The 42,575-nt window shown below is 38.4% G+C and carries 35 protein-coding genes and 2 pseudogenes (1 of these 37 only partly in view); 22 read left to right on the top strand and 15 right to left on the bottom strand.

The window, feature by feature from the left end; genetic code table 11:
• Nucleotides 1–387, bottom strand: a pseudogene (locus C9E89_RS09115) (IS701 family transposase); the annotation flags it as partial.
• Nucleotides 388–444: 57 nt separating this feature from the next.
• On the opposite strand from C9E89_RS09115, the pseudogene C9E89_RS09110 reads away from it, so the two are divergent.
• Both C9E89_RS09110 and C9E89_RS09105 read left to right on the top strand, forming a co-directional pair.
• Nucleotides 445–1,218, top strand: a pseudogene (locus C9E89_RS09110) (IS982 family transposase); the annotation flags it as partial.
• A 90-nt stretch (nt 1,219–1,308) separates the two neighbouring features.
• Complete coding sequence (locus C9E89_RS09105; RefSeq protein ID WP_107007935.1) at nt 1,309–2,013, top strand: SDR family NAD(P)-dependent oxidoreductase; 705 nt, start codon at nt 1,309–1,311, stop codon at nt 2,011–2,013.
• Between the two features lie 184 nt (nt 2,014–2,197).
• Here C9E89_RS09105 and C9E89_RS09100 read toward each other — a convergent pair whose 3' ends face one another.
• The 3 genes from C9E89_RS09100 to lipA all read right to left on the bottom strand — a co-directional run bounded on the left by C9E89_RS09100 (nt 2,198) and on the right by lipA (nt 5,232).
• Nucleotides 2,198–2,785: an Lcl C-terminal domain-containing protein gene (locus tag C9E89_RS09100; RefSeq protein ID WP_107007940.1), complete on the bottom strand. Its 588-nt coding sequence runs from the start codon at nt 2,783–2,785 to the stop codon at nt 2,198–2,200.
• 147 nt (nt 2,786–2,932) lie between these two features.
• On the bottom strand, nt 2,933–4,036 hold the full coding sequence (locus C9E89_RS09095) for a helix-turn-helix domain-containing protein (RefSeq protein ID WP_107007934.1): 1,104 nt from the start codon (nt 4,034–4,036) through the stop codon (nt 2,933–2,935).
• A gap of 215 nt (nt 4,037–4,251) precedes the next feature.
• Nucleotides 4,252–5,232: a lipoyl synthase gene (gene lipA, locus C9E89_RS09090; protein WP_107007933.1), complete on the bottom strand. Its 981-nt coding sequence runs from the start codon at nt 5,230–5,232 to the stop codon at nt 4,252–4,254.
• Between the two features lie 361 nt (nt 5,233–5,593).
• On the opposite strand from lipA, the gene C9E89_RS09085 reads away from it, so the two are divergent.
• The 5 genes from C9E89_RS09085 to C9E89_RS09065 are packed head-to-tail and all read left to right on the top strand — an operon-like array spanning nt 5,594 to nt 11,335.
• A complete protein-coding gene (locus tag C9E89_RS09085; protein WP_107007932.1) occupies nt 5,594–6,556 on the top strand; it encodes a thiamine pyrophosphate-dependent dehydrogenase E1 component subunit alpha in 963 nt (320 codons plus the stop codon).
• A gap of 15 nt (nt 6,557–6,571) precedes the next feature.
• Complete coding sequence (locus C9E89_RS09080) at nt 6,572–7,591, top strand: alpha-ketoacid dehydrogenase subunit beta (RefSeq protein ID WP_107007931.1); 1,020 nt, start codon at nt 6,572–6,574, stop codon at nt 7,589–7,591.
• A 1-nt stretch (nt 7,592) separates the two neighbouring features.
• Nucleotides 7,593–9,128, top strand: coding sequence for a 2-oxo acid dehydrogenase subunit E2 (locus C9E89_RS09075; RefSeq protein ID WP_107007930.1), 1,536 nt, complete (start codon nt 7,593–7,595; stop codon nt 9,126–9,128).
• A 9-nt stretch (nt 9,129–9,137) separates the two neighbouring features.
• Nucleotides 9,138–10,538 (top strand): dihydrolipoyl dehydrogenase, encoded by a 1,401-nt coding sequence (gene lpdA, locus C9E89_RS09070; protein WP_107007929.1) that lies wholly within the window; start codon nt 9,138–9,140, stop codon nt 10,536–10,538.
• Between the two features lie 11 nt (nt 10,539–10,549).
• Entirely contained in the window at nt 10,550–11,335 is a 786-nt protein-coding gene (locus C9E89_RS09065; protein ID WP_107007928.1) for an acetoin reductase, read from the top strand.
• A gap of 585 nt (nt 11,336–11,920) precedes the next feature.
• Here C9E89_RS09065 and C9E89_RS09060 read toward each other — a convergent pair.
• The gene (locus tag C9E89_RS09060) at nt 11,921–12,871 is read right to left on the bottom strand and encodes a GlxA family transcriptional regulator (RefSeq protein WP_107007927.1); all 951 of its coding nucleotides are present in this window, start codon (nt 12,869–12,871) and stop codon (nt 11,921–11,923) included.
• A 149-nt stretch (nt 12,872–13,020) separates the two neighbouring features.
• On the opposite strand from C9E89_RS09060, the gene C9E89_RS09055 reads away from it, so the two are divergent.
• Nucleotides 13,021–13,878, top strand: a complete 858-nt coding sequence (locus tag C9E89_RS09055; protein ID WP_228199009.1) for an MBL fold metallo-hydrolase — start codon at nt 13,021–13,023, stop codon at nt 13,876–13,878.
• Nucleotides 13,879–13,972: 94 nt separating this feature from the next.
• Here C9E89_RS09055 and C9E89_RS09050 read toward each other — a convergent pair whose 3' ends face one another.
• Nucleotides 13,973–15,190 (bottom strand): CaiB/BaiF CoA transferase family protein, encoded by a 1,218-nt coding sequence (locus C9E89_RS09050; RefSeq protein ID WP_107007925.1) that lies wholly within the window; start codon nt 15,188–15,190, stop codon nt 13,973–13,975.
• A gap of 22 nt (nt 15,191–15,212) precedes the next feature.
• Nucleotides 15,213–16,004 carry an IclR family transcriptional regulator gene (locus C9E89_RS09045; RefSeq protein ID WP_107007924.1) on the bottom strand — a complete coding sequence of 264 codons (792 nt, stop codon included), beginning with the start codon at nt 16,002–16,004 and terminating at the stop codon, nt 15,213–15,215.
• 394 nt (nt 16,005–16,398) lie between these two features.
• On the opposite strand from C9E89_RS09045, the gene C9E89_RS09040 reads away from it, so the two are divergent.
• Nucleotides 16,399–17,583 (top strand): acyl-CoA dehydrogenase, encoded by a 1,185-nt coding sequence (locus C9E89_RS09040; protein ID WP_107007923.1) that lies wholly within the window; start codon nt 16,399–16,401, stop codon nt 17,581–17,583.
• Nucleotides 17,584–17,829: 246 nt separating this feature from the next.
• On the opposite strand, the gene C9E89_RS09035 is transcribed toward C9E89_RS09040, so the two are convergent.
• Nucleotides 17,830–18,759 carry a GlxA family transcriptional regulator gene (locus tag C9E89_RS09035; RefSeq protein ID WP_228199007.1) on the bottom strand — a complete coding sequence of 310 codons (930 nt, stop codon included), beginning with the start codon at nt 18,757–18,759 and terminating at the stop codon, nt 17,830–17,832.
• Between the two features lie 104 nt (nt 18,760–18,863).
• On the opposite strand from C9E89_RS09035, the gene C9E89_RS09030 reads away from it, so the two are divergent.
• On the top strand, nt 18,864–19,409 hold the full coding sequence (locus C9E89_RS09030) for a cysteine hydrolase family protein (RefSeq protein WP_107007922.1): 546 nt from the start codon (nt 18,864–18,866) through the stop codon (nt 19,407–19,409).
• Nucleotides 19,410–19,544: 135 nt separating this feature from the next.
• Here the strand turns inward: C9E89_RS09030 and C9E89_RS09025 are convergent, their stop codons facing one another.
• Both C9E89_RS09025 and C9E89_RS09020 read right to left on the bottom strand, forming a co-directional pair.
• Complete coding sequence (locus tag C9E89_RS09025; RefSeq protein WP_107007921.1) at nt 19,545–20,546, bottom strand: helix-turn-helix transcriptional regulator; 1,002 nt, start codon at nt 20,544–20,546, stop codon at nt 19,545–19,547.
• Nucleotides 20,543–21,469 carry a diguanylate cyclase domain-containing protein gene (locus C9E89_RS09020; RefSeq protein WP_107007920.1) on the bottom strand — a complete coding sequence of 309 codons (927 nt, stop codon included), beginning with the start codon at nt 21,467–21,469 and terminating at the stop codon, nt 20,543–20,545. The genes C9E89_RS09025 and C9E89_RS09020 overlap by 4 nt, the downstream gene beginning before the upstream one ends.
• 322 nt (nt 21,470–21,791) lie before the next feature.
• Here C9E89_RS09020 and C9E89_RS09015 point away from each other — a divergent pair, with 322 nt between their 5' ends.
• The 5 genes from C9E89_RS09015 (at nt 21,792) to C9E89_RS23280 (ending at nt 28,456) form a co-directional block, all read left to right on the top strand.
• Entirely contained in the window at nt 21,792–24,281 is a 2,490-nt protein-coding gene (locus C9E89_RS09015; RefSeq protein WP_107007919.1) for a TonB-dependent receptor, read from the top strand.
• Between the two features lie 95 nt (nt 24,282–24,376).
• Nucleotides 24,377–26,371, top strand: a complete 1,995-nt coding sequence (locus C9E89_RS09010) for a phytase (protein ID WP_107007918.1) — start codon at nt 24,377–24,379, stop codon at nt 26,369–26,371.
• 110 nt (nt 26,372–26,481) lie between these two features.
• Nucleotides 26,482–27,171, top strand: a complete 690-nt coding sequence (gene tolQ / locus C9E89_RS09005) for a protein TolQ (RefSeq protein ID WP_107007917.1) — start codon at nt 26,482–26,484, stop codon at nt 27,169–27,171.
• 11 nt (nt 27,172–27,182) lie between these two features.
• Nucleotides 27,183–27,626: a protein TolR gene (gene tolR, locus C9E89_RS09000; RefSeq protein WP_107007916.1), complete on the top strand. Its 444-nt coding sequence runs from the start codon at nt 27,183–27,185 to the stop codon at nt 27,624–27,626.
• The gene (locus C9E89_RS23280) at nt 27,623–28,456 is read left to right on the top strand and encodes an energy transducer TonB (RefSeq protein WP_171405111.1); all 834 of its coding nucleotides are present in this window, start codon (nt 27,623–27,625) and stop codon (nt 28,454–28,456) included. The genes tolR and C9E89_RS23280 overlap by 4 nt, the downstream gene beginning before the upstream one ends.
• Nucleotides 28,457–28,581: 125 nt before the next feature.
• On the opposite strand, the gene C9E89_RS08990 is transcribed toward C9E89_RS23280, so the two are convergent.
• The 3 genes from C9E89_RS08990 to C9E89_RS08980 form a co-directional block, all read right to left on the bottom strand.
• On the bottom strand, nt 28,582–29,676 hold the full coding sequence (locus C9E89_RS08990) for a DUF6670 family protein (RefSeq protein ID WP_107007915.1): 1,095 nt from the start codon (nt 29,674–29,676) through the stop codon (nt 28,582–28,584).
• A 98-nt stretch (nt 29,677–29,774) separates the two neighbouring features.
• On the bottom strand, nt 29,775–30,680 hold the full coding sequence (locus tag C9E89_RS08985) for an alpha/beta fold hydrolase (RefSeq protein WP_107007914.1): 906 nt from the start codon (nt 30,678–30,680) through the stop codon (nt 29,775–29,777).
• A 25-nt stretch (nt 30,681–30,705) separates the two neighbouring features.
• Complete coding sequence (locus C9E89_RS08980; RefSeq protein WP_107007913.1) at nt 30,706–31,632, bottom strand: metal-dependent hydrolase; 927 nt, start codon at nt 31,630–31,632, stop codon at nt 30,706–30,708.
• Nucleotides 31,633–32,042: 410 nt separating this feature from the next.
• On the opposite strand from C9E89_RS08980, the gene C9E89_RS08975 reads away from it, so the two are divergent.
• The 7 genes from C9E89_RS08975 to C9E89_RS08945 all read left to right on the top strand — a co-directional run bounded on the left by C9E89_RS08975 (nt 32,043) and on the right by C9E89_RS08945 (nt 40,515).
• The gene (locus tag C9E89_RS08975; protein ID WP_107007912.1) at nt 32,043–33,095 is read left to right on the top strand and encodes a BKACE family enzyme; all 1,053 of its coding nucleotides are present in this window, start codon (nt 32,043–32,045) and stop codon (nt 33,093–33,095) included.
• A gap of 99 nt (nt 33,096–33,194) precedes the next feature.
• Nucleotides 33,195–34,016, top strand: a complete 822-nt coding sequence (locus C9E89_RS08970) for an SDR family NAD(P)-dependent oxidoreductase (RefSeq protein ID WP_107007911.1) — start codon at nt 33,195–33,197, stop codon at nt 34,014–34,016.
• A gap of 63 nt (nt 34,017–34,079) precedes the next feature.
• Nucleotides 34,080–34,808, top strand: a complete 729-nt coding sequence (locus C9E89_RS08965; protein WP_107007910.1) for a carboxymuconolactone decarboxylase family protein — start codon at nt 34,080–34,082, stop codon at nt 34,806–34,808.
• A gap of 80 nt (nt 34,809–34,888) precedes the next feature.
• A complete protein-coding gene (locus C9E89_RS08960; protein WP_107007909.1) occupies nt 34,889–36,223 on the top strand; it encodes an MFS transporter in 1,335 nt (444 codons plus the stop codon).
• Nucleotides 36,224–36,309: 86 nt separating this feature from the next.
• The gene (locus C9E89_RS08955) at nt 36,310–38,151 is read left to right on the top strand and encodes a DUF1302 domain-containing protein (protein ID WP_107007908.1); all 1,842 of its coding nucleotides are present in this window, start codon (nt 36,310–36,312) and stop codon (nt 38,149–38,151) included.
• Nucleotides 38,152–38,295: 144 nt separating this feature from the next.
• Nucleotides 38,296–39,321: a YeiH family protein gene (locus C9E89_RS08950; RefSeq protein ID WP_228199006.1), complete on the top strand. Its 1,026-nt coding sequence runs from the start codon at nt 38,296–38,298 to the stop codon at nt 39,319–39,321.
• 168 nt (nt 39,322–39,489) lie between these two features.
• Nucleotides 39,490–40,515 (top strand): AraC family transcriptional regulator, encoded by a 1,026-nt coding sequence (locus C9E89_RS08945; RefSeq protein WP_107007907.1) that lies wholly within the window; start codon nt 39,490–39,492, stop codon nt 40,513–40,515.
• Nucleotides 40,516–40,662: 147 nt separating this feature from the next.
• Here C9E89_RS08945 and C9E89_RS08940 read toward each other — a convergent pair whose 3' ends face one another.
• Entirely contained in the window at nt 40,663–41,481 is an 819-nt protein-coding gene (locus tag C9E89_RS08940) for an IclR family transcriptional regulator (RefSeq protein ID WP_107007906.1), read from the bottom strand.
• An 82-nt stretch (nt 41,482–41,563) separates the two neighbouring features.
• Nucleotides 41,564–42,575 carry the 3' portion of a 3-oxoadipyl-CoA thiolase gene (locus tag C9E89_RS08935; RefSeq protein ID WP_107007905.1) on the bottom strand. It continues 197 nt past the right edge of the window, so the window shows 1,012 of its 1,209 coding nt (coding positions 198–1,209); its start codon lies beyond the right edge, outside the window — the gene reads right to left on this strand; its stop codon occupies nt 41,564–41,566.

Below are 42,575 nucleotides of genomic sequence, written 5' to 3'. Positions count from 1 at the left end.
GTATAACCTAAAATTGATGGGCACATTTTTACCCTGTAAATCTGTTGCATACAGCGTAATGAGGTTAATGCCTTTGACTGAGCGATGATGTTTTCCAGACCAGAAAAAACCAACCAAATCCATATGTTGACTATAAGGCATATCTAATACAGTATCATCCACACTAATCATAAGCTGATGATTATCAATATATTGCATTGCCTCGTGATATAAATCTTGTGGGCAGTAATTTTCCCGTTCTAAAAAACGATTTACACTGTCGTGTGAGATTTGATAGGTATCTGCAAGTTGCGTACAACTTATAGAGTGTGGTTCTGTCATAAGAAACCCCATATAAATGGGTAAATTACATTGAGCTGTAGAAGCATGTTTCGTTTGTCTAATCACATATATGTTTTACAGCATATTGACTATTTTTTCATGCTGTCAATGCGTAAGTCCTAGAAATCTGCTTTAAGCCTATCTGAAGTCATGATGGTTGTGATTTTATTTCATGAGAGTTTTTACTCGCAAGGGAGGGTACAGATTTTTTAAATATTTTTATTGTTACATGGTCATTCCTTTCTGGAAATTTACTTTTCCTAAACTTCTTAGCGATAACCATTTTATTGAAATTATACCTCGTTGTTTACAGGCGTTAAGCTGTTTCTTTCACCAAGTAAAAGGTCAAGACACAGGTATTAGTGTTATTGATTCAACTAAATTAGTGGTTTGTCATAATCTTAGAATTAACAGACACTGTATGTTTAAGCATCTGGAAAACCGTGGAAAAAGCAGTACAGGATGGTTTTATGGATTTAAATTACATATTGTGATCAATGGTTTAGGTGGAATTATTAATTTAAAAGTCACATCAGCTAATATTCATGATGTCGCAGTACTTGAAGCACTTCCGTTAGAGTTAAAAGGAATATTGCTTGGTGACAAAGTTATTTAAGTAAAACGAAGACTAAAGCTTTAGAGGCAATAGGGCTAAAATTATTGACACCTTCACGTAAGAATATGAAGCATGTTGAATTGAAAACACTACAAGAAAAAGAGTTATTGTCACAACGAGGCTTGATTGAAACCGTGAATGATCAATTGAAGAATTTACATCAAATTGAGCATTCACGTCATCGTTCCATCAATAATTTTATGGTGAATATCATGGCAGCAATCGTGGCTTATGGTTTAAATTCGAATAAGCCAACTTTTAAAAACTTGATTGCAAATTAAAGTAATTTCATCAAACTCAGGTTAATTATTACGATAAAATTCCAATATGTTATATAACTAAATCTTTATTTTAACTATTTAGGAACCATTATGGTTGATACCAAATTACAATCTACAGTATTAATTTTAGGTGCTTCTCGAGGAATTGGTTTAGGGCTGGTTAAGCAATATCTTGAACGAGGTTGGCAAGTGATTGCAACAGAACGTACTCTTGCACCAGATACAAATTTAGCACTTTTGAAACAAAATTTTGAAGCGCAATTAAGTATTTATCAACTTGATATTAACCAATCTGATGATTTAAAAAAATTATCTGAAAAATTAGATGATATTTCATTAGATATTTTATTGGTAAATGCGGGAGTAAGTGATGATCCTCAACAAACCGTTGGACAAATTAGTACAGATGAGTTCACCCATTTAATGTTAACTAATGCTTTAAGTCCTTTACGTGCTATTGAAAATTTAGCACATTTAGTTAAAAAACAAGGCAGTATTGCAGTGATGTCATCTGCTTTGGGTAGTGTTTCTTTAAACACAGAAGGTGGCTTTGAGGTATATCGAGCAAGTAAAGCTGCATTAAATATGTTATTGCGTAGCTATGCAGCTCGTGCAGGAAGTCAGCATAGTATTTTTGCATTAATGCCAGGATGGGTTCAAACAGATATGGGGGGAAGTAATGCACCTGTAAGTGTGCAAGAGAGTACAAGTGGATTGGTTAATACAATTGAGCAACATGTAGGGCAAGCAGGAATCTATTTTGTAGACTATCAAAATCAGCCAATTGCTTGGTAAATTTTGAATCATTTAATTAAAAATAAAGTTGAATAAAAATCATGATTTAAAGCGTTTAGGGTTTTTAACTCAACTCAGTCATATTGTTTTTGGTCATTTCTAGAGTTAGCTAAAGTGCTAATTCTAGAAATTTTCTAGTTGAATCTGCCTTTTTAAATATTCCCTTAGTCGTGTTTTTTATCAATCATCGCTCGCGTACTGCACGCGCAAGACCTTGATAATCAGTATAATTAATTGTACGTGCAACAAAGCCAGATCCGAATGCTACATGCCATGCTTTATATTGGTAACCGATGGGTTGCCATGAAAAAGAATTTGACCAATATTCGCCATTCGGTGGTGTATTAGGAAAAATATGCGTATCTAAAGTTGGCGCAGTTGAGTGAACAGTACAGTTTTTTGGTACTTTGCCTCCTTTTGGTATTTTTGTCATTTCGAGTTCATGATCTTGACCAAAATTTCTGCGCTCTCGTTCAGGTAAATTAATATCCCCTATTTTTCTCCAACCTTGACTGCATTTACGAATAGTGACCAATTCTTTAATTTGAGGTAAACGCCAATTGGTTTTACCTGCAAAGCCACCCGCAGCATTGAGTTTTTTAATCGCATTTTCAGCGTCTTTAGAATCATGAAATATAAGTGGATCACCTGTACATGTAGAACCTGACCATGATTGCCCAATCGAACAGCGCATCCAAATTAATTTTGTGACAGGATCACGCCATTGTCCCGCAGCCATAAGTTGTTGATCTGTTTCTGCAAAACCCTGCATTGGAAGTGCTGAAAATACTGTCAATATACTGAAATATTTGAAAAGTTTGTTTTTTATTAAATAAAATACTTGTTGGGTCAAAGCATCCACCATTTTTTCTCATTCAATTTTATACATTTCCATTTTGAGTTGTTAATGTATTTTATGTTAGGCATGAAGAAGTTTTAAACAAAGATTTCGATGTGGACTATCGCTTGGCAGCAATTCTAATAGGCGTTGAGCAGCATCAATTCTTTCTGGAATTTTACTCATTATACGCAGTAATTGGTTAATATCTTGCATTTGATAAATTAAATGACTTAAACGCGCATCAAAACAATCACGCCATGTGCTCAGAAATGGGCTTTCGGATTTACTTAAAAAACTACCTTTATATAGTGAAAATGTACTGGCAAGAAATCCTGCATCTAAAGATTGCTCTGCGCGTATAAAATCAGTTTGAATTTCACAAGTCAATTTATAAGGTCGAGACAAAATACAATTGGGCAATAATGTTCTCAGTTGAGACATTTCTGCTTTTAATGTTTTTTCACTGACATTACGATCACCGTATAAAATATAATGTAGTTCATTCAAAGCAATGCCTTGAGGATGAAGTGCCAAAATACATAAAATTTCAATTTGACGATGTGTAAGCGGTAAAATATGTTGATTAAATTGGACTTGTGGTGTACCTAGCGCTTTAATATATAAGAAATTATTTTTTTCAATTTGAATGGCACATTTGACAAGTTCAGCACAGCGTTCTACAGCTAAAAGCCCTAAAGATGTATGTTTTTTATATTTGGTTGATAAGTTAATTACGCCATGAAATTCACCTGAAACAGAATCTAAAATAGGTGCTGCATAACATACCCAATCTTGTACGCTTTGCATTTGATTTTCATGTGAATAAACACAACTGGATACCTGATTATTTAATGCTAGACCAATGGCATTTGTTCCCACAGCTTGAGTTGACCAATGTCCGCCTTCAACAAAATGTGCTTGTTCTGCTGATGACAACATTGGCTGACTACTCCATGTCCAGAGTAGTGTACCTTGATGGTCTGTTATTCCGATTGCCATGCCAGAATCTTCAGCAATTTTAAGTAAATCATGCTGATTATGTTGAATAGAACGACAAAATAGAGAAGGTTGATCACTTTGGTTGAGTGTAAGTAATGGCGCTGCACTGACGGGATTAAGATTGGTAAAATGTGTCGTTTGTAAAGGTTGCTGTGCATGTTGTATTTTGTTCGATAGATTCATATCATATTCCTTCATGATCGAGCTATATCAATTTAACACTCTGTATTTTTTATATTTATAAGAGTGTTATGTCCTGTTGTTACATCATTAATAGCATAGATTTTGAGCCGATTAATGATGTTAATTCGCTTATAAACATATCATTATTTTATTCTCAAATGGTAAAAAATTGTGATAAGAAATAGATTAAATGATAAAGCTTTTACAATATTCATTTAAAAACTTTCACGTGAAAATGGTCGTGGTACAGCTTCACCACGATATTGACGGTCAGCAAAGTAACTTGAACGAACCATAGGTGCACTCCAAATATTTTTAAAGCCCAATAATTGCCCATGCGTCTGATAATGTTCAAACTCGTTGAGTGATACAAAACGATGAATGGGTGCATGTGATTTAGAAGGCTGTAAATATTGTCCAATCGTCACATAATCGATTTGATGATCACTTAAGTCGTTGAGTAACACAATCACCTCAGCTTCAAGCTCACCGAGTCCAACCATTAAACCGCATTTGGTCGCAATATCAGGTCGAAGCTGTTTAAATTTTCTGAGTAAGTCTAATGAATGCTGATAATCTGATCCTGGACGCATGGCACGATACAGGCGTGGAACTGTTTCAATATTATGGTTAAACACGTCAGGTGGAGTTTCGCTTAAAATTTTTAAGGCAATGTCTAATCTGCCGCGAAAATCAGGCACTAAAATTTCAATGAGTGTCTCTGGACTGGTTTTACGGATTTCAGTAATACAGTCTGCAAAATGTTGTGCACCACCATCAATTAAATCATCACGATCAACTGAAGTGATGACGACATATTTTAAATTGAGGTTTTTCACCGTTTCTGCCAGATGTTTGGGTTCATTGATATCTAAGGCATTTGGGCGACCATGTGCAACATCACAGAAAGGGCATCTGCGTGTACAAATGTCGCCCATAATCATAAACGTAGCTGTGCCACCACCAAAGCATTGTGGCAGGTTAGGGCAAGCAGCTTCTTCACAGACAGTATGTAGTTTTTGCTGGCGCAATAAATCTTGAATACGTCGAATTTCATCAGGATGACTGATTTTAGTGCGAATCCACTCAGGTTTTTTAGGAATATGTTCTGTGGCAATAATTTTGACAGGAATACGTGCCATTTTATCTACACCACGTAATTTTTGACCTGTTATGACTGAACGTTTTAAATCCATTTTAAATAGTCCATTAATTAAAATAATTAAATATAGAATGATATTTTATAATCTGTGTCAATTATATTTAAACTATTTTATTTATAAATAAATCGACACAAAATATTAATATTATAAAATAAAGGTTGGTTAAAGGTTTGTTTTGTTAAGATGATGAAAATTAAAAATTATTTAAAATATTTTTTGCTTTTTAAATGACTGTTTTTTAAATTTTTTTGAATAATTTATTTTTAAAATATTTTTAGTCTAATATTATTTTTAATGAAAATAATTTTATATTTATATACGGGTTTTTAAATACCATGATTTAAATTTAAAAATGATTTTTTAATTTTAAAAGTAGAAATTAAGGATAACAGATATGCAATTAACGGAAGAACAATTGCTCGCGGCATACAGAAGGATGCGAGATATTCGTGAGTTTGAAGACCGACTTCACGATGAAAATAATACAGGTGATATCCCGGGATTTATTCATCTTTACAGTGGTGAAGAGGCAGTTGCTGTAGGTATTTGTGAAAACCTGACGGACAAAGATTTTATCACCTCAACACATCGTGGGCATGGGCATTGTATTGCCAAAGGTTGTGATATTCACGGCATGATGTTGGAAATTTTTGGTAAAGATGATGGGCTTTGTCGAGGTAAAGGCGGTTCGATGCATATTGCCGATTTGGACAAAGGCATGTTGGGTGCAAATGGGATTGTTGGTGGTGGTCCACCATTGGCAATAGGCGCTGCGTTGACAGCCAAAACTTTAAAAACAGGTGGCATAGGCTTGTCATTTACAGGTGATGGTGGTTCGAACCAAGGTTTGACCTTTGAAGCCATGAATATGGCAGTAGTACTCAAACTCCCTGTAATTTTTGTTTTTGAAAATAACGGTTTTGGTGAAGGTACAGCGCATGATTATGCCGTTGGCAGCAAAGATATTGCAGGACGTGCAGCCGCATTTGGTATGCCTGCAGAAAAAGTCGATGGGACTGATTTCTTTGCCGTGTATGACGTGGCACAAAAAGCCATTCAACGTGCCCGTAATGGTGAAGGTCCAAGTGTGATCGAAACCATTACCAACCGTTTCTATGGTCACTTTGAGGGTGATCCGGGGCTGATTCGTTCAAAAGAAGAACTCGATTATGTCAAAGCGCATAAAGATCCTTTGAAAATTTTCCGTGAAAAAGTCAAAGGCAAAATTGATGAAGCCAAACTCGATGCAATTGATGCTGAAGCAAAAGCCAAGGTCGATGATGCAGTTGCCAAAGCACGTGCTGCTGATTATCCAGAAGTCTCCCAATTGACAACTGATGTTTATGTCTCTTACTAAAGGAATAGTAAAGCAATGCCAAATAAAAGTTATCGAAACGCAATTAAAGAAGCGATTGAATTAGAAATGCGCCGCGATCCTAGTGTGATCGTGGTCGGTGAAGATGTCCGTGGTGGTCATGGTGGTAAAAATACGGATGACAATAAACTTGAAGGTTTTGGTGGCGTGCTTGGGGTAACCAAAGGACTTTGGACAGAGTTCGGTTCTGAGCGTGTGATTGATACCCCAATTACCGAATCTGCAATTATTGGGATGGCAGCAGGTGCAGCAGCTACGGGTTTACGTCCAGTCGCAGACTTGATGTTTATGGATTTCTACGGTGTGTGTCATGACATGTTGTATAACCAAGCTGCAAAATTTCGCTATATGTTTGGTGGAAAAGCCAAAGCCCCAATGGTGGTACGCGGCATGATTGGTGCAGGTTTTTCTGCTGCTGCACAACATTCTCAATCACCTTATAACGTCTTTGCCGCTGTACCGGGGCTAAAAGTTGTTGTGCCATCAAGTGCTTATGATGTGAAAGGTTTACTCATTCAAGCTATTCGTGATGACGATCCAGTAGTGTTCTGTGAACATAAGTTGTTATATGACATTAAAGATGAAGTGCCAGATGGTTCATATACCATTCCATTTGGTGTAGCAAATTACACACGTCAAGGCACAGATGTCACAATCATTGCACTGAGTTTAATGGTACATCGTGCCAATGAAGTTGCAGATAAACTGGCAAAAGAAGGCATTTCGGTTGAAGTGGTTGATCCTCGCACTATTTCCCCACTTGATGAAGAAGGGATTTTGGAATCAGTTGCTTCAACAGGTCGTGTGGTGATTGTGGATGAATCTGCAGCGCGTTGTGGTTTTGGGCATGATGTTGCAGCGTTGATTGCACAAAAAGGCTTTTATTATTTAAAAGCTCCTATCGAATTGGTGACACCACCACACTCGCCAGTACCATTTTCACCTGTATTGGAAAAAGAATGGTTACCAAGTGTAGAACGTATCGAACAGGCTGTACGTAAAACGTTGGAGGCTTAGGATGAGCGAAATTAAAACCTTAGAAATCCCAAAATGGGGTTTGTCAATGGAAGAAGGCACCATCGCCCAATGGTTAATTGAAGAAGGTACGACTTTTAGCAAGGGTGATGAGATTTGTGAAATTGAAACCACAAAAATCGTCAATGTTCTTGAAGCGCCATTTGACAGCACATTACGCAAAATTATTGCCAAAGCAGGTGATACTTTAATCGTTGGTGGCATTATTGCCATTTGTGCAGATAGCCAAGTGTCTGATACAGAAATCGAGGCGTTTGCACAATCTTTAGGTGGTTCAACAGCCTCAGTAAGTGAAACAAAATCTGTAGATGTTGTAACTGAAAAAGTGGTGGCTACAGCAGTTGAAACTAAAGTTCAGGCTGTGCCTGTACAAAATAGTGTGCCAAAAGCAACTAAACCTGTTGCACAAGGTGGCTATTCAGTACCTACTACCTTGCAAGGTTATCAGCAAGTTGATGATATTTTCGCTACACCACATGCTTTGAAATTGGCTGAAAAACATAATGTCAATTTGGCACAGATTATAGGTTCTGGACGTGAAGGTCGGATTAGTGTCAAAGATATTCAGCTTGCTGTACGCACAGCAGGTGGGGCATGGGCAGATATTCGTCATCAGGCAGGTGTGAAAGCTGCAAAATCTACCGCAGATGACAGTCATGTTCTGGCAACTCCCGTTGCACGTCGTTTGGCAAAACAGTGGGGTATTAACTTGCATGACTGCCGTGCTTCGGGTTCACGTGGTCGAGTATCGAAAGAAGATGTTGAAGCGGTTTATCAACGTGAAAACCCAACCATTGTCGAAACTGTAGGTTGTTCTGCATCAGCAATGCCTCAAGTGACAGCGATCCCAATGAATGGGATGCGTAAAGCCATTGCTTCACGCTTACAGGCTGCAAAACGTAATGCACCACATTTTCGTTTAACAGTCGATTTAAATGTCGATGCAGTTCAAGCTTTGCGTCAGCAAATCAATGCAACAGTCCCACAAGTTAAACTGTCAATAAATGACATGTTGATTAAAGCTGCTGCGGCAGCATTGATCAAAGTACCACAGGTCAATGTACAGTTTGATGAGGAAAATCAGCAAATATTACAGTTCGATCAGGCGGATATTTCTGTTGCTGTCGCCATTGATAATGGTTTGATTACGCCCATCATTAAAGCTGCAAATACTAAATCTTTAGCGCAGATTTCAAATGATATGCGTGATCTATCAACACGTGCTAAGACAGGCAAACTTGCACCTGACGAGTTTCAAGGTGGTAGTTTTAGTATCTCAAACTTAGGGATGCTCGGCATCAAACAGTTTGATGCGATCATTAACCCACCACAAGGTGCAATTTTAGCATTGGGCGCAGCAGACAAACGTGCAGTGGTTGAGGGGGATGCAATTGTCGTTCGTCAAATTGTCACAGCAACATTGTCATGTGACCATCGGGTGATTGATGGTGCATTGGGTGCGAAGTTTTTAGCAGCCTTTAAGCAGTTTGTTGAAAATCCTGCATTGATTTTGGTGTAGGAGAATAAAATGTCAGATACGCAATTTGATGTCATCGTCATTGGTGCGGGTCCGGGTGGGTATGTGGCTGCGATTCGCGCAGCCCAACTGGGCTTAAAAACAGCCATTGTTGAAGAAAAACATTTAGGTGGGATTTGTCTAAATTGGGGCTGTATTCCGACCAAAGCTTTACTCAGTGGTGCAGCGATTGCTCAGCAACTTAAACATTCACAGCAATTTGGTTTTAATGTGACAGCCGTCGATTTTGATATCAAACAATTGGTACAACACAGTCGTCAAGTGTCCAGTCAATTGGTTCAAGGTATTGGACAATTGTTGAAAAAAAATCAAGTTACAGTTTTTACTGCTAGAGCGCAATTTATTGCCAAAGAACAACTTGAATTAACTGATGCTGATGGGAAGAAACAATTTATTTCTGCACCACATATTATTGTCGCAACAGGCGCAAAAGCGGCAAATTTACCGCAAATTCCAGTCGATGGTCAGTATGTGTGGAGCTATAAGGAAGCGTTAATTCCTGAAGAATTGCCAAAATATCTTTTGGTCATTGGCTCTGGTGCAATTGGCAGTGAATTTGCCAGTTTGTATCAAGACTTAGGTTGCCAAGTCACGCTCGTTGATATTGCCAAGCAAATTTTACCAAGTGAAGATGCAGAAGTAGCAAAGTATGTGCAAAAGCAGTTTGAACAGCAGGGTATGCAAGTTTTAACTGCATCAGCCGTTCAGAAAGTTGAAATAGCCAATGGGCAAGTTCAATGTCATGTTGAAACATCATCCGAAGTTAAAATCATTACTGTAGATAAAGTACTTTCTGCAATTGGTGTAAAACCCAATTCACAACATCTTGGCTTGGAAGCTTTAGGCGTAGAGTTTGAAAATGGTTTTATTAAAGTGGATCCATACTGCAAAACCAATGTGGTTGGTGTTTATGCCATTGGTGATGTTGCAGGCGCACCATGTTTGGCACATAAGGCGAGTCATGAAGCCATTTTATGTGTAGAAAAAATTGCAGGCGTTGCCAATGTGCATGCTTTAGATCGTACACAGATACCTGCTTGTATTTTTACTCATCCACAAGTGGCGAGTATTGGTTTGACTGAACAAAAAGCTAAAGCTGCGGGATTCAACATCAATGTGGGTAAATTCCCATTACAAGCCAATGGTAAAGCTTTGGCTCTGGGCGATGCAGCAGGTTTTGTGAAAACTATTTTCAATAAGGAAACTGGCGAGTTACTCGGCGCACATATGGTGGGTCATGAAGTGACTGAACATATTCAAGGCTTTGCGATCGCGAAATATCTTGAAGCGACAGATGAAAGCTTAGCGCAGGTGATTTTCCCACATCCAACTTTGTCCGAAGCGATGCACGAATCTATTTTAGCGTCATTACAAAGAGCGATTCATATCTAAGGAGTAGAGCTATGCCAAGAGGATTACAGAATAAAGTTGCATTGATTACGGGTGCAGGACAGGGCATTGGTCGAGGGATTGCACTTCGATTAGCACAAGAAGGTGTACATATTGCCTTGGTGGATTTGAATCAAGACAAATTAGATGCAGTTAAAAATGAAGTTGAAGCATTTGGTGTTAAAGCAACAACTTTTATTGCAGATATTTCTGATTTAACTCAGATCAGCAATGCAATTGATAGTGTAGAAGCAACGCTGAATGGTTTTGATATCATGATCAATAATGCAGGTATTGCCCAAGTAAAAGCTTTAGCTGAAGTGACTCCAGATGAGTTTCGTAAAATTACCGATATAAATATTGGTGGTGTGCTTTGGGGCATACAAGCTGCGGCAAGTAAGTTCAAACAACGTCAACATGCTGGAAAAATCATTAATGCCTGCTCAATTGCAGGACATGAAGGTTTTGCTTTATTGGGTGTCTATTCTGCAACAAAGTTTGCTGTTCGGGCTTTAACTCAAGCTGCTGCAAAAGAGTATGCCAGTGCTGCTATTACGGTAAATAGTTATTGCCCGGGTGTGGTTGGCACAGATATGTGGGTTGAAATAGACCAACGTTTTTCTGAAATCACAGGTGCACCAGTCGGTGAAACTTATAAAAAATATGTTGAGGGGATTGCTTTGGGGCGTGCTGAAACCCCTGATGATGTCGCATCCTTAGTCGCTTTTCTAGCAAGTGAAGATGCCAATTACATGACAGGTCAGTCTATTTTGACGGATGGTGGAATGGTTTACCGTTAATATCAAATAGGGAATAACTCGATGAAAGCTGCTCGTTTTTATGAAAATGAAAGGTGTGAGTTGGCTGTATGCGATGTGGTAGATATTTTGATTTATTATTTAAAATAATACAGTGATGTATGGTTTTTAAGAGAATAGGTTGTTAAATTAAGTTATTGGGTAAGAGAAGATTTTACCCAATATTTTTTATTCTTTAACACTTTAATAAAATCAATAAGTTATAGGTATGGTTTAAAACTTGGGTATTTTGAAATTTTCACAGTTCACTGCCATATAGGCAGCTTAGAAAAATGATGCTTCCAGTTACTTCCGCGCTTGTATGTTCACTGCCATATAGGCAGCTTAGAAAAAGCAACGGCACAGCCTGTATTTTCAGGTTGTGTTCACTGCCATATAGGCAGCTTAGAAATTACGTCTTTTAGTAATGCGGCTTCTTTGTCGGTTCACTGCCATATAGGCAGCTTAGAAATCTATCTTATATAAAAACGTCTTTTGTCCCAAGTTCACTGCCATATAGAAAGCATTTAACTTGGCTTTAAAACAGCCTTAATTTTTTCTATTCTGTAGAAATTATTTTTGAAAATATCATTGATGACTGAAGTTTTGACGCCAGTGATTGGGGGTTGTGCCATATTTTTGCTTAAAAAGTCGGCGAAATAGAACGGTATTATTAAAACCCGTTGCTTCAGCTATTTTTTCAATTGAATAATCAGTAGATTCAAGAAGTTCAGCCGCAGATCTAAGCCTTTCATTATTTAGCCAACGTATGACTGAAACACCTGTTGCATGTTTAAAATGATGCGTAAATGTTCTACGAGTCATATGAATTGAAGTGGCAAGGCTGTCAACAGTATGTGAACGAGATAAATTTTGACGTAAAAAATCTAAAAGATGATTAATTTCAGAATCATAAGTTAATGTAGAAAGTGGTTGTTCAATAAATTGTGCTTGCCCACCTTCTCGATGTGTTGGAATAACCATTAATCTTGAAATTTTATTCGCAATTTTTGCACCATATATTTTTTTTACGAGATATAGACAACAATCCAGTGCTGCTCCTGTACCCGCAGAGGTAATGATACCCTCATCTTCACGATATAAAGCATCTTTATCAACAGAAACACATGGAAATTTTTGTTTAAAATCGCAAACTCCTGCCCAATGTGTTGTGATATGCCTATGGTTAAGTAGCCCTGCATAAGCCAGTGGATAAGCGCCATAGCATAAACCAACGATTTTAATTTCTTTTTGATGTGCTAGTTTTAATGCAGTGAGTAGATGTTCATCGGGTTTGTGATGAAGATCATTCCAACCTGGAATAATAATGATATCAGCATCTTGCATCATCGCTAAATCACCATGTGCTTCAATCAATATCGATTTTTCTGTTCTTACAGCTAAACCGTCTAAGGAAAAAGTGTTCACCTCAAATAATTTTTCACCTTCTATTTCTGCATTAAAAATTGTATGCGGTACTGAGAAATGAAAAATAGGAATATCAGGATAAATAAATAACGCAACTTTGGGTAAAGACATGTGATTAGCCTCAAAAATACAGACAAAGATATTTGGCTCAATTGTTTCGAATATTGTCTTTAAGGACAGTATATCGAAGATTATTCTTTTTGAATAATGGCTACATGAATTTATTGGAAGCCCATATCGTGAAAAACTTATTTTATTGTATTCTTTTAACAGCCGCGACAGTGTGTACAACAACGACGCAGGCAGAGCATAGAACTGAACGAGATCGCTCAAACGTGACACATGTTCAAGAAATCCGTAATGCCACAGTGAAAATTAGCTATGCTGATACAACTTTTCTGGTTGACCCGATGTTTGCACCGAAAGGATTTTATGAAGGATTTACAGATACATATCGTAGTTTTTTACGTAATCCTTTGGTTGATTTACCTATGCAACCCAGTGCGATCTTAGAAGGTGTCGATGCTGTGATCATTACACATACACATCTCGATCATTGGGATGGTGTAGCACAAGACATGATATCTAAAACAATGCCTATTTTTGTTCAGAACCAACAGGATCAAAAAGTTATCTTATCGCAAGGCTTTAAGGATGTCCGTATTTTAGAGCAAACAGAATTTCAAGGTGTGACGTTGACCAAAACAAATGGGCAACATGGTACAGATGAAATGTATCAAAATCCAAAAATTAAAATGGTACTTGGTGAAGCAATGGGAGTGGTATTTGAAGCTAAAGGGCATGAAACTATCTATTTAGCAGGCGATACCATTTGGCGTCCTGAAGTTGATGAAACAATTGAAAAATTTAACCCTGATGTGATTATTTTAAATACAGGAAATGCTTTAATTGATGGCTTCAAGGCATCTATTATCATGGGGAAAGAAGATACATATCGTGCTACTCAAAAAGCACCTGATGCTAAAATTGTTGCTGTACATATGGATGCGATTAACCATATGTCTTTGACTAGAAAACAACTAGCTACTTATGTAAAAGCACAAGGTATTCAAGAAAAAGTGTTAATTCCTTTAGATGGTGAAACATTATCATTCTAATCTATAGCTAACACAGCTTTAAAAGCTAAGAGCAATGTTGAAGAATATTGCTCTTAACTCCCGAAATAAGCTTCTGAAGATGCCAGATCAATCTTTATTTAATAATGTTGTGTTTGACGAGTTCCTGAATTTTGTCTTCATCAAAGTAGTGTGACAGTACTGAAAATGTATGTTGACCTAAAGTTGGAGGAGGTGATTGATATTCTACTGGTGTATCAGAAAGTTTAAGTGGTGAACCAATCATTTTAAAATTTTGATTCAATGGATGTGCTTGCTCAACGACCATATTTCGATGCTTTACTTGGGGTTCATCAAGCGCTTGAGCAATATTATTAATTAAACCAACAGGGACTTTGACTGCATTGATTTTTTCGACCCAATATGCCGCATCTTGGCTCATAAAGTGATTTTGCAAAGTTTCAGTCAAAGCTATTCGGTGTTTAACACGTAGCGCGTTCGTTTGAAAATCCATATTTTGATTTAAATCAGCGCGATCAATTGCATGACATAAAGCTTTAAATTGTGAATCATTACCGCAGGCTAAAATAAAATGACTATTTTTAGCTTTAAAAACTTGATATGGCACAATATTTGGGTGGCTATTTCCTGTTCTTACTGGGGCGATATTTGAACTTAAATAGTTCATGCCCTGATTGGCTAACATACTGATTTGTACATCAAGCAAAGAAATATCAAGATGCTGTCCTATACCTGTTTTATTTCGTGCTAAAAGCGCGGCTTGAATCGCGATGGTTGCATATAAACCTGTGGTTAAATCGGTAACAGCAACACCAACTTTTTGTGGACCACCTCCTGCTAAATCATCTTTTTCACCTGTGATAGACATGAGTCCACCCAAACCTTGAATAATAAAATCATATCCAGGTTGTTCAGCACGAGGACCCGTTTGACCGAAACCTGTGATTGAACAATAAATTAATTTCGGATTGATTTTCTTTAAGCTTTCATAATCCAGACCATATTTTTTTAATGAATGTGTTTTAAAATTTTCAATCAAAATATCGCTATTTAGAACCATTTTTTGAATAATGTCTTGACCTTCAGGTTGAGCAATATCAACACATACAGAAAGTTTATTTCGATTTGCTGTCTGATAATATGCCGACTCTTGGGTATTTTCTCCCTGATCATCTTTCATCCAAGGTGGACCCCAGAAACGGGTGTCATCACCACGATCTGGATGTTCGATTTTAATCACCTCAGCGCCTAAATCTGCCAATATTTGGCTGCACCATGGACCTGCAAGAACTCGGCTTAAATCAAGAACTCTAATTCCTTCTAAAGCTCGCATAAAAAAACTCCGTATTTAAAAATTAAATAGCATCAGCAATGTCTAAAGCTAATTGTTTCAAAGGTGTTTCAAGATATTTGATATATTCTTCTTCATTCCAAGAGCCACTTGGCACACTGGCATTTAGACTGTATGTCACTTGTGTTCCATCTTTGGATGGAATCGCAACTGCAATGGCTAAAATCTCTGAAGAAAAATCGCCATGTGAAATAGAAAATCCATTTTTCTTATAAAAATCAGCATGTTTTTCTAAGTTTTTCTGGATTTTTTCTATCTGTTCATGATCTCGCTCTGCAATATAATCCATAATAATTTTTTGGGTCTTCGTATCACTATTTGCAAAATAGGCACGTCCAATTGCTGTTTGTTCTAATGGAATTTGTGAACCTGCTTGTAAATTAACAGAAATTTTTGAAGGACTACGATGAGCAATTAAGTAGGTCATCATACCTGCCTGATGAATAGCAAGATTGACTGAAACTTGATATTTTTCTGCAAATTCAAGCATTTGTGGGCTAATAAGCTTTACAACATCATATTGAGTAAATGCGGTATTGCTTAAAAGTACCGCCTCACGTCCAAGCAGATATTTTCCGTTTGAATCTTGAATAAGATAATTCATTGAAATTAAAGTAAAAATTAAGCGCGTTACAGTCGCTTTAGCCAAACCTGTTGCTTCACAAATTTGTTGATGAGACAAGGGCTCAGTAACGCCTGTAAAGCAGGACAGGACATTTAAACCTCGTGATAAAGAAATAATAAATCTTTGATCTTTCATTAATTCATCAATATTTTCAATTTTTTTTGACTGCATCGCTTTACATTCTCTAAAAATGATTTTAAAGTTGTTTTATAAAGTGAAACTATAGTTCCACAGAGTAAAACTGATAAATATAGATTATCAAAAAATGTACAGAAATCAAGAAATTTTTTGGTTGAAGATATAAAAATAATGAAGAAATCGTTTTTTAATTTCTTGATTATTAAATCAGTTTTTTAAAAATGGAAAATATTGTTCTAGATTGAACATGGAGTAATAAAATGGAAAGTCATCACCTTCGAAATCCGAATCAAATCGCGACTAATTTTGAAGAGCATTTATATAGTGTTGTCTACTAAGATTGAATCTGGACGATCTAAATAGATATTTCTACGACTTAAAACAGCATATCAAACGAAAATATATTTAAAACTTAAGGACATTTTTTATGGCAAATTTTAATTGGGAAGATCCATTTCTAATCGAAAATCAATTGGATAGTGATGAGCGTCTGATCCGAGAAACCGCATATCAATACAGTCAAAATAAATTAAAACCGCGTGTATTGGAAAACTTCCGCCACGAAAAAACCGACAGTACGATTTTCCGTGAAATGGGTGAGTTGGGTTTACTTGGACCAACTATTCCCGCTGAATATGGTGGTGCAGGTTTAAATTATGTCAGCTATGGTTTGATTGCACGTGAAATCGAGCGTGTAGACTCAGGTTATCGTTCAATGGCAAGTGTACAAAGTTCATTGGTGATGGTTCCGATCAATGAATTTGGTACAGAGGCTCAAAAACAAAAATATTTACCTAAACTTGCAACAGGTGAATATATTGGTTGTTTTGGTCTGACAGAACCTGACTTTGGTTCAGATCCGGGCAATATGGCAGCAAGAGCTAAAAAAGTAGCAGGTGGTTATAGACTCACAGGCAATAAAATGTGGATTACCAATAGTCCAATCGCTGATGTTTTTGTTGTTTGGGCAAAAGAAGTGGATGAAGCAGGTCATGTAGGTGATATTCGTGGATTTATTTTAGAAAAAGGCTGGGAAGGTTTATCTGCACCAACAATTCATGGCAAAGTAGGTTTACGTGCTTCCATTACAGGTGAAATTGTGATGGATCAGGTCTTTGTTCCTGAGGAAAACGCCTTTCCTGATATTCGAGGTTTGCGTGGTCCATTCACTTGTTTGAACAGTGCTCGATACGGTATCGCGTGGGGAGCAATGGGAGCAGCAGAGTTTTGCTGGCATACTGCACGACAATATACACTTGACCGTAAACAATTTGGTCGTCCTTTGGCTGCAACACAATTAATTCAGAAAAAATTGGCAGATATGCAAACTGAAATTGCTTTAGGTTTACAGGTTGCTCTACGTTTTGGGCGTATGAAAGATGAGGGCATTGCTTCTGTTGAAGGAACTTCATTAATCAAACGTAATAATTGCGGGAAAGCCTTAGACATCGCGAGACAAGCGCGAGATATGCTGGGTGGTAATGGGATTAATGATGAGTTTGGCGTTGCAAGACATTTAGTAAATCTTGAAGTGGTCAATACTTATGAGGGAACACATGATATACATGCACTGATTTTAGGGCGAGCACAAACCAATCTGGCAGCTTTTTAAACTGTAAAATTTCGCTTAACGGATTGGCATAAATAACAAGACTTTTATTTTATTTAGGTCACCATCAAATCTTGTCTTTTAGGCATAGGTATCTACACATTTTATGTATAGATACCTAGGTGTCTTTAAGGCAGAAGGGTGATCAAGAGTTTATTCAACTCGTAGCATTGAAAATATCACCCACATTATTTTGGTGTAAGCTTTAGTGTAAATTTGAGTTAAATCTTTGACGATATTCGCTAGGTGTTAGCCCAATAATTCGGTTGAAGACTTTTCTAAAGGCGCTTGGATCATTGTAACTTCCCAAGAAATCCTGTCAATTGAAACCTGAGAATTTTGTAGCTTTTCACGAGCATGATCAACGCGCAAATGTTGACAATAATCAATACTTGTCATTCCTGTGGCTTTTTTAAAGCGTCTTAAGAAAGTTCTTTCTTCCATACACGCATATTTAGCTAAGTCAGATAAGTTAATTTGTTGGGTATAAACGTCTTGAAGCCATTTCTGAACTTTTAAAATAATGTCATCCCCATGATCGAATTTTGGAGAAAAAGCTCTGTAATAACTTTGTTGTCTACCCGGTGGGTCTACCAATAAAATTTGTGCGGTTTTAAGCATCGCTGTTCGATCAAGATAGCGTTCAACGAGTTGTAGTCCTAAATCAACCCAAGCCATCACACCACCTGCTGTAATAATCTCTCCAGTATCTATAATCAATGGGTCAAGATCTAACTGGATGTGTGGAAAGCGTTTTTCAAATAACTCTTTATGTTGCCAATGCAAAGTAATCTTTTGGTTTTGTATAAGTCCAGTTTCACCCAGTAAAAATGCACCTGCACAAATAGATGCCAAAATAGCACCATTTAAGTTTTGTTGTCTTAGCCAAGGAATATAGGTCTGTGCAAGTTGAATGGAAATAGGATCTGCTAGGCTAGGTGGCAGTATGATGATACTGGGTTCTGTATGAAGTTCAGGATATGTTTCATTAATTCGAATCACTTTTTGCGTTATGCAATCAAATTGCCAATGACTAACTTTGAGTGTCGGAAACAGTGCATCCTGTTTATTTTTATTAGACAAATTAAAGAGGTCAGTCAAACCAAGTACAGTAGCCATGTGAACTTCAGGATAAATAAGCAGACCAATTTCAACGATTCGCTTGAGATCTTTGGACATTTGTCGGTATCACCTTGAAGAATGTCGATATTGTCACTTGGTATATTGGGCTAAAAAGGACAAATTATCAACTCATGATATTAATTTTGACGAAGGAATGTGTTATGACAAAGCAAGCGATTCTGGTTATTGATCTACAAAATGAGTATTTACCTACTGGAAAATTACCTTTGGTCGGTATTGAAAATGCAGCAGCCAACGCAGCAAAAATTATTGCAAATGCACGTGAAAATGACATTCAGGTGATTCATGTACAACATGTTTTTGCGCATGGAGAGATGCCTGTATTTGAACCAAATTCAAATGGTATAGAAATTCAAAAACAAGTTGCTCCTCTTGATCATGAAGTTATCATTGTTAAAAATTACGTGAATTCATTTTTACAGACAAACTTAAAACAAGTTTTGCAAGAAAATGCGATTGAGGAATTGGTCATCATTGGAGCTATGAGTCATATGTGTATAGATGCTGCTGTGCGTGCAGCCTCTGATTTTGGTTATAAGGTCAAAGTTGTTCATGATGCTTGTGCAACACTAGATTTAGAATTTAATGGTCTCAAAGTTCCAGCAGCATATGCACACGCAACACTAATGGCAGCATTTCAATTTGCTTATGCTGCGGTTATTTCGACAGATGATTATCTTTCTTGATCTTATTTTGACATATACCCCTCACTTTGGGTTTTTAAGTGAGGGTGTTAAACATTGAAAATTTTGATAAATTTAAAATCATTTCACTTTTTTAAATGGTGCACAAATAAGAGATATAACATTTGATATTGAATATTAAGGTTGTGCCGCTTGTACGTTTAAACCACTCCATCTTTTAAAAGCACGTCTAAAATTGGTCGTATCATTGATTTGTAAATATTGAGAGATTTGCTCAGTTTTAAAACCATGAACTCGATATAGCAAAATAGCGGTATGTAACCGACTTTGATCAAGTTGTGCTTGAAAATGGGTCTGATGTTTTTTTAATTTTCGTTTTAAAGTTGCTGAGCTCATTTGGAAATATTCGGCTGTATGTTCTAATTGAATATTATTTTGAATATTCTGCATGAGATATTGATGTAATTGAAGTAAAAAACTACAGTGAATTTTTTGTTCAGTCATGTGTTGTAATGCTTGTTGATAGCAAATCATAGAAAGGGTTGCTGAGGCATTAGGTAAGGGATGATGACATAATTCACGTGATAAACTCATCATATTGATTGGGCGATTAAAACTTAAATCACTGCCTAAATGTGTCCAATATTGTTCAATATATTCAGGCTCAGAAAAGTTAAACTCAAATTTCCATGGTAATTTTTCTTGATAGAGTTGACGGCTTAAGGCTTGTACAGCACTCATTGAACTTTCAATTAAAAAACGATTTTCAAATTTATTTTCATCTAGCCAATATAAATGTAAATGTGTCGAGCTACGCATTATTCTTGGGCATAACCACGGAGAAACTAAGGAAAAAAACTCAATATAACGAGAAAATACTTCGTCGAGATGAGCTGCATATAACATAGATTTAATAGGATCATTAAAAGGTGTAGTTAAACTACGCTGACCAAATAAAAAACTGATATCTTGATTACGAAAGTATATTTCTGAATTTTTCAATACATGTTGCAGTTGTTGAACACTAATTTTTTTAGTGCCAGCAAAAATATCTTCTAAAAATATACCACTGCCACTCAGCAAACGGTGATGTTCAAGACCATGACTGATTGATAAATCAATCAAAATAGAAAGATGATCATGGGCGGGTAAATAAGCGTAGTCACATTCAAAACTCATGCTATAACTCGCTGTAATGAATGACCTTGTTTAGCTTTGACTAAATTTTGATTGAGTTCATACAGAATATCTTTAACGCTATGATCAGGATGGACTTCACAGCAAGTTGTCATGGCTTTTAAAGGAATACGTACCGCATGTTGATGATGATAATATGCGCAAAAGCTGATGATTTGTTCTAATTGTAAAGCAATTTGTTCCGCATGTTTAAGTGAAGTATGAGGTAAAAGCATAATAAAGCGATCACCTGCAAAACGGCAGAGTAAGTCATCTGAACGTAAGTTTAAACTCAGTAATTGAGAAACATGTTGTAAGATAGCTGTTCCTTCATCAAAACCATGTTGTTGATTGATTTTATTAAAATTATGCATGTCAAATAAAACAACTGAAGATGAAAAGTTCTGTTGTTGCTGAGCTTCAATTGTTACTTTTAACTGATTTTTAAAATAATGCGCATCTGCCAGAGGTGTGAGTGCATCAAATAAGCGATGATCTCGAAAAATCCGTTCACGTTTTTGTAGCTGTTTATTGATGGCTAGTTCTTCGATATGCCAAAAATAAATACCTATGGTCAATAAGCATAAACCAATAGGGAAAGGAATAGATTCTAACCACGCATCCCAAACCATTTCTTTAGGAATACGAATAAATTCATCTAAAAGATCCATCCACATATGGAAAAAAATAAAACATAAACCCAATAATATATAGTGAGTCACATAGCCTAAGCGACGACTTTTAATAATAAAAAAAATCCAAATACCAATAAAAACAGTTGCACCACCTTCACCAAAAATATCGACCCAATTCCATTCAGATATAGATTTATATTGACCAAGCCAAAGAAATATAAGCAGTACAAAGCTACAAATCATACTCAATACAGCAAAAGTCCAGCGATGATAAAACAGATATTTAGGCATATTTCATAATAATCACCAATTTGTGCCCAAGCTAAACAAATAAAGATGACAATTTTATGGCAAAGCTCATAGTCAAATGAGATCAGCGTATTTTTAGTTGAATCATGGATTTTAGGATGATTTTAAACAATGCTTGGTTTAAATAGAGAAAATCATCTCATTTTACTCAATCAGAGCAGGTCAAATAAGCTCATTTAAACTTTAAAACTGGCAAATAATTGAGAAATTTAAAGTTTATAAAATTTACTGTCATAGAGTATTCATCTTTGCTTTTTATTGTGCGTTCAAACCATGCCACTTTGGCTTGAGGGGAACAGTAATCATGCGACATAAAAAGAGTTATTTACCATATCCGAACAAAACACAATTTCAACTCAGTACATTAGTTGTTGCGATGTTCAGTATGACGCATTTGCATGCAGAAGATCAGGCAATTGAATATGTTCAAGTTATTGGGCAAGTTGCCAGTATGGATCAAGCATTAAAAGAACAAAAACGTGCTGATCAAATTAGCAGTGTGGTACATGCTGATGGAATTGGACAATTACCAGATGATAATGCAGCAGAAGCATTACAACGGATTTCAGGTGTATCTATAGAGCGAGATCAAGGCGAAGGGCGTTTCGTTTCTGTTCGTGGTCTAGGTGCAGATTTAAATACAGTTACTATTAATGGAACTTTAGTTCCAGCACCTGAAAGTGATCGACGTGGAGTAGCACTTGATGTACTGCCTTCAGAATTAGTCCAATCATTGGCTGTCATTAAAACTTTAACGCCAGATTTAGATGCCAACTCTTTAGGTGGAACCGTACAAGTCGAAAGTTTATCGGCTTTTGATCATGATGGCTTATTTTATACAGGAACAATTGAGGGTAGCTATGAAGATAAACGAGAAAAATATAGCCCAAAAATTTCAGGGGCAATCAGTAATAAATTTAGTATTGGTGATGGTCAAGATAATTTAGGCGTTGCTGCTGCATTAAGTTATCAAAATCGTAAATTTGGCTCTGATAATGTCGAAACGGGTGGTTCATGGGATGGAAAATCCTTAGAAGAAACCGCAATGCGTCAATATGATATTGAACGTGAGCGCATCGGCGCAGGACTAAATTTTGACTATCGACCGAATAGTGGTGGAGAATATTATTTAAGAACATTATATAGTCGTTTTAAAGATACTGAGTCTCGTCAGGAAGTTGCGGCGACCTTTGCTGATCCTCAACAATCAGGACAACGTGGTGATGCCGAAGTTACTCGATCACTCAAAAGTCGTGAAGAAACACAGGAAATTCAATCTTTTGTCATAGGTGGCAAACAAAATTTTGCAAAAACATGGACTGTTGAAGGGCAAGTTGGCTATAGCGAAGCTTCAGAAGAAAATCCCGGAGGAATTTCAGGCGCAAAATTTAAAGGCGACTTTGCGAATGTTGGTTTTGAAAGTAATCAAAAACCTGTCATCACAGCCGATCAAGATTTTTATAATGCAGAACAATATCAGTTAGATACAATCACTTGGGAGAAATCAAAAACCACAGACAAAGAATACAATGCGAAGTTGGATCTGTTAAAAGACTATATGTTGGCGAATTATGCTGCCACTTTAAAATTTGGTGGAAAAATAAGTCAACGTGAAAAAAATAATGATACTGAAGAGTGGAAATATAAGAAATTAACAGGTTCAAATGCTGACTTTAATCAAAATAGCCATTATGACTTAGGTCTGTTTGGTCCTACGATTGATAAAGGTCTAATAAAAGATAAAATTGCCGAGCTTGATCCCAAAAAATATCATGTTGCAGATAACTCTATCATTAATGATTTTAAATCGAATGAAGATATTCAAGCCGCTTATGTCATGAATACTATTGATTTAGATCGTTTACGTCTGATTGCAGGTTTACGTTACGAAAATACCAAATTTGAAGCTCAGGGTTTCGAATTTAATGATGAGGTCATTACTGCAACAAAATATAAGAATGATTATGACCATTGGCTACCCAGTTTACATTTGCGTTATCAACTCGCTGATGATGCTTATTTAAGAGCAGCATGGACAAATACAGTTGTGAGACCAAACTTTGCACAAAATGCACCGGGTATTTATATTGATGGTGATGAAGCTGAATTTGGGCAACCGATGCTTAAGCCTTTAGAAGCCTCCAATTTTGACTTAGGTCTAGAAAGATATTTTGGTAAAGCCAGTATGGTCGGCTTTTATGCATTTTACAAAAATATAGACAATTTTATTTATGCAACAGATCTGGCAGGGACAGGGCAATGGACTGATTTTGATGAAGCTTTGACCTATAAAAATGGTAAGAAAGCAAAGCTTTATGGCATGGAATTCGCCTATTCACAAAAATTTGAACATTTAAAATCACCGCTGAATGGTTTACTTATGGGTTTTAATACCACTTTAAGTAAGTCTGAAGCTAATATTGATGCCATGAAAGATGGAGAATTATTAAGCCGTCGTATTCATTTTCCGAGTCAGTCTAATGTTGTCGCAAATGCAATGCTAGGTTGGGAAAATGAAAATTTTGGGGTACGTCTTTCTGCACATTATAAATCTAATTCTTTGTTAGAGCTTGGAGATATTCATGCACCAGAAAAAGATATCTATAGTGATGATCAGGTTTTTTTAGATTTTAGCAGCCATGTAAATTTATCTAAAAATTTACAACTCAAATTTGATGTTCAGAATATAAGCAATGAAAATTATTATAACTATGCAGGCAGCAAAGCCTATAACGCCCAGTATGAGGAATATGGCACAGCCTATAAATTAGCGCTCACCTATAACTATTTTTAAATTTTTTTAAATAGCAAATTAAACACCACGTTGAAAGTAGTGCCTTTGAGATGACAAAGGCACACAAAAATTGCATCTTAAATTTGAGTATTCCTATGAATTGTTTGTCTTTTAAATTAACGACTTTAAGCACGTGTTTATTGATTTTAAGCGCATGTACACAGCACAATGTTGAAAATAAAAAACTTTTAACGCAACAAATCTCTGCTACAGCGATCAGTATTGATCAACCCGCACAAGAGCAAATACAGCTCCGTAAAATAGAAAATCAGGGCGTGAAAGTCGAAGATGTGCAGTGGTTAAATCTTCCAACATGGTCTGAAGTTGCGATGGTTGTGAGCAGTAAAAATAAAGGGCTTCAGTTTTTAGACCAGAAATACAATGTTGTGCATCAAATTGAAGGGCAATTTGGACGTTTTGACTATCGAGTTGGCTCAGAATATTTTTTATTTGCTGCAACAAACTTACAAAAACAGCAAATTGAATTATTCAATATGGATCTAAAAACTAAAGCATGGCATCCATCTGTTTTTATTCCAAAACGTGATTTTAAAGCCGAAGCTGTGTGCTTATATACAGACCAACAAGGTTTAAGCTTTGCATTTTTAGTGGGAGAAGAGGGTCTTGGTGAGCAATGGTTAATCGCCAATCAACAGCAAGTTTTACAACAACCACGTTTGGTGCGTAAACTTAGCTTTCCTCCTGAAAGTAACTTTTGTAAGGTCAATGATGTTACTGCTGAGTTATTGATTAATGAGCCAAATGTAGGGGTTTGGGCATATCCTGCTCATTCAGAAGCAGATTTAACACGAAAAGCAGTAGATATGGTGAAGCCTTTTGGTTCAATTCAAAGTTCACCAGCAGCGATTGCGATCGTCGATGATCAAGTTGCAGTAATAGATGAAAAATATCCTTTAATTTATCGTTATCAAAAGCAAAATAATGAGTGGAAAGTACAACCAGCCTTGCAACTCGATACGCTAAAAGAAGCAAAAAGTTTAAGTGTTCAAAGTCATTTAACTCAGGGCAATGCACTCAATAAATCACTGCTTATTTTAGATGATAAATCAATAAAAATGGCAAATATTGATTGGGCAACTGAAAAGCAAACCGAGCAGAAAAACATAGTGACTATCGCTGTAGAAACACAGACAGATGTAGTCCCTAGCACGGGTGATGCAGCTGATGATCCTGCGATTTGGCACAATTTACAGCAACCTAGCCAATCAAGGATTTTGGCTACGGATAAACAAGGAGGTCTTCAAGTTTATGATTTATCAGGTAAAACCCTACAGTATTTAGCCGTAGGTCGCTTAAATAACGTTGATGTCAGATCTGGTTTTCGCTGGGGCAATCAAACCATTGATCTGGCTATTGCAACCAATCGTGATCATAACAGTTTACATCTTTTTGCTATTGAACCGATGACGGGGAAAGTTTCTGAATTGGGTCAGTTAGCGACAACATTGGATGATATTTATGGATTTTGCATGTATCAAGACCAACAGGGTGAGATTTATGCAATTCCAAATGACAAAAATGGCACATTCATTCAATACCAGATTAGTGCATTAAATAAAAAATTAAAAGCACAGGAAATTCAAAGATTTTCTGTAAAAACTCAACCTGAAGGTTGTGTCGTAGATGATCGTAATGGTCATATTTTTCTGGGTGAAGAAGATGTCGCTGTATGGGTAAAAGACCTTAATCCTCAAACACAAACAGCCATGCAGCAGGTCATCGCCGTTGGAGATATTTTACATGATGATATTGAAGGTTTAGGGCTTTATCACGGTAAAAATCAAACTTATCTCATCATTTCTAGTCAAGGAAATGATAGCTATGTGGTCGTAGAAGCCAAAGCTCCTTATGTAGTTCGTGGCGCGTTTCGTTTAGGGATAAATCCAGAAAAAGGGATAGATGCTGTATCAGAAACAGATGGTCTAGCAGTCAGTGCAAAAAACTTTTCGGGTATTTGGCAGGAAGGCATATTTGTTGTCCAAGATGGACGAAAACGCATGCCTGAAGCAAATCAAAACTATAAATATGTACCTTGGAGCAAAATTGCTCAAGCACTCAAACTGGACTAAATCTTTATACAAAATGAACTGATATGAAAAAGTTCATTTTAAAAATGAATACCTTACTTTTTTTAAATGTCTTGATGCGATAACACAATCAAGACAATGTGGAGTTTTTTATGCAAGCAACAATGGATCAAATGTCAATTTGGATGTTAATTAGCCATGCAAGTTTATTGGTCAAGTTAGTCATGCTGATTTTGGTTTTAGCCTCATTTTATAGTTGGTATTTAATTATCCGGCATAGTTTGCTTTTACATCGACAAGAACAGTTGTGGAAAGGCTTTGTTCATCACTTTAGGCAACAAAAAGATTTATATGTTTTACAACAAGATTTTCAACAACCTGAGCAGCAGCAAGGTGTTATTGGTATATTTCAACATGGTTTTGATGAATATCAACAACTTAAAGTAGATAAACAACTCCAAGCAACCGACGTGATTGATGGTGTAGAACGTCGTTTACTCAGTAAAATTAGTGAAGAAGAAGAAAAGTTACAACAGAACTTAACGTTTTTAGCAACAGTGGGTTCAGTCAGTCCTTATATTGGTTTATTTGGCACAGTATGGGGAATTATGAATGCATTCATTGGCTTATCTACAGTTGAGCAAGCAACATTAAATACCGTAGCACCAGGTATTGCTGAAGCTTTAATTGCAACTGCGATTGGTTTATTTGCAGCGATTCCTGCTGTGATTGCTTATAACCGATTTTCAGCACGTGCAGAAAAGTTATCTGGTCGTTATTACGGTTTTGCAAATGAATTACAAACACGAATTTACCGCTTATTAGGGCGAAATACCAATTAAGGAGCGATAACATGATTAAGCGTCCTCAAAAATTAAAACTCAATGCTGAAATGAATGTCGTTCCTTATATTGATGTCATGTTAGTGCTCTTGGTGATTTTTATGGTGACTGCACCTATGTTGACGCAAGGTATTAAAATTGATTTACCTAAAGTATCTGCGGATGTCATACCTGCGTCACAACAACAGCATATTGTCACTTTATCCATTCAGGCTGATGGGCAATATTACTGGAATATTGGTTCAGAGCTCAATACGAAAAATATTACAGATCAAGCAGTTGATTTAAAAACAATGCAAAAAAAATTGATGCCTTTAATCCAAAAAGATCAAGCAATACAATTTTATATTCGTGCTGATCATCATGCAGACTATGAACTTGTGGCTCAAGCGATTGCCGTTTTACAAAAAAGTGGTGTGAGTCAGTTAGGTCTGGTGACTGAGGAGCCACAATGATGAATATAGTAGGATCTAAACGTGGTTTATATGATCATGGTATTGCACTCGCGATTACATTTGCAATGCACATGGGCATATTATTTTGGTTGACTACAGTAGAAATGACCAAGACTTTCATTGAACCTCAACCAAAAACCATACAGCTTAAGTTTGTGAAAATTCCACCTCCTGTGGAAGATAAAACAGAACCTTTACCTTCTTCACCCCCTAAAGTTAAAGAACCTACACGAGAAACGCCTACAGCAACAGCATCAAAACCGATTCAAGCAAAAGAGCGGCAGGTACAAACTCAGCAACAGACTCAATTATCCTCAAACTCAAAAAAACTGAATTCAGAGCAAGCAAAAGATCCTTTGGTTGAGACTCAACAAAAAGCTGCATTGACGACTCAAAAGACACAAATGACTGACAATACTGTTTTAGAAACAGCAAAATCTTCTTCAGAAAAAATAATAGAATCTATAACACCATCAGAAACTGTTTCAAAACAAGTGGAGAATAAAAAAGAATCAGAGGCAATACCGCAAGCACCACCCGTCAAAGATAACTTTGATGTTAAAAATTATCAGCCTATTGATAAAACTGCACCGAGTTATCCTGAACAAGCTTTAGACCGAAAATTGGAAGGCGATTGTACTGTGATTTATAATGTCACAGACAAAGGGCGTGTTGAGAACCCGAAAGCACAAGATGACTGTCACCCTATGTTTATACGCCCATCGATTCAAGCTGCTCTTAATTTTAAATATCAGCCTAGACTTGTGGATGGTAAACCCACTCGTGTACAGAATGTTAAAAATACATTTCAATATCGTATTTCAAGTTAAAAAAGAGATTTGATTTTGAATAAAAAAACATTTTTGACAATGTAAATAGAGCCAATGTACACAAACGTAAAATTACCTCCATCAACGGAGGTAAAAATACTCAAGTATGCTGTATCACTTAAATTTTAACGCCGATCAATAAACTCCATATAGCCACGACCTGTCATCTTTTGGTTTTTATAGCTGCCATGCCATTGATATGCAGTGACATATCCAGCACCCAGTCCGAAACAATAGGGTGTATCCACGGTGGCAAATATTTCCGCTACAAGCTGTTTCTGATGATGAATTTGCCAATAAAAGTTTTGGGGTGGAAAAATCTGATCACCATCTGGACTGGTCAGTGCTTGTTCAAAGTTTTTGGTGACTTTAAAAATAATCTCGCCGTCATATTGCAGAGATTGACCTTGAATATTGCGATAATAGGCGCTGGTCAAAATCGGCTGCTGCTCATAGGCAATAAACACCAGTAAAATTTGTTCTTGTGCATTTAAATTGACAACCTGATAAGTAAAAACTTTCACAGGCAGTTGCACATGCTGGGTAATCCATGGCTGACGCAGTGTCGATGTCGCTACAGCATTCCAGTGTTCGAGTGTGCCCATTCCTTGAACTGCAACAGTCTTATCTTGTTGAGTAATATGACCTTTATAACAGATTAATTGACTGAAATGACGGTATAAAGTACTGTGGGCAAACCATGTTAATGCTTGTTGTGGTCTGAGTGTTAGCTCAACGGTCAGATCATCCCGCAAGGTTCTGAGTAGATAATCATCGCCTAAGCTGCTCAAACTTGACTGCTGACCAAAGCTGACCGAAAAAGGTTCCTGACTAAAGCGCAGATCTTGCTGGATGGAATAGGTCTGATACGCTTCTTCGGTGGTGGACAGGGCAGTGCCATGTACCAGAGAAGCTGTATCTGCCTTGCCCAGTGCAGACAGTCCGGCCTGTACATCTGTAATGGGGAAGCCAACATAACCAACAATGGCAGCAAATGACAGGTAACGATAGGGTTCAGGCAAATCTGGAATCATGATGCCATAGTGGGTACTGCGGTAAAATGGATGCTGCCCATGTGCATTCAAATTGGCTTGCTGAGGTAAATGTGGCTGACGTTCTGCGGTGACAGCACCCACCAACCGAGCCGCCAGTCGTGCAATGCCAGCATCTGTTTTTTCTTTGAATGTCTTGGGTTGTATTTGGCTATTGATCAGTTGCATTGCTCATTCACCTTTTTAGATATGCTGTAGAAACACAGCACATCTTGGCTGGTATGATGGTATCTGGGATCGTTTAACATTCATTAATTTTGTACTGTTTAGGCAGCATTTTTGCTTTGATTGTGACGACCAATATAATCGCTCAGAATCTGTGCAAGCTGTTCAGCATGACTGAGCATGACCCAATGGTTGGCATCAATTTCTGTATATTCAATATTTTCCACCCATTCACGCATACTTTCACTGATGGCACGTGGCACAAAAGGATCTTTGGTTAAAATCAGCATATGAGTGGGAATGGTGGTTTTCCGTGAAGAGGGCAGAAAAAGTGGTTTGATCATATTTTCACGATACAGCGCAATGCTGTGCAGTGCATCTTTCAGCATGGTTTTACTGACAGGCACCGTGGTTTTTTGCAACTGAGCGACAAATTTAGGCCATACCTTATACAGACCTGCACGCCAGCTTAGCTCAGGAATAACAGGCAGCTGGAAAAACACCATATAACTGGAACTGGTCATACGTTTGACTACATTGCTGTAGCCTTCGAAACTGTTTTTCTGAACTTCACGTCTGAACCACCAGCCAATCGCATCCAGACTGGGTGTCATGGCGGTATAGCTTGCAACCTGATCTTTCAGGCGATCACCCAATATGCCTTCCCATGCCTGCAACGAACCCCAGTCATAGCTGACCAGATGAACCGCTTTATTCGGACTGGTGGCAGCAATAACCTGTTTTAAATCTTCAATCAGATAGTCGCTGTGAAAATGCTTTTGCCGAGCTGGAATATCTGACAAGCCTGTACCACGAACGTCATAGCTGACCACGTGAAACTGTTCAGATAATTTGTCTGCAAGTCGATCCCACACTTCAGCAGAATCCGGATAGCCATGCAGCAGGACAATGGTTTCCTGCTCAGGACTGGATTTACCCCATTCATAAACAGCGAGTTTTAATGGGTTGACGTGAATAAATTGAAGTGTTTTTGTTGTGGTATTCATTGTACGTACTCAATTAAAATGATGTTCAGGATGCGATTTGATGGTTAGCAATCACGCCTGCTGACTGGTTGATATAATTGACCGCCAGTTCAGTGGAACCTTCATAGTAGGGATGATAATCACGTTTAAAATAACGAAAAGACGTTTGGATAAACCACCATGGCGATGGGACAAAGTGTTGATTGGCTGCTTTTTGCCATTCTTTCCAGAAGCCCCATTTTAATAAGCCTTTTTGTGATTTTGGAAGTTCGGGGTCAGATTGTGCCAAATGGGTTGTACCTACAACCATCAATCCAGTAAAGATTGGAGCGAGTCCTGCCATGACTGTACTGCGCATGGCGTAACTGCCACTCAAATGCTGAAATAAATCAAAAGCCACGGTGCGGTGTTCAACTTCCTCAGCACTGTGCCAAGTAAATAAGTCGCTGACCACAGGATCACAACCGCGTGCTTCCCAGTGCGCTTTGGTCAGGACATATTGCCCTAATGCACAGGTATAATGTTCAGCCGCAGCGACAATTGCAATTCGAAACATCAGCCATTGTTTTTCTAATGCTTTTGGAATTGTTATACCAAAAGGTTGATCTGCCAATGCAAAATCAAATATTTGGGCAGCACGGTTATAATGCTCCTCAATATCAACCCCATATTTCTGTAAATATTGTTCTATGGAAATTTTATGCGCCTGTGCATGAATAGCTTCCTGACGAATAAACACTTCCACATCTTTTTTAAGCTTTTCATCCGTAATATAAGGTAAAGCCTTATTGAACATCCGACAGAAAAAATATTCACCACGTACCAAGGTAAAGCTGAAATGATTAACGGCATGACTGGCGATTGGGGACTGTGGAATCCAACGAAAAGGCGAAGGTGTCTGCCAATCAAACTGTACTTGTCTTGGAAATAGGGGCCAATCTGCTGTTGAGATTTGTCGTGGAATTATTTTCATTATCTTTCCTAATACTCAGATGATCTTTTAGAGATGTCATTCATTCAAAGAGTGCTTTTTAATTGGTTCCAAAAAGGAACCTGACTTAAAAATAAAGTGCAAAAATTATACTGTCAATGAATTGCAGAATAATATTCTGTAATTGTCCTGAATCGACAATAATTGTGCTTTTTAGGATAAGTAGACATTGGTATTTAAATTTAGGGTATGGGGAAGTTGGGACTTATTTTGATGACATTTTTAAAATATAGAAAATAAAAAGTATTTGTATTTAAACTGATCAAAAGTGACCTAATGATAAATTGATGTGACTTAATGATAAATTCAAACTGTGCTTAATTTGTATTTTGCTATGAGTGAAGAGTCAATGGATGGCTCTATAACAATGACTCAGTATGGAGCAAATACACATGAACTTTCTCGATGATAGCCTATTCCCAGAAAACCAAGAAAAATTGGTGATTCAGGTTGCCCCTTATGGTCCGCAATGGCTACCAACAGATTCTGATGATATTGCAGTGACCATGGATGCGCAGATTCAAAAGGCGGTAGATTGTTATAATGCTGGTGCGACGGTTCTGCATGTCCATGTACGTGAAGAAGATGGTAAAGGCTCAAAAAAACTCAGCAAATTTAATGAAATGTTGGGGCTTTTACGTCAGGCTGTGCCTGATATGGTACTTCAAGTTGGTGGATCAATTTCATTTGCGCCTGAGTCTGAAGGTGAGGCAGCACAATGGCTCGACTATGACACACGTCATATGTTAGCTGAACTGGATCCAAAACCTGATCAAGTCACGATAGCCATCAACACCAGTCAAATGAACATCTGTGAAATGCTGACACCAGATGACGTGGTAGGGACTATTTTAGAAAAGCCTGAATATTTCAAAGCGTATTCAGAAATGGTTTCAGATGCCCGCCCATCATTTTTTATTGAGCATCTAAAGCGTTTGCAGGCAGCACAGATTCAGCCACATTTTATGTTGGGTCATGTGCATCAGCTTGAAACTGTTGAACGTTTGATTCGTAAAGGATTATACACAGGTCCACTAAATTTGAACTATGTGGCAATTGGCGGTGGTGCCGCAGGTCTTGATCCTTCAGATTTGATTGAATTTACTAAACGCTCACCAGCAGGTTCAATCCTGACGTATGAAAGTGCAATGCGTGCGGTGTTGCCAATCAATACCATTGCCATTGCCCTCGGTATGCATGTTCGTGTGGGAATTGAAGATACCTTGTGGGGACGTAAAGGCGAACGTATGACCTCGGTACAGCAAATTGAACAAACTGTGCGCATTGCCCGTGAATTGGACCGTGATATTGCAACAGGCAAAGAAGCCCGTGAAATCTACAAAATTGGTCAGACCTACGACAATGCGGATGAAACGATTCGCCAATTGGGAATGGCACCAAACCGTAAAGCAGGACAGCGTGGCTTTACTGTACCAGGGCTGTAATTTTTAAAGCACTCAAAACCAAACAATAAGGTTCATCGTGTGTTGTAGTTACCACGATGAACAACTGAAAAATATATATTTTATAAATGGATTTTAACAATGGACTTTCAAAATAAAGTTGTCCTTGTAACGGGCGTGGGTCCTGGATTAGGCAAAGCCTGTGCTGAGGCTTTTGCAAAATCAGGTGCAAAATTGGTGATTTGTGACGTCAATCAGGATGCGTTGCAAGAAACACAAAAAAGCGTTGAAAAATATGGTGCAGAATGCCTTGCACTGCAATGTGATGTGTCATCAAGTGCAGAAGTCGCAGCAATGTTTGAACAATTGGTTCAGCATTTTGGGACTTTAGATGTGTTGGTTAATAATGCTGCCATTACCCCAAACTCTGAATTAGATACTCAGCGTCGCAACAAACTTTATCGTTATATGTCTACGCCTGAGCCAAGACAATCTTTGGGTTTTACAACTTCCATCAGTGATGAAGAATGGCATCGTTATTGGGGTGTTAATGTGCATGGCGTGTTTTATTGCACTCGTGAAGCTTTGAAAATTATGGAACCCAAGCGTTCAGGAAAAATTGTCAATATTGCTTCGATTGCAGGACTTTCAAGTAAAAGTGCGCATAGCCCACATTATTGCGCAACCAAGGGTGCAGTTATTTCATTTACTAAATCAGTCGCTTATGAAGTGGCAGGTGCCAATATTTTTGTCAATGCAATGGCACCTGGCGGTGTGGCAACACCACGTTTTAATGAATATTTAGACAATATTGGTGAAGAAGCCCGTAATCGCTTGTGGCAGGGTGTGCCTTTGGGACGTTTTGGAACGGTTGAGGAGTATGCGGGTACAGTGCTGTACTTAAGTGGTGAGCATTATCTGGTCGGACAGGTGATTAGTCCAAATGGTGGTGGGGTGATTTAACGCCTGATGCATCAACAATTTAAACCTTCAACCACTGCAATATATGACTGAAATGGAACGACTATGACTCAGACACCTAATTATAATGCCCTGCGTGCAGCAGGAATCTTTGATGAATCATTGGATGCATTGGCAGAATGGTCACCTGAATGGACTGAAAAATTTATGGTGTTGGTGCAGGACACACAACTCAATAATGTACTTGACCCTAAACTTGTGGCATTGATCCGTTTAAATATTGATGTCACTGCCACACATTTATACGCTCCGGGCGTGCAGCGTCATATCCGTGAAGCACTGCGACTGGGCGCAACCCGTGCAGAAATTTTGGAAGTATTTAAACTCGCCAGTGTGGTGGGGATTCATGCTTGTGCGCTGGGCGTACCCATTTTGGAACAGGAACTGGCGCATGCAGGACTTACAGATGAAGCAGTGCAAGCACCTGCAACGCCTGTATGTGATGCAGTACGTGCACAAGGCATGTTTAATCCATTATGGGAAACGATATATCGCTGGGATCCTGTTTATTTGGAAAATTTCCTGAAAATGGGTTTTGGGCTGTGGAAAGACGGCATTTTACCGCCATTATGGATTGAATTTTTATGTATTGCTGGTGATGCCACAGTCACACATATGTGGGCACATGGTACACAGCGTCATATAGAAGCTGCGTTGGCATTGGGTGCAACACGTGAGCAAATTTTAGAAGTGCTGAAGATTGTCAGTTTACAGGGCATTGAAGCCTGCGAAATGGCAATTCCTATGCTGGATGAAATTTTGAAGGAAATATAGCGCTCATTTTTCTAAAACTGGAACTTTGGAAATGAGCACAGGGAACAAATAGGGACATTGAATAGATTAGGAGAGTACACGTGAGTGCTGTCAATGAAGGAACACCGATTGAAAGTTTGAACATCACAGCAGAAGAACAAAAAAAGACATTTCGTAAAGTGGCTTTACGATTGCTGCCATTTCTGTTTTTAGCATATGCCATTAATGCGATTGACCGTATTAATATTTCTTTTGCCAAATTAAGAATGTCAGAAGATTTACTGTTAAGTGATGCTGCCTATGGAATTGGTGCAGCAGCATTTTTTGTCGGTTATTTATTGTTTGAAATTCCAAGCAATATGTATATGCAAAAAGTCGGTACCCGTGCCACATTGACCAGAATCATGATTCTGTGGGGCATTGTCACCATGCTGATGAGCACAGTTGAAAGTGCAACCAGTTTTTATGTATTGCGCTTTTTATTGGGTGTTGCAGAAGCTGGGTTTTTCCCAGGTGTGATCCTTTATCTGACCTATTGGTTTCCTGGTTCCTTGCGGGGACGTATTACTTCAGTCTTTTTTATGGCAGGTATTATTGCAGGCATTGTCAGTGGTCCGCTTGCAGGCTGGATCATGAGCAGTTTTCATGGATGGATGGGTTTAAAAGATTGGCAATCGCTGTTTGTGCTGGAAGGTATACCTGCGGTGATACTTGGTGTGATTGCTTGGTTTTGGCTAGTCGATCAACCTGAGAAAGCCAAATGGTTAAGCCCTCGTGAAAAACTGGTGATTCAAACGAGTTTGGCTGCTGAAAGCACCCATGTCACGAAAAGCAGCGTAGCTCTAAAACAATTATTATGTGATCCACGTGTGTTGATGGCAGGCTTTGTATTTTTCTGTATTTATTCGGGAACCAACACCGTTGCATATTGGATGCCAACTCTGATCAAGGAGTTTGGTATTCAGGATATCCGTCAGATTGGAATGATTTCAAGTTTACCTTATTTGACAGCTTTGGTGGCAATGTACATTTTAGGGCGGAGTTCAGATAAGTTTTTAGAACGTCGCTGGCATTTGGCATTGACCATGCTGGTAGGTGCAATCAGTTTCTGTTTACTCGGCTTTTTTCAGGATCAAATTGGCTTATCCATTGGTTTGATTACCCTTGGTGCAGCAGCATGTTTATCTGCTGTCCCTCTATTCTGGACCATTCCACCTGCATATTTATCCAGTACTGCGGCAGCGGCAGGGATTGCATTGGTCAGTACCCTTGGGGGCATGGCAGCAGTACTCAGCCCGATTTTGGTTGGGGCAATCAAAACACAAACGGGCAGTATTTATATGGCATTTTCAGTCATCGCTGCATTGTTGGTGCTTGGTGCAATCACGCTTTTACTTGGAATTCCTGCACGTTTAATACGTGAGCGCAAAGTCTAAGTTTCTCTTCACAATTCAACTGAAAACAAAAAAATGCTCCCTTGAGACAAGGGGGCTCAGGACAGTCATATCTAAATGGAGCTGATATGGTGAATAAATTCACAGATTTAAACGGAATAAAAAAGCAGTCTCGATATGCTCAATACCTTATAGCAAGTGTTTTGGCTGTTTCGATTGCTCAGATTAATGCTGTTCAGGCAGCAAGTGTTGATGTTTTTGATGATTGGAAATTTAAAACCAATACCACACTCAGCATGGGTACCAGTTGGAGTATGGAAAAGCCATCAGCATCGTTATTATTTGCACCTGATGCGAAAAAAATTGGTAAGGAAGGCAATAGCGTCGATACCAATGGCGACAATGGTCGGCAGAATTTTAATCGCCATGATGTGATTTCACAGATTATTCGGGGACTTACAGAAACAAGTCTAAGTGATGGGAAACAAGGGGCTGTACTCAGTGCAAAATACTGGTACGACCATGCCTATGAAACAGGTCGGGGTGACTTTGAAGCCTTTGACGACCGTCAGTGGCCTGATCTGGCAAAGTTTAAAGGCATTGAATTATGGGATGCTTATTTGTGGAGAAAGTTTACGCTACCCAATGATCAGCCTTTAGAAATTAAGCTTGGTAAACAGGCTTTGAATTGGGGCAAATCCCGATTTTTTCAGCATGGTATCAACTCGGTGAATGCGATTGATGTTGCTGCTATGAACCGTCCGGGCGGAGATGCCAAAGAACGTGTAATTCCTGCGGAGATGCTGGCATTCAACTTAGGTTTAAATAAGAATTTACAGGTTGAAGGATTTTATCAATATAAATTTAGACCATCCGTGCTGGATGGTTGCGGTACATTCCTTCAGATTTCAGACTTTACCCCTGAAAGCTGTGGTCCGATCACCATTGCTATTGTCGGAGATCGAACGACTGAAACAGCCATGCAAAGTGGCAGTTATATTCCACGTGGTGAAACTCAGTCAGCAAAAGATGGTGGGCAATATGGTATTGCATTGAAACAAACTTTTCCTGATATGAATAATCTGGAACTGGGTGTCTATTATGCCAATTATCATAGTCGTTTTTCAGCTTTTGAAGGCAAAGCCGCAACGGGTTTGGGTGCAAAATATTTTAATACAGCAAGCTATTATGCGGTTTATCCTGAAGATGTACGGATGTTTGCACTGAGCTTGAGTGCCAAGGTGGGAACGACTGCATGGTTTGCAGAGTTGAATCATAAACCAAATCAACCTTTGGGTTTTAATGGGACTGATCTTGTGCAGTTTCAGATCCTTGCACCCAACTCGCCTTTTACAGAGGCAGGTGTCCGCCCTGAGTTTGGTGCTCATGTTGATGGTTATGCACGTTTGCCTGTTTCACAATTGTCTGTGGGTGCAGCAGATACTGTGACGGATGTTTTGGGTGCAAAAAATCTGACATGGATGGCTGAATTGGCGGTCAATCATATTGGCGATATTGATGGGCAGCGTTTTGGGCGCAGTAGTGCCTTTGGGCGCAGCGAGTTGTCCACAGGAGCCTATGATCCTGTTACGGGTGCGAATGCCTGTATTGCAGCAGGCTCAGGTAATTTATCTGCCGAGGAGCTGAAGGATTTAAATCGTCAGTTCTGTAATGCCAAAGACGGTTTTTTCAGTGAATGGTCTGCGGGCTATCGTTTAAGGGCAGCATTGAATTATCCTGATTTATTGGCTGAAACCAACGTCAGTCCAAGTCTGACTTTCCGACATGATGTGACAGGTTATGGACCAAACTTTCAGGAAGGTCAAATGGCGGTGGGAGTTGGTGTTACAGCAACCTATCAGAAAAAGTATTCGGCTGAAATTGCGTATCAAAACTATTTTGGCAGTAATGAATTCAGCACGATTGATGACCGTGACTATGCCTCTATGGTGTTTAAGATGAATTTCTAAAATCGTACTGTCTAAGCATCAGATTGATGTTGTGTGGCGCACAGAATCATCAATCTGATTTTTATTTCCCCTAATTTTTCTTATTTTCACTTCACATTTGAAGTGAACAGATTCGTATTGTCCAAAAATTGATAGGTTTACATTATGCTTTCGCAGGCGCAAAAAAAAATTCAATTTCCTGAGCAGTTGTTCAGCATTCCATTATTTTTTATGTTGGCAATGATGGCGTTTTATTTCTCTAAAATTGAATATCTGCAAAATATGGGATTGGGTTTGCTGACGATTTCCATGCTGATTGGAATGCTATGTGGCAACCTGATGCCACAGAAAATGCATCTGACTTTGGACAGTGGCATGAGCTTTTGCAAACAGCGGCTGTTACGTATTGCGGTGGCATTTTATGGTTTTCGTTTGAGTATTCAGCAAATTCAGGCATTGGGTGTTCAGGCTTTTGTGATTGATGTCATTCTCATTGCAACCACGATGGGTTTAGCGATTTGGATAGGCATTAAGCTACTGAAAATGGAAAGGGAAACTGTCATTTTAATTGGGGCAGGTCATGCCATTTGTGGGGCAGCAGCTATTTTGGCGACCTCAGGTATCGTCAAAGCAAAAAATAATCAGGTTGCAATCGCAGTCAGTTGTATCGTGTTATTTGGCACCATTGGGATGTTTTTATATCCATGGCTATATCAATATATTCCGCATGGCATGATGACTGATCGGGCATATGGTATTTTTACGGGGGCAACCTTACATGAAGTGGCTCAAGTGGTTGCTGCTGGTCAGGCGATGACACCGCAGGCTGCTGAAGCTGCCATTATTACCAAATTAATTCGGGTATTGTTATTGGCACCTTTTTTATTGATTCTGTGTTTTTGGCTGACCCGTCATCGTGCTGATGGTCAGTCAGCAGGTACAATAAAACCGCCTGTTTTTGTCTTTGGCTTTATCGTCTGTATGTTGCTCAATTCGTGGATGACAATTCCTCAAGATATTCATCAGATGATTGTATGGCTGGATGATTTGGCGCTGGCAACAGCAATGGTGGCATTGGGAGTCAGTGTACGTATTATTGATTTGAAAAAGGCAGGAATCAAGCCGATTTTACTTGCATTTGTATTGACCGTACAGCTGATGTTTATGGGGGCTGTACTGAGTTTTATGTAAATTGATTGTCTGAATGTAGAACTTAAAAATATGTTGAGGATAGGGCATCTATTGGTCTTAAGATGTCCGATTTTTTTTATAAAGTATGTTATAGCTGTCTCATGTAAAAATAAAATAGGAATACTCGCCATAACGGGTTTTGCCAAGGATGCTGAATAGGTTTTTTGTATGAACAATAAAAATGCAAAAATGCAGGAAAAATCAATCCCTTTAGGTGCATTGGCAGTATTGCCGACTATACTTGAGGAGCATGGTATAGAGCCATGGGCGTTTTTTCGGCAGTTTGATATTGAGCAGTCTGATTTTAAGCAGAACCTGAAACCTCTGCCTTTACAGGTACATGGCAAAGTATTGCAGCTCGCCCGAGAAATGTTGCAGTGTGACCATCTTGGACTGTTGATGGGGAAAAAAGCAAGTTTAGCCAATACAGGTCCATTGCGTTTTTTAGTGCTCAATGCAGCGACTTTGCGTGATGCTTTGCAAAGCTTATTTCACTATGGGCAGTTATGGTACAAGGGATTGTTTTTATCCATAAAAGAAGAACAGGGCTATGCTGGTATCCAAATGCGGATCGAGGGAGATGCACCCGATAAAGAGCAATTACAGACAGCCTATCTGGTTGCAACGGTTTCCATTATGGAAATGGTACTCGGAAAATCATGGCATCCGACTTTGGTTCGGATTTCTTATCCTAAACCCAAATCTGCACACCTCTATGAAAAGCTGTTTGGCTGTCCTGTGTGGTTCGGTCAATCTCAGCATGAGTTATTATTTCCACAAAAAGAACTCGATCAACAGCGTTCAGGACATGATAATCAACTGGATGATTTTTTACGGACGCATTTAACAGCACTACATGATCATAAAAAAAATGATTTACAGATTCAGGTATGTCAGATGATAGAGGAATTACTGCCACATGGTGATTGCAGTATTGACCGAGTTTCAGAATATTTTTCAGTGCATCGTTTTACTTTGTATCGTTATCTGAGTCAGCAAAACACCAGTTTTGAAATTTTGCTGGAGCAGACTCGAAAAAATAAAGCCAAACAATTACTTGAAAACAGCGAGATGACCATTTTAGAAATTGCACAATTGTTGGGTTATGAAGCTCAAGGCAATTTTTCACGAGCATTTAAACGTTGGTATGGCATTTCACCACGTGCGTGGCGTAAACAGCTTTTGGCAATTTAATTTCATTTTGGCTCCCGAAGGAACCAAAGTGACCTAAATAATCATCAATAAAGCATTAAACTTCATTTGGGTAATTCAATCATCACCACACAACAGTTGTGTGACCCATGTGATTTTTTAAATGGGAATGATTCATCAGTCTTGCTGTTAAGATAAATCGAGCAAAGCTTCATGAATATTATTCACCATAAACTTGAGCATTGGACCAATTTCCTTGTCAATGCGTTCAGCTGAAAGCTGAAAATTTGGTGCACCACAGTTAAAGACAAAAAGACCATGTTTGGTATTCAGTAAGGGTACCGCGACAGAGTTAATGTCTTTCTTCCATTCTCCTAAAGATACACAGTAGCCATGTTGCTCATAATCATGAAAAGCTTTTTGCAAACCTAAGTGAATTTCGCCCCACTGCTTGGGATGCTGCTTTTCCAATGCAGTCATTAAAACTTGCCGTTCAGGTTCAGGCGTTGCAGCCAAACAGGCACGTCCCATTGCACTACTATAAAGTGACAAGGTTGAGCCAATCTGACGACGCATCATGCTGTTGGTCTGAATGACATCCAGATACAACATATTCAAGCGGTCACGGGTTGCTAAAGCTACAGGTGCTTGCACTTGGAGGCTCATTTCCTGCATAAAGGGATGCGCTAAATTACGAATTACAATATTGGAAAGCGCAGCATAACCCAAAGCAAGCACACCAATATCAAGCATATATTTGGTGGTGTCTGGTAACTGTTTCAAATAGCCTAAGGTAACTAAGGTATACGTAATCCGTGCAATACTCGGTTTAGGTAATCCCGTAAGCTGTGCAAGCTCTTGATTACCCAAAACCTGTTTTTCAGCAGAAAAACAACGTAAAAGCTCAAAGCCACGTGCAAGTGAAGCAATAAATTGCGGATTATTATCCCGATGTATATGTGAAATTGGGTCTAGCCGAATTTCTTCCAGATTAGGAATTTGAGTCATCTGTAAGCATACTTTTTGAAATTTATTGCTATCTTATTTTGCTTTGCAAAATTAAGCTACCTGCATCGAGTGCTCTGTGTGATTATTCAGCACAATTTTTAATGACCATCGCAAGCCCTTGACCGACGCCAATACATAAGCTGATCACAGCATATTTTTTGCCACTGCGTTGCAACTCACGTGCAACTGTCAAAGCTAAACGCGCGCCAGAACAGCCAAGAGGATGACCAATCGCAATCGCACCGCCATTTGGATTGACTCGAGGGTCATCAAAATCAATATCGAGACCTTTTAAGCAGGACAATACTTGAGAGGCAAATGCTTCATTGATCTCAATAATATCCATGTCAGCTAAAGTTAAATCGGCACGTGTAAGCGCTTTTTTGATGGCTTCAATGGGTCCTGCACCCATTATACTTGGCTCAATCCCTGCGGCAGCGGCAGACAAAATTTTTGCTATCGGTTTTAAAGCATATTTTTGACCTGCATCTTCAGAACCAATCAGTAAAGCTGCTGCACCATCATTAATTCCTGATGCATTGCCTGCGGTGACCACACCACCTGCAAACAATGGTTTTAGTTTAGCCAATGCCTCTAAAGTTGAACTTGGACGCGGATGTTCATCTTCTTGAACCCATTTTGATGGCAATTTTTTGCCTTGAGCCACTTCAATCGGCATAATTTCATCATCAAAAAATCCAACTTCTTTGGCTTTTTGATATTTGGCTTGAGATTGTGCAGCAAAAGTATCCGCCTGCTCACGACTGATGCCAAATTTAACGGCAACATTATCGCCTGTTTCGGGCATGCTGTGCGCGCCGTATTGTTCGGTGATTTTTGGATTGGGGAAGCGGCTGCCAATGGTGGTATCAAATATTTTGACATCACGGCTAAAAGCACTTTCAGCTTTTGCCATCACAAAGGGTGCACGAGTCATACTTTCCACGCCACCTGCAATATATAGATCGCCTTCACCACAGCTAATGGCACGTGCTGAATCAATAATTGCCCCCAATCCACTAGCGCATAAACGATTCACTGTTTGACCTGGAACAGTGACGGGTAAACCTGCAAGTAAGCCTGCATGACGTGCC

It is taken from the genome of Acinetobacter sichuanensis (assembly GCF_003024515.2).
GTDB classification, from domain to species: Bacteria; Pseudomonadota; Gammaproteobacteria; order Pseudomonadales; family Moraxellaceae; genus Acinetobacter; species Acinetobacter sichuanensis.
This window is presented reverse-complemented; position numbering and strand designations above follow the sequence as displayed.

Excerpts from the sequence above, each read along its gene's own strand:
- C9E89_RS08945 (WP_107007907.1), top strand. The coding sequence starts at position 39,490 with ATGAACAATAAAAATGCAAAAATGCAGGAAAAATCAATCCCTTTAGGT.
- C9E89_RS09025 (WP_107007921.1), bottom strand. The coding sequence starts at position 20,546 with ATGAGTTTTGAATGTGACTACGCTTATTTACCCGCCCATGATCATCTT.
- C9E89_RS09065 (WP_107007928.1), top strand. The coding sequence starts at position 10,550 with ATGCCAAGAGGATTACAGAATAAAGTTGCATTGATTACGGGTGCAGGA.
- C9E89_RS09060 (WP_107007927.1), bottom strand. The coding sequence starts at position 12,871 with ATGTCTTTACCCAAAGTTGCGTTATTTATTTATCCTGATATTCCTATT.
- C9E89_RS08940 (WP_107007906.1), bottom strand. The coding sequence starts at position 41,481 with ATGACTCAAATTCCTAATCTGGAAGAAATTCGGCTAGACCCAATTTCA.
- C9E89_RS09015 (WP_107007919.1), top strand. The coding sequence starts at position 21,792 with ATGCGACATAAAAAGAGTTATTTACCATATCCGAACAAAACACAATTT.
- C9E89_RS09035 (WP_228199007.1), bottom strand. The coding sequence starts at position 18,759 with ATGTCCAAAGATCTCAAGCGAATCGTTGAAATTGGTCTGCTTATTTAT.
- C9E89_RS08980 (WP_107007913.1), bottom strand. The coding sequence starts at position 31,632 with ATGAAAATAATTCCACGACAAATCTCAACAGCAGATTGGCCCCTATTT.
- C9E89_RS09105 (WP_107007935.1), top strand. The coding sequence starts at position 1,309 with ATGGTTGATACCAAATTACAATCTACAGTATTAATTTTAGGTGCTTCT.
- C9E89_RS08970 (WP_107007911.1), top strand. The coding sequence starts at position 33,195 with ATGGACTTTCAAAATAAAGTTGTCCTTGTAACGGGCGTGGGTCCTGGA.
- C9E89_RS09075 (WP_107007930.1), top strand. The coding sequence starts at position 7,593 with ATGAGCGAAATTAAAACCTTAGAAATCCCAAAATGGGGTTTGTCAATG.
- C9E89_RS09020 (WP_107007920.1), bottom strand. The coding sequence starts at position 21,469 with ATGCCTAAATATCTGTTTTATCATCGCTGGACTTTTGCTGTATTGAGT.
- C9E89_RS08950 (WP_228199006.1), top strand. The coding sequence starts at position 38,296 with ATGCTTTCGCAGGCGCAAAAAAAAATTCAATTTCCTGAGCAGTTGTTC.
- C9E89_RS09040 (WP_107007923.1), top strand. The coding sequence starts at position 16,399 with ATGGCAAATTTTAATTGGGAAGATCCATTTCTAATCGAAAATCAATTG.
- C9E89_RS09045 (WP_107007924.1), bottom strand. The coding sequence starts at position 16,004 with ATGCAGTCAAAAAAAATTGAAAATATTGATGAATTAATGAAAGATCAA.
- C9E89_RS08990 (WP_107007915.1), bottom strand. The coding sequence starts at position 29,676 with ATGCAACTGATCAATAGCCAAATACAACCCAAGACATTCAAAGAAAAA.
- C9E89_RS08965 (WP_107007910.1), top strand. The coding sequence starts at position 34,080 with ATGACTCAGACACCTAATTATAATGCCCTGCGTGCAGCAGGAATCTTT.
- tolQ (WP_107007917.1), top strand. The coding sequence starts at position 26,482 with ATGCAAGCAACAATGGATCAAATGTCAATTTGGATGTTAATTAGCCAT.
- tolR (WP_107007916.1), top strand. The coding sequence starts at position 27,183 with ATGATTAAGCGTCCTCAAAAATTAAAACTCAATGCTGAAATGAATGTC.
- lpdA (WP_107007929.1), top strand. The coding sequence starts at position 9,138 with ATGTCAGATACGCAATTTGATGTCATCGTCATTGGTGCGGGTCCGGGT.
- C9E89_RS09095 (WP_107007934.1), bottom strand. The coding sequence starts at position 4,036 with ATGAATCTATCGAACAAAATACAACATGCACAGCAACCTTTACAAACG.
- C9E89_RS09100 (WP_107007940.1), bottom strand. The coding sequence starts at position 2,785 with ATGCAGGGTTTTGCAGAAACAGATCAACAACTTATGGCTGCGGGACAA.
- C9E89_RS08955 (WP_107007908.1), top strand. The coding sequence starts at position 36,310 with ATGGTGAATAAATTCACAGATTTAAACGGAATAAAAAAGCAGTCTCGA.
- C9E89_RS09030 (WP_107007922.1), top strand. The coding sequence starts at position 18,864 with ATGACAAAGCAAGCGATTCTGGTTATTGATCTACAAAATGAGTATTTA.
- C9E89_RS08975 (WP_107007912.1), top strand. The coding sequence starts at position 32,043 with ATGAACTTTCTCGATGATAGCCTATTCCCAGAAAACCAAGAAAAATTG.
- C9E89_RS09050 (WP_107007925.1), bottom strand. The coding sequence starts at position 15,190 with ATGCGAGCTTTAGAAGGAATTAGAGTTCTTGATTTAAGCCGAGTTCTT.
- C9E89_RS09085 (WP_107007932.1), top strand. The coding sequence starts at position 5,594 with ATGCAATTAACGGAAGAACAATTGCTCGCGGCATACAGAAGGATGCGA.
- C9E89_RS08985 (WP_107007914.1), bottom strand. The coding sequence starts at position 30,680 with ATGAATACCACAACAAAAACACTTCAATTTATTCACGTCAACCCATTA.
- C9E89_RS09010 (WP_107007918.1), top strand. The coding sequence starts at position 24,377 with ATGAATTGTTTGTCTTTTAAATTAACGACTTTAAGCACGTGTTTATTG.
- C9E89_RS23280 (WP_171405111.1), top strand. The coding sequence starts at position 27,623 with ATGATGAATATAGTAGGATCTAAACGTGGTTTATATGATCATGGTATT.
- lipA (WP_107007933.1), bottom strand. The coding sequence starts at position 5,232 with ATGGATTTAAAACGTTCAGTCATAACAGGTCAAAAATTACGTGGTGTA.
- C9E89_RS09080 (WP_107007931.1), top strand. The coding sequence starts at position 6,572 with ATGCCAAATAAAAGTTATCGAAACGCAATTAAAGAAGCGATTGAATTA.